Below are 47,835 nucleotides of genomic sequence, written 5' to 3'. Positions count from 1 at the left end.
ATCAGTTGCTCCATAGGCTTTGGTTTGCGTTTCCGCCGTTACCGTTAAGATCGCTTCGGTTATCGTAAAATCGGCCCCTTCATACACCAGAGTATAATTGGTATTTGCTGCTAAACTACCTTGATTAATCGCATAGGTACCCACAGACTCTCCTGCCTGACGAGCAAGCTGTCCAGTTATTACCTGTGTGGCTTGATCTCCGTTTTGTAATCCCGTAACTTCATAAGTTAAGGTAGGATCAGTTGCTCCATAGGCTTTGGTTTGCGCATCTGCAGTTACGGTTAAGATCGCCTCCGTTATCGTAAAATCAGCGCCTACAAAAGTAAGCTCATAATTAGGCCCTGCAGTTAGATTTGTTTGTTCTAAGGGATAAGTTCCTACAGCCTCTCCAGCAGCTCTCCCCAGTCCAGTGACTATACTAGCGTCATCCTCATACTGCAATCCATCCACATCAAACGTAAATACAGGATCTGGATCACCATATGTTTTCTGTTGATTCGCCTCTGCCGTAATCGTCAACAGAGCCTTATTGACCGTTAAGGTAAAAACGACATCTGCAGCAGGTACATATTGTACATTTCCTCCTTGACTCGCTGTAATACGCGTTGTACCAGCTCCTTTAATGACCAATTGCCCTTGTTCAAAAACAGCTACTGCTTCGTTTTCAACCTGATAGCTCAACGGCAATCCACTATCCGATGCACCAGTAACAAAAGGCAGATCTCCATAGTTTTTACTAAGGTCTGAGACTGTAATCACTTGGGTATCCGTTGGTGCTTGGGTAGTAAAAGTCAGAGGACCATATAAAGGACCACAAGGTTGAGCTTGTATATACACATCATAGGCGGTATACCCGCGTAAGCTGCTGAATCCGTAGGAATGTCCTACTCCTTCAACAACGATTCCTGTTCCTTGTTCAAACCCCCTTAATCCATATTCTATCGTAAAGGACGAAGCGGCTGAAGTAATCTGTAAGGTCGATCCTTCTGTTTCCGTAACCGCTACCGATGCATTCGCAATACTATGAGGCGGTATAACAGTAACGACAACTTCTTCTCGTATCGCTTTACATCCCGTTTCAAAAATCCAGTTGTAATAGCCCATATAATAAGAAAGCTGGTATTCATTGCCTGTAATAGAAGCTACTGCTGAGGAATAAGGATAGGACGCATCAGCTGTATTTCTAAGAATACCATCGACTGGTAAATTGGTCTCTATGGTGTAGTCTCCTGGTTCGAATAGAATATTAATAGGAACGACTTGTTTTTCTGTTCTTAAATCACCCACTGTGGTATAATTGATCTCCCCTATGGTGGCCCCTGTTCCTCCTCTTTGTACAAATTTCATTTCACCATATTGTCCAGCCGTAGTAGGATAAATATCAATACTCTTTAATACGGTTGGTTCTAAAATAGTAAAATACACCCCCCAATCCGTAGCCCAATTATTTCTTGACGGACCTACTTCTTCAGCATCTAAAGGACCAGTTGGAATTGTAGCCGTGTCAGGGGTAACAACTTGATACCAAAAGGAAGAAGTAGCTGATACTGTAGTGGTATAGGTATTTCCGGTGTGTATTGGCGTTGTGGCTGTTTCGGAATCATACCAATTGACGATTCCTTGCGTGTCCACTTCTAAAGTAACTGCACGAGAACCACAGAACGATAAATCTGTAGGATCTGTTGTTAATTCATATTCAGGATAATCACATAAGGTCGTAAAGGCTACCTTGCTCCAAGCACTTTCATCTGTTGTACTACAAAGGGATTGAATGTAAACAAGATAATCTGTTTCAATCGCTAATCCCGTTATCGTTTCTGATAAATTAGTTGTAGTTAGCGTACGAACTAACCCTGTAGCATCACCTGGACGCCCACTTGTTCTAACTTCAATTTTGTATCCCAAAGCAGGTGGATCTCCTTGTATCGGAGCATCCCAAACCACATGGGCCGAATTTTTAGTAACTCGTTGTACGCGGCTATCTAGTGGTCGAAAACAGGTAGGTGTAGGTATAATTTCAATCCTATAATCCTCCGTTTCTCCATAAATATGGGCCAGTCTACAAGGATCTAAATCAGCCCCAGGTTTATTGTGATGGTATTGTACTCTTAGTCGGTATAGACCCGGTTGTACAGTTGCAGGAACAGTAAAACTTGGAAAATCAACCGTGGTACTCGGTGATATCGTATTGCCAATTACACTCACTTGCTCATTGGCATCAAAAACAAGATTATTATTATAGTCGATCCAAATCGCAGCTCCGTGAAGTCCAGATCCTCTTCCACTAGTCAAAGAAGCTACGTAGGCTTCCCCTAGATCTAATACGGCAGGCTCAACTGTTCCAGCATAATTCTTATAGCCAGCTGTTCCTTCAGAAGGAACAGAATTGTTATTTAGATTGGACAGTGTAAAATTTAGAATCTCATCTGGATTATTTGTAGCTCCTGTCGGTATGCAATATCCTGTTCTAAATCGAAAAGGCCCTGCCCAGGTACTTACTCCATCTACAGCACCACAATCCCGGCGTACATAATAGTCGTAATCCCTATCAGCGGTTAGGCCCGTAAGTGTACCTCCATTAGCAAAACCAGGTACTAAAGTTCCAGCTGTTGCAACGGCAAAGTTTCGGTCTCCCCATTTGATATCAAACGCATGACCTGGACTGTTCCAGGTTAACTCCACACTTGTTGCCGTCAAATTCTGAATGCCTAAATCTACTGGTTTTCTACATGTGGGCGTAATTTCACCGGATAAAGCAAAAATATTTAAAAATCCACTTGTTGAACTTGTTTTAATAACAGCCACTTGTTGAATGATCTTATCTTGATTCACCATGTCAATATCAATGGCAACTTGAAATAGCTTAGGATTCGTTGTATTATTATCTGGATTTTCGCTTCCAGAACGAGGAACTCTTCCAATTCCCATAATGGCAATTGCCGGTGTCCCTCGATCATACCAATCGGGAACAGATTGTGTAGCAAAAGCTTGTTGCGTTCCATCTGTAAAAGTAATTGTTCCCGTAAACGTTGAAACGGAACTACCCGAAGTGGCTAAAATATAGAGTATACTTAGCTTCTGTGTAGTTTGAACAGTTAAAGTACCTGTTCCATTATCCGCATTAATCTTTAAGCTGTTCTTTTTATCGTAATCCGCTAGTTGAAAAGTCAATCCAGGCGTAGCTGTAGCAATAGAATGAATTAATCCATTTTCTGGTAGTCCTACCGTAGCATCGGGGTAATTCTTACTCATAAACGCATTATTCGCACCAGAATTTGTTGCATCAACCGCTGCAGTAGTATAAGTCGATGCAGGCCGATCCTCTGCAATAACATCTTCATTAAAACCAGAGGTAATCGCTAAAGGAGTATAACTTTGCCCTTGGGTTAGCTGTGCCGATAAAAGCATACCAAGTAGAAAACATGTTAAAAGTAATTGTTTATTCATCATCGTTCGTTTAGTTCATCCTGTAAATCTCCAACTTAGCTAGGCCAATCCTTTGAGCCGTTACTAAGTAAAAAACAGCTATAATCTGACTCTGATCTAGTCTGAATCTGGGCGACGATTGGACGTGAAAAACCAAATAAAAAAGCCCTTGTAAACGCCATTTTTGCTTCATTCTATGTTCTAGTTAAGGGGTTAAAAATCGCATTCTTCGTTTTATATGTAGTCAACAAAGAACACAATTGAGAACAAGGTATTTCATTTTGTTAAAACAATGCTAATTTAGGGGGTGGACAAATAGGGGACATTTGTCAATACCAAACACAATAAATTGATTTTAAGGTAGATACGTATTTTTAAAAAGAAGATATTCTAAACCTAATACAAATACTTATTGTTACAAAAACCTGAATTTACTCTGTAATTGCTAAAAAAATCTTGATCTGATGATCAGAATCATAAAAAAAACGCGTAAAAACGCGTTGTAAAAAAAAGTAAAATAACTAGATATTAGGCCTAAAAAAATAGAAAATCAAAAAGCTTTTTTATAAAGAAAAAACATGACTTCTATAAAAATCAATTAATCCAATTCTTGTACAGTGACACCCCTATTCCTTTTTGCTACTCTCCTTCAGTATCCCATCGACATAGGTTGCCTCTCCGATCAATTGTGCATCAGCATCATATCCCCTAACTATCCCATCTAATACTCCATCCTTATAGCTCGCTTCTCCTGATCGTTGTCCGTTCTTGTGATATTCCGTGCTCACTCCATCTAATTTCCCGTTGCTATAATGCGTTTCAACGGCTAGTTGTCCGTTTTCATAGTATCCTCTCGTTACGCCATCTTCTAGTCCATCCTTAAAATTTGTTTCCAGCATTAGTTGTCCCGTTTCGGTATACTTTTTACTACCGCCATGCAGTTTTCCCGCTTTAAAGCTTGCATCAATGGCAACTTGTCCGGTAGTATAATACTCTTTCTTGTTTCCGTCTACCTTTCCTTTCTTATACGTGGTTTCCATAAGGAGGTGTCCCTGTGGGTCATACTCCTTCATAATTCCCTCTCGTTCACCCTGCGCAAAGTTGACTTCTACTCTTAGCTGTCCATCTGCATAATAGCGCTTGCTAATGCCCTCCAACTTACCATGGCTATACTGTTCCTCTACCTCTACTTGTCCATTTGCGTGATAACTCCTAGCAATTCCAGCAAATGCTTTGGTTGCCTTTTTTTCATAGGTCACTCCATTGCGAACTTCAAGGTCGTCTATACGCCCTTCTTTTTTACCGCAACTCAGGCATACTATCACAAGTAATACAATGCTTAACGCTCTTTTCATCTTTTTGTTTTTTATGTTCTTTGTCTTTGCGCTTCGATTAAAAACGGCTCTTGTTGTGTCCTCTTCCGACAATTTTCAGTTGAGGTAGTTGTCGTTGCAAATGATCAAGCTCTTCTTCTGCTAGATAATTAGCAACTATATTCAATTCTTCTAAGCTGTGCAGTTGAAAAATAGTGGGTGGTAAATAATCCAACTTCATCCACGCGATCGTCAGTTTCTTTAGCTTATGAAAGCGATCAAAAATATCAGGTAGAGAATTTTTCTTTCCCTCAAAGGCTATTCGCTCTTTTTGGTTCTTCGGATACCAACTGCTGATATCCAATGTTTCCAATTCACTCAGCTGACATACTTGTTCCAAAACTTTTGAAAAAAGGGCGAATTTAGGTCTTAATTGTCCTTGTACTGTTTCTCCATTTATCTCGAGATGGCGCAGGTTCAATAGGCCTGATAAGGAGGGAAAATCACTTAAATACGTCATAGAACACCTGATCTTTAACACCTTTAATTGAGCAAGCCTATTGATTTCTTCACTTAATTCAGAAAAATTACACAGCGTCAAGTCCAATTCTTCTAACTGGGTCATTTGATATACAAAATCAGGCATGGGAATAGGCAACTCTCCTTCTGGAGCATAATAGAGTGACAACGAGGTAACAGCTGCATCCTTCAATGTCACTGGTGCGTGTAACAGCGCTTGATCACTTAATTTTATCGTCTTTAATTGGCTGAGCTCCGTTACACTTTCAGGTAAAGAACAATTGGTATTTATTTCTTCCAACTGCTGTAAATGAGCGAGATCATCTAGGGTATAAGGCTCTTTCGTGGCGATAGTAAGCCTTTTTACCCGAGGAAATTTCGTTAGATCAACCTGAAAGGCAGCGGCATTGTCAATAGACAAATCCTCTATTTCATTCAAATAAGGTTCCTGATATAAATCTGCTGTTGGTTTGCTAAAGACAACCAGTGCTTTGCAACCTGGCGTATAGGTATAGGTATGTTTTTTCATGGCGTTTACTCTTGTTTTGGGTCTTGGTCGTAACACTCGTTCATCCTGCTCTTTTACTTGAGTTTTTCCTGCAACAACTCCATCCATTTTGTGCGATCATTTACCACAAAACGACACGTTTGATCCGCCAAGATCACCTTTACCCCATTGTCGATCAACCCCATAGTTTTGCATGGTTTGATATGCTGTATATCAGCAAAAGCAATGCGGACCGTTTTTTTCGTAAAATTAAATTTATGAGAGTGGAACAGTAAATAGTCTTGGGTGATGCCTAATTTTCCTCCAATAGCCTGTCGGTTTAAAAATAAATTGGCAACACCATAAGCTTCCAAGACTTCACCTTCTTCTAAAGGTAAATCTAATTGAAGTAAAACTCCTTTGGTCATCTTCTTCAAAAAGAAGTAAAATACCAAGGAGAAAAATACACCAAACAGCACACCTTTTACCAAATAATAGTACCACGCTTCCAGGCTTCGGTCAAATAACCAATCCATTAGCACTCCCAAAAGGATATAGCCTATAATCACAAGGCTTACAATCTTAGTTGCGTCTTTTTTGCTTACGCCTAAAGCATCTTCTCCTATCTTCATAGTTTTTCGTTAAATAGTGCTTAAAGATACGGATAAAACACATGGTCAACCAATTTCTAGCAGTTGATACTAGGAAGGAAAGTAAAATTTGCATTTTATAGGCAGAGGCTCAAGAGGGGGCAAAGATAGGGGCTGTCTAAAAAGCCTAAAAAACAGAATCCCGCCTTTTGTAGACGGTTTTTTTTATTGTTTGTCCCGATCACGCGGACCCCCAATCGTGCGGATTTTTGTTTTTACATGAATTTAGACGAAAAAGAAGTGTTTAGTTTCTTGTAGTAAATCGGTAAAGGGTGTTGGGATTTGTTCGGGTCTTGTTCGAGTCATGTTCGAGTCAGCTTCGGTAAATCGGGCTTAAACCCCCGTAAATACGAAGGTTTATCGAAGAAGACCCGAACAAAACTAAAACAAAACCAAATAAACAACTGAAAAACAGTTATTTGTGTTGTTTATTGAAGGAAAAACAAACCCTTTTGTGCTTTTTTGCCCAATAATGGACAAACACGGAAGGGGGTATTTCAAGTTAATTTCGACTGATGTGATTTTGTAGCGTATTCGTGCAGAACCTGAATAGAACAAAACGATTGCAAAAAGAGGAATTTGCGCTATCGGACTAGCTAAAGGCACGGATTGCCAAATCCGCGCGATCGGAGTTTAACATTCGTTTTACTTGCAAGAAGATTTAATCAAAGGAAAAAGTTGCGTTTTATACCATACAAAGAGGGTGTCCTTTTGGGACACCCTCTTATTTATTTAGTCAAAGTATCTAGGTTTAAAAACGCGTCCAATCTGAGTTGGCTTGATAATCCAAGATAGGATCCACATCATTTTGGGTCATAAACTGTCCGTAAAACGCAGCTAAATCCGCTTCCACCTGTTGACGGGTAATTTCTACGAGTTGGGGGTTAAAATCGTCCATTTCCAACACAAACTGAAAGCTAATCACACGAGAAAGCATCTTGCCTATCAGCAACATATTGCGTTGTTTAACTGTGCTGTCCACCGTAAAATCAAAGTAGGTAGGAAACAAATCCACACTTTTCTTGCTGCGTTCATATCCTTGTAAAAAGCGATATAAATTGGTTTCCTTGGCTTTGCGCATCAATTTGACAATTCCTTCGGCAATTTGCGTATACAGCATTTCATTGGATCCCTCAAAAATTTGGAAAGGTCTACAGTCCACCAGTGATCGCCCTGCAATATGGTCCAAGCGATATCCATTAGCCCCTGCTAATTGCAAGCTAATTTGAGCTGATTCTTGCATTAAATCCGTCACCACCGCTTTGAGTACATTGGCCTCAATACTCATCGAAGCTAAATCATTCTCAATGCCACTTGTCGCTACGCTGAAAATACACATACCCGAACACAGGGTATAAGCTGCTTGAATCTTGGCAATTTGATTTTTCACCGAATCTATACTCAACAGTGAAACGCCTCCTACTTGTCTTTCTTGACAATGCGCCAATGATTCGTCTAACAATCGTTGAATAAAACCCAATCCCATCCCTGGAAATTGCAATCGACTGCGGTGTAGCGTATCGAGCATTAACTTAATTCCCGTGCTTTCCGTTACTAACTTTTGCTCAGAAGGAACGGCAATATCTATTTCGTTTATGCCATACGGAATGGCGTAAAGTCCCAAGTTGTTATAGCGATGTGTCATCGGAATATGCTGATCAGCTCTGTTGTTTTCAGAAACAAAAAAGTCAATATCGCGAGACAGTTCTCCGTTAGCTTTGGTTTCTCTTGCTGTTACCAACCAAAAATCAGCCGCACCACTCAAGCCCTGCCAGTGTTTTTGTCCTTTAATATAGAACAGGCCTTCTTTGTGTTGAAATGCCGTTTTCATATTCAAAGCATCACTGCCGTGGGCTTTTTCTGTAATCATCAACCCGCCCATGGCTTTGTTTTCCATAAACTGTTGAAAGACGCGTTGCTGAACAGCTGGTTGACCGTATTTTGCCAGTGGTTCCAAAAAAAGCGCAATATTAATCCCAAACATCAACGACAAGGGCAATGATTCATACGAAGCAGCAGCGAGTATTTGCAAGCACTCTTTTACTTGTACTCCTCGCCCACCATGCTCCGTGGGAATGGCAACAGCCAACGGTTTTTCCTCCATAATCTCCTCCATTAACTCAGCCGGGAAATCACGGGTCAGCCCCATGTCATTATAATTGTATTTTTCGCGAAACAAATACTTTAATTGCTTCTTAAACGCTGTGATATAGGTATTAAAATCGATCTGTTCTACTACTGCATTCATAACTTACTCCTTATTTCATTTAAAAACTTTACTGCTTGATAGTTACTCCTCCACTGGAATAAAAAAATAGGAAGTAATTTATTCTTCCCCATAGATAAGTACGATCAAACACTACTTCGAACAAATTTAAGAAGCTGATTGCGAAACAAATATGATAGTTTAGATTAAAACTAGGACAAATCGTGCATTAACAAAATCTGTTACTAGTTAAATTTTTCGATAGGCTGAAGGGGTAATGCCAACGTGTTTTTTAAAAAGTCGGGCAAAATAGGACGGATCGACAAAATCGAGCTCATAGGCAATGGTGGCGATACTCTTATTGGTTTCCAACAATAAAAGTTGGCTGTGGATAATGGCAATTTCCAAGATCAGTTGCTTAGATGATTTTTGGTATACTGCAGAAACACAGCGATTCAAGTAATTGATCGACACTTTGAGTTGATCAGCGTAAAAATCAACTGTCTTTTGTTTATTAAAGTGCAAATGGACGAGTTGTTTAAATGCAATGGCGATTTCTTGTTTGCGTTCGATAGCGCGGGTAGCATCCGACAACTTAATCACCTTCAAAGCAATAGTCTTAAAAATGCTTTCATACAGTTCTTTATAGGGCTTATCGCTGTGAATTTCGGTATGCAGTAAATCCAGCAGGTTAGTAAGCGTAGCACTGTTTTGCGCATTGAGATTGAGCAAAGGTGAAATGGTAAAAATATTCAAGATTTGGGTTTCGCGAAACATGGAGGTCATCGCCTGTTCCTTGATCAATACACAATACCCTTCTGCAGACTTATCCACAGATTCGATAGCCGAAATATAGCCGTAGTTACACAGCAAAACCGCAGGGGCTTCTACTGTAAAGGTTGTCGAATCAATGCGCTGGGTAAAATACCCCTTGGTCAAGTGAATCAACAAATTGTAACCAAAGAAAATGGGGGGAATCGGAATCTTGAGGTAAGGCGCAATGTCTTTTAGTGCAAAAATTTTAATCGGAGTAGGAATATAGGTTAAATGATTCCTACTCATATCCATGAACTTGGAAACAAACTCATCTGCATTAATTTGATTGTCTATCATATACAAAGATATTTATTCAAAGTTCATCAATTGAATTGAATTGGCAATACCAAGCCTATTTATTTGGGCTTTTTTTGTTGATTTTTAACTCTTTTCTACTGACAAGGCAGTGCCTTATTTCTTTTTATTTTGGGAGAGGCAGGTGTACAAACGAAAATCAAATTGACGACATCTTCCCAATAGAACTGCTGCTATACCTACTCAAACCGACTACCGCTATTTTTGTTTAGTTGTGTACGACCATAATCCGAATACAAACGAACGTTTAAGGTGCAGAAGAGCAGTATTTGGATAGCTCAATTGCAGCCCTGGTAGCATAGCTCATTTAATCGCCTAATATGCGTTTTGCGAATTAATTTTTGCGCCCCTATATTTTTCTAGATATATTTACGTTTTATAGGTAATTTATTCTGACTTTATATATGCGATTAGAAAAATATACTCAAAAATTTATTTAATGAAAAAAACAATTATTTTATCTGCCACCTTACTAACAGTTACCCTGTGCTCCTATGCACAAAGTCATACAAACACCATCGAAAATCAATTTAACACATTAATCAGCCAGTCAAATAACTGGCAGAATTACAAGGTAGTAGAAAAAAATAAGTTACAACAGCTCCAACAAAATGTAAAAGATTCCATCGTCAATTTACAATCGACGATTCGACAAGACAACAGTGCGTTGAGCCAACAAAAAACGACGGTTGACTCCTTGTCCAATCAACTACAAGTGCTTCAAAAAGACTTATCTGTAGCTATTGAACAAGAAAACAATCTCGATTTTATAGGGATTAGCACCCACAAAAGCACCTTTAAAATAATCGTATGGTCCATTATTCTAGTATTGCTCCTGTCGTTGGTTATTTTGTTTATTCAGTTCAAAAAGAGTTTTACGGACACGAAAGACGCGCGTAAAAAGCAAATAGACGCAGAAAGTGAACTCGAAGAGTACAAAAAATTAGCGTTGGAACGCGAACAAAAAATCAGACGTCAACTTCAGGATGAAATCAATAAGAATAAGCGAAGCTAACCCAATACAATAAATGCATATAAAAGAATAAATTACTATATACAATTCACTAGTCTTTAATTTGGTATTATTTACTAGTGAATTGTATTTATTAGCGGGCACACAGTGCCCTATATTCATTGAGGTTTACGGTTAGTTTTTATCGCCTCCTTGATGTGATTTTTCCTCCCGATGTTTTCTGTTGCTCGTCGCTCGTCGTTCGTCGTTCGTCGCTCGTTGCTCGGTGTTCGTCGCTCGTTGCTCGGTGTTCGTCGCTCGTTGCTCGGTGTTCGTCGCTCGTTGTTCGTTGCTCGTCGCTCGTTGTTCGTTGCTCGGTGTTCTTTGCTCTTTTGACGGTTTCGATTCTGTCCTTCCCCTCGTTGACTATTTCTTTTTTGTCTTTTTTGCGCCACCTCGCTGTGTTTTTTTTCGGTACGAACCTCTTTCACTTCTGCTGTGGATGTTCTTGATATAGCCGATGGATTTGCCTTAACAGGAATTTTAATGCCAATTACTTTCTCTATCTTCTTTAGGTCTTTTACCTCATCTTCTGCACAGAAGGAAACAGCCACACCAGCGGCGCCAGCACGTCCTGTTCGTCCAATTCGGTGAACATAACTCTCTGGAACATTGGGCAATTCGTAATTGACTACATGGGGTAATTCTTCTATATCAATTCCCCTAGCCGCGATATCCGTAGCGATTAATACGCGCATTTTATTTGCTTTAAAATCACTCAGGGCGCGTTGTCTAGCGTTTTGAGATTTATTACCGTGTATGGCAGCTGCAGCAATTCCCATATTGCCCAACTTTTTTGCCAAGCGATCTGCCCCGTGTTTCGTACGAGTAAACACCAAGGAGCGCTCAATAGTCGCATCATTCAATAGGGAAAAAAGCAAATCTAATTTCTCGTCTTTCTCTGCAAAATAAACGGATTGTTCAATAGTGGTTGCTGTAGAAGACACAGGAGATACATGAACTTCCTTCGGATTTCGCACCAATTGCATGGCTAGTTTCTTAATCTCAACAGGCATAGTCGCTGAGAAGAATAGCGTTTGTCTTTTTGTGGGAATTTTAGTGAATATTCTGTTGACATCTTTGACAAATCCCATATCCAACATGCGGTCAGCCTCATCCAAAACTACAATTTCTATGTGTTGAAGTGAAATCAACTGCTGATTCAACAAGTCTAACAAACGACCTGGAGTGGCTATAACAACATCGACCCCTTTTTTGAGTTGTCCGACTTGTTTGTGTTGAGAAACTCCACCGAAAATAGCTAAGTGCTTTATTTTTAAATGCGTAGAATACGCTTTGAAATTCTCATCAATCTGAATAGCCAACTCTCTTGTTGGCGTTAAAATAAGGGAACGAATGCCTTTTTTGGGAGCTGTTTGCTGATGTAACAGCTGTAATATAGGAATAGAAAAAGAAGCTGTTTTGCCCGTCCCCGTTTGTGCACATCCTATAATATCGTGTCCTTCTAAAATAAAAGGAATACTCTGCGCTTGTATGGCAGTAGGTTGATTATATCCAATAGTCTCAATCGCTGTTAAGATTGGTTGGATTATATTTAATTGTTTAAAAGTCATATTCAATGAACTGGAACCCCAGTATTACCAATACTCCATTACATAAAACTGAAATAACTTGGAGTAGTTAATTTATTTCAACTGTTTTTTACCATGCAAATAACGGGGTTCTACGGTTAACTTTAGGTACAGCATAGAAATTAAATTGAAAATTTCACCTATATCCCGCTGCTAGTCCTGTTCAGCAGGGAATAAAAACACAAACCCACCCTGATAAAACCACCAATTTACAAGAACATACAACAAAAAAACCCCATCTACAAGGAGATGAGGTTTTAATTACAAGACAGTTACACCGTCTATGTAGTAGCTAAAATAAAATAACCGTTCTATTTCTTCACATCAAACAGCGGTAAATAGGTTCCTTCTGCCTCGGGCAGATCGAACTGCAGTACCTTGCTGATGATAACAGGAATATCTTCTAAATGCAGGTGATCGACCACCAATCCACTTTTCAACCCTTTGCCATAAGCGACAAAACCTGTGTATATTTCGTGGAAATTGGGATAATACCCGTGTTTTCCGCCTTTACTTGGTAGAAGCACTTCTCCCGATGATTGGTTGGAAAAGGCATACCCTAATTTTCCTGACAAGGCCAATTGAGCACTTGGTTCTCCTCCTCTCTCGCGAATCATTTGTGCGCTAATCACCTCAAACATGGCTTGATAACGCAGGGGAAGTTGACGAATCACTTGATGAACTTCCTCCACAATTTTCTTGTCCTTTGGGTCTTTCACTTGCAAAACAGCGCTACCTCCCGTAGAAAAGAAAAACGCACGATCAAACAAACCGGCCTCTTTCAGCCAGATATTGGGTGACAGACTAAAATCTGTCGACACAAAACCGTGATCACCTGTCACCAGCAAAAGCGTTTGTTCTGCTAATCCTGCTTGAACTACAGCCTCCCATATCGCACCAACTGCTTGATCAGCTCCGGCAATCGCTCGCTCCACCTCATCACCTTCTCTTCCTTGACTGTGTTGGGCACCATCTGTTATGGGTAAGTGAACCGTTAACAAATTAGGTTTATAGGTTTTAATCAAGTATGCCGCACTGCGCCCTAAGTTCTCATCCATAGCTAAACTACTCAAGTTAAACTGATTGTAGTGAATCTGACCCAAGGCATTTGTCAGCACCTCATCGAATAACCCAGAGGGTGTCGCAAATGCTTTAGTTGGAGTAATACGATCCATCGGCTTATTAAAATCCCATATTTCAGGTAAATTGTAATCAATTCCGGCATTGTGGAGCGTAATAGGCCAAGACACAGAAGCCGTTGTCAGCCCTTTTTCTTTGGCTTTCTCCCAAATAGTCGCCACCTGAACATCTTTGCTGTCATAAATCCATTGGCCAGGTTGTCCTTGTTCTCCTACTGTCGTATTGTAGTAGATCCCGTGCTTATGCGGCAGCGTACCTGTAGATAAAGTGGTGTGTGAGGGATAAGTCACCGATGGAAAAATAGTGCGTACCCCATTGGCAGATACCCCTTGTTTGGCCATCTGTTTTAAATTTGGTGTTCCCCACTTTTCCTCCTGATAAAATTCTGGTCGAAATCCATCTATACTCACCAATATCACGTGTTTTATGTCTTGAGCAAAACTCATTACTCCAAAAGCACAGCTCAAACTCAAGGTTATAATTATTTTTTTCATCTGTGTGGAATTATTTGAGTAAAGGCATGATGTAAGGACTATTCTTATGAGCCACCAATACTTTGTTCATATCGTATTTCATGGTAACAACGCCAGTTACTGCATCGGTTGTAAAATCGTCCATTCCCGCTTGAAGTGGAATAAATTCGGGAATTAACGCCTTGGTAAACGCCCCAGAAACATGGGGGTTATTCCCTTCTTCAATTTGAGAAATCGGGTATTTTATTCCCAAATCAGCCAATCGACGCCCTTCGCTAATGAAGATCTCTTGACGCAATAAATAAATGGTATACAACAACTCATCGGCTGAAGTGATAGACTCTAAATCTGCCTTAGTCACTTTGGTACCCGATACTTTGCTAACCGCTACTTTTCCTTTTTGGCGATCCACAACATACCCTTGTTTTTCTGGTGAATTTGCATCAAAGCGAATGCCTACTTCTTTGAGTGGATAGTCTGAGCGAATTCCACCATTTCTCGTTTCTTTTTTATCGTCTACTAATTCGGTTGGTCGAGCTTCTACAACCTCTAAGAGTTGGTAGAGGTATTGCTTACTCATCGCTAAATCATGCGTAGCCAAAGCCCATTCTGCTAAAATGAGATAGCCTTCTTCCGCCTTAGCTAAGGCTAGTGATTTTTGATCGTTTTGTGGAGTTCCCACAGAAAAGAACTTAGGATCTAAATAATCTAAACGAGGCAAAGGCGCTAAGCGATTTGGCAATGCGTCATAGGTAGCATTTTGCATTTCATTCGGCACGCTATTCTTGCCGTCAAATTGAATGTTGTACAACAGTGTTGGCGTAGTAATGGCAATTTCAGCATATTGCTTGGCTTGTGCTTTATTACCTAAACGGTAGTAAGCCCTAGCCATAAACAAGGCATAAGCATTTTTTACTTCCGCTTTGGTTTCCATGTCGTATGCAACGGCAAAGCTTTCAACCGCTTTGTTGAGCATGTCTGTTGTGGTACTGATTTTACCTAAATTCGATTCGGGTAATCCTAGGAAAAACTCACCTCCTAAAAGTTGTGCATAGCCCTTGCAAAAGTGCATAAATGCCACTTGTTCTTCTGTTAGGGTTGGATCTTTGGGCAAAACCACCTCTATTCCATATACCGCCATCTCGCGCAAGGCTTGAATACTCGCTTGTAAATTGTTGACATCGGGGTCGAAATAGTCAATTTGAGGCTGGTCAAACACTTTAGAATACTGGGTGTAATTATTAAAGTAATTATCCGAGGTAATCTCAGCATTGATCACCACAATATTAGTGGTCAAAGCCAATTGCTTTTGCAATCCTACTACCCAGCTGTGACCGGCATTAGGTTTGTTTAAATAGTTTTCTTCTGTTACATAGGGGTTGTCAACACAACTCACCATTGTTAGGGCAGCTGTGAAAACAAAACTTAGGGCAATTGTTATTTTTCTCATGATTTTTTTCGACTTAGAAATTAATTTTAATAGAACCTAAAAACTGTCTTGGAGCAGAATAGGTCGCATAGGCAATACCTCCTGTTGACGCACCTCCTTGTCCTTGTGCAGCACCGCTAATTGTCGCTTCTGGATCAAAAGAAGAAGCAGTAAAATTGAACGGATTAGCTACAGTAAATCCAAACGTAATCGACTGATACAAGCTAGGATTTGACGGTCTCAAATAGTAGGATAACCCAATGGTTCTAATTTTTAGGTAATCTGTTTTTTCGACAAAGCGATTGGTCAAGTTCAACCAGTTTTTTCTACCGTTTTTCTCGATTTCCTCTAGGGGAACGAAATCGTCAGACGCTCCGTAGTTGTATCTAAACTGCGCATCCCAATTGGCTGCATATCCTCCTGTTTGGTAATTGGCATTGGCGAACAAGCTCCAATTTTTATAGCGTAGATTCAACCCAATATTTCCAAATACTTCGGGAATGGTAGTCCCCAAATACGCTTGTGGAATGGTTTCTTCCAAGGTACCATCAGCACCGATTACTCCGTAATTTCCACGGATAAACCCAACGGGTCTTCCTTCTTCTACAACGGTTTGCAAGGTTCTTGAACTAAAACCATTGATGTTAAAAGCTGGCGCTCCTCCTGTACTCAACACCTTGTTTTTCAAGGTATTTACTGATCCCGTTAGGGTAACATTCCAATCTTGTAAATCAACAACATCAAGGGAGAAATTCATCTCAAACCCTTTGTTTTCAATCTCTCCAATATTGTAAAGCTGGCTCTTTGTATACCCACTTGACGGGGCTGGTGGTACGTAAAACAAAGCATCTTTTGTTTTAGAGTAGTAGTAACCCACCGAAAGTGTTAATCGATTATTCCAAAACGACGCATCTACACCTGTTTCCCACGTATGGGTTTTCTCTGGGCGTAAATCGTCATTACCTGGTTGACTAAAACGCGTAGCTTGATCGCCTAAATATCCATCAAACGCCACCGTGCGCTCATTGGCATAGGCTGGTGGTAAATTACCCGCTACCCCATAACTTCCTCTTAAGCGCAAAGTATTGACAATTTTATTGGCAAACCACGTCTCTTGAGATAGCATATAAGACGCCCCCACTTTGGGATAATATTGTACGCCTATATTCTTTCCAAAGGACGGATTGCGGTCTCCACGCACGCCTAAATCCAAGAATAACTTATCTTTATAACCCACATTTTCAGAGAGATAAAACCCGTAATTCAACACTTCACTGATGTATTCATCACTGGTTCGAATAGCAGCCTCTGAAATTGAATAGGCTCCATCGCGAATATTGCGACCCTCAATTAAAGTCTGATTATCTGAATTTCGAAACAATTGCCCCCCTACTGTGGTAATAAAAGAGAAATCGTTAACGTCTACCTGATGTTGTCCATTGAATTCAACAGTTAACCCCAAGTATTTACGCTGTATTTTTTGAATACTTCCCTGATCTTTAATCAACTGTCCTTTGGTAGCTGTTAAGTACTCATTGGTTTCTATATTCTCCTGATCTTGAATGCGGTAGTCAAGTCCCCCCACTAATTTAAACGACAAGTTTTCCAAGGGCTTGTACTTAAATTGTTGAGAGGTCGTAAATCGATTGACTACAATATTATTGTCTTGCAAGCGCTCTGCCTGATCGACAAATGTTTTCATGGCTTCAAATTCAGCATCGTTGAGCTCGTCTAAGCGATTGTTAAACCCTGGTCCCGTAATTTTTGACGCACCATCTTCAGCAAACCAAAGTCCGGTATACCCTCCTTGGTTTCCATTTCGGTTTCTCTTATACGCATTGTGCACGTATAGAAACGAACTTTCATACGATACATCCTCTGATAATTTGGCGTGAAAACCTGAACTTAAATCAAACTTTTGGTTTGCATTTTGCTTGTGAATTTGTACCCCAGAAGAGTTCTGATAACTCGTTGAAAAGTTATAACCGAACCCACTATCTGATTCACCGTTGAGGTTTAAACGGTATTTTTGATAAAAACCATTTTCAAACAACAGGTCTTTGGTGCGATCAAAGTACAAGAAATCCGTCGTTGGGGTTTCCACTCCCATTTCGGTATACACATTGACATAGGTTCCCGGCATTCCTCTTTTTTTGGTAAAAATCTGAATCACCCCATTAGCAGCATCCGATCCGTAAAGTGTAGTCGCTGCTCCCCCATTAATAAACTCAATTTTTTCAATATTATCCATGGGAATATCGGCAATAGAACTCATTGATGCCCCTTGTGCACTCCCACCGAGTGAAGCACGTGTATTGTTGTTGTCCAAGCGCACACCGTCAATATAAATAATCGGAGTACTGCTCAAAAAAGCTGAATTTACCCCGCGAGAACGGATCAAAGAAGTAGATCCAGCTTGTCCTCCTGTCAGGTTAATTTGCGCATTAGGCAATTTAGTCGCTAATAATTGATCGACGCGTTGAGCGGGAATCTTCTCCAATTCACTCGCTTTAACAACCGTAACATTATTCGCCAAACGCTTTTTCTGTACATCAGCTCCCTGCCCTGTTACTACAATCTCATTTAGCATTTGATTGTCCTCCTCTAGCTGGACCAAAATATGCTGGTTACTCTTTGAAAAGGATACCCATTTGGTTTTGTACCCCATAAAGGAAAACGAAAGCGAAATAGGAACGCGAGTCACTGTCAATTCAAATTGTCCATCCATATCCGTTACCGCAATAAACTCATTGTTGGCATCGCGTACATTTGCTCCTATCACTGCTAACCCATCCTGATCGACGATTTTTCCTTTAAGCGTGGCTAGTTGTTGTTGAACTGCTGTGTTGGATTGCACCAATATCTGATTGCCTTGTGTCTGAAACGAAATGTTGGCCTTGGCACTTATATCGCGAAGTAATACCTCTACAGAATCGTATTCTTTTACAAATTCATAGGTTTGATCTGTAGCAATTGCATCCGCAAGATAGACAAAGCGCTGTTGGGTTTGTCGCTCTATTTGGTCAAACACCTGTTTTAGTGTGGCCTTGTTTGGGCTTAATTTCAGCTTAGTTGCTTTTTTTACTTGTCCTTGTACATGCGCATTGGGTGTTGCATACAAAGGGGGGGCTTGGGTTGCTATACTAGCAAGTGTAAGAGTGGCTAGTAAAACGCTTTTTTTCATCATTGTGTGTTATTTATTTTTATTTGTTTGGGTTAGCATAAGGGAAATCGTCTTGAGCGCAATCTGCATATGACTCTCAACAGTTTTGACAGACAGATCTAAAACCGTCGCTATCTGGTGGTATTTGAGTCCATCAATCCGACTCATTTCGAAGATACGCCTGGATTTAGGCGGTATTTTATCGACAATTTTCAAGAGCGCTTGTCTGAGATCTGCTTCTTGTTCGGATTGAATAATATCATCCTCAATTGTCGAGACGTAATAGTTGTGTTCTACTGATTCAAAATCGAGGTCTATGGTTGTTTTTCGACTTACTTTCTTCTGCTGAAACAACATATTCTTGGTCATGGTAAATACGTAAACCTTGGGATTTTCAATTCTACCGAGCTCTTCTTTTCGCTGCCAGATATAGTAAAACACATCCGATACTTTTTCCTCCACGAGGTAGCTGTCCTTTTCATAACTATGCGCAAAGCGACATAAGTATTGGTAGTACTTGACGTAAAACTGCTCAAAGGCAATTCTACTTCCCTGGGCTATTTTTTGAAATAACAGCAGATCTTCCTCCGGTTTAGGGTTGCTTTTCTGATAGAGAATAGTGGGCATAAGGTTCGATTAAATAGTGGTTATTTTTTGAGGTGATGGTGCAATTAGCAATAAATGTCAAGGCCTGAATAAACGCCTCTACAGAAGGTTGGTCAAATACCCCTGTAATTCGCTTTTGTGCCAATACAGGATCGTGAATCACAAAGGAAACGCCGTAAAATTGATTGATTTGCTCAAGGGCTTGTACCATGGGAAGATTGTCAAAAACGAGCTGGTCATGTCTCCAGCTTAGTTGTTGATCAACATCAGACTTCACGCGCTTTACCTCGCCTAAGTTGGTATTCCACAGCAACTGCTCGTTGGGTTTGAGGTAGAGCTGTTCGCCATTGCCTAACTTTGCCAGTACTTTACCGGAGAGTAAAGCCACTTGCTTCTCTTGTCCCCATGTATTTACACTGAACTGCGTTCCTATAACTTCGACTTCTAAATCTTCGTGTTTGACTACAAATTTTTTCTGTACATTTTTGACGACATCAAAAAAAGCTTCTCCTTCCAACCAAGCTAAACGAAGGGAATCATTCTGAGTAAACTGCAATCGCGCCTGTCCGTTGAGTAAAACGACGCTGCCATCGGCTAAAGTCACTGTCTTGCGCGACCCAGCCACATTGGTATAAATGAGATATTCTTCTTGTGCAGGTGGCACATGAGGCTCAAACAAAAGGTAGCTCGTAAGAAAGCTGCCAATCATAAACAAAATGGAACAAGCAACACGTATAAAAAAAGCGTAGCCCTGTTTTTTCTTTTTTGTTTGTTGTTTAGCTTGTAGATAAAGCTCCCTATTGGTCGGATAAGCCTTCCAAAGCAAAGAGTAACTATCGTATTCACCTTTCAACGCTTCGTCGAAAAGCAAATCTATTTCGAAGGTAATTCGCTCTTCTTCCGTGCATTCTTTCGCGAGATATTGAATACATCTTCGCTTATTTATTTCTTGTTCACTCACAACTATAATCCGTAGTTTGGTTTAGTAAAGGAGTGAAATAATTGATTTTACACCTAGAATTTAAGGTTATTGAATTGTTAGGGAATCATTATGCTTTTTTGGGTGAGAGAGGTGGTGAGAAAATGAGGGGTATAGAGCTAAAAAAAGAAACAATCGAATACAATATAAACGATTAAAAGCTAACTATTTACAATTAAAAAGAAACAGAAAACCACGCTTAGGCAGGGGTTGAGAAATTTTGGTTTTTGCTCTAATACTAGAGCAATAAAGCAATCCAAGCTGAATCTACTTTATCATTTTTTTGTGTTGGATTGTACGCACAAATAAAACCACTACTTTTAGGGATAGGCTAACCCTGTTTAAAAAACTACTTTTACTCTTCCATCCTGCTCCTGTCAAAATGCCACCATCGTTTTGTTTTGAAGTAGATAAAAAAGATAGACAATGAGAATGATCTTAGTTATGTGGTTCCTGCTCCTAGGAAGTATAGCTCAACTTCAAGCCCAAAATTACTTGATTGCCCCTACAGTCAGCTACCAGTATCAAAAGGGAAGTATGCTAAAAGCGGGAATCTCTTATGCGACAGATTTTAATTCGACTGCTATTATAAAACTAGATGCTACAGCTAATTTCACCTGGGTACAACATCAATTTGCCGTTATTCCCGAAATCGCAGCTACATACTATAAAAATATGGATTATATTGGTTTGTTTACCAGGGCCGAAGTAACGCCTTATACCCTCACCCCAAAAGTGGGTATATCCGCATTAACCCTAGTGGAAATTGATTTCGGATATGGATTTTCAATTCGTGATAAAACAGGTTATGCCCCTATTAGAGGATTTACAACTTCCTTGCGTTTTACTTTTCCCCTAAATACGAAACTATAACCTGTTCCTTTTATCACCAAGGTTTCTCGAGTTACTTCTACTCGTGTATGGTTAAAATTCTATGACAAATTCCGATTTGGGCACTCTTACTTTTTTCATAGGAGCAATCCAATCATTCGCTTCATCCGCATAGCCGATATACATAAGGGAAACGCTTTTTAATCCAAGTTTTTCTAGCCCTAAAACACGATCGACTACTTCATTGCTAAATCCTTCTGCAGGAGTAGAATCTACGCGTAATTCCGCCGCTTGTGCCAACGCTAACCCCAAGGCAATATACGTCTGACGTGCAGTGTGTGCAAAGTTGACTTCGCTTGGTTGATTGAGGTAAATTTGCTTTAATTGATCGGTATAGCTTGCAAATCTTCCTCTAGGTAAGCCGCGTTCATCCGTGGTAAAATCGTAAACAGTATCAATTCGCTCTGCAGTATATTGATCCCAAGCAGCAAAGACAAGAACGTGAGAACAGTTGCGCATACACTCCGGATTTAACGCCCCTTTTGCCAATTGCTCTTTGATCCCCTGATCGCGAATGATCAGTAGTTTAAAAGGCTGAAGCCCCGAAGAGGTTGGCGCTAATCGCGCTGCTTCAACAATCTTATCAACGTGCTCTTCACTTACTTTTTTTGTGGAGTCATATGCCTTTACAGCATGTCTCCATTTCAAATTTTCAATTAATGACATGGCTCTTATTTTTATTTATTTAAAATTTTCATTATACTGTTTTTTAAAGCTACTACCTCTTCTTCCGTGACCTGCATGGATTCCATTAACTTTTGAGGAATATCGCTAGCCTGCTCCTCTAAGGCAAGTCCCTTGGGCGTTAAAGAGATGTTGACCACGCGTTCATCCGCAGGATTTCGCCTGCGCTCTACCATCCCCTTTTGTTCCATGCGCTTCAACAATGGCGTGAGCGTACCGCTGTCCAAAAATACGCGATCACCCAACTGCCCCACCGTTTGTTCCCGCTCTTTCCACAATACCATCAACACCAAATACTGTGGATACGTAATCCCCAAAACATCCAAAAACGGACGATAGTGTTGTACAATTTCTTTCGCTAAGGCATAAATGGGAAAACAAACTTGGTTTTCAAGGGATAAGGACGTATTCATAAGGTCTCACTTTATATAAAAATCAAAGGTAACCAATTATATTGTGCACAATATAATTTTAAACAATATTTATGAAATTCAACTATAATCCGGCTTATAATACTACCTAACACAAAAAAAAATCGCTCTTTCTCCTTGTGCAGAATGCTAGTCAATGTAAATCTAATCCTCTGCTGGTCTACAGATTACAATAGAAGTTGAAAAACAACTCAACCGTACAGAGCAAAAAAAACCGCTTCTATAGGTTGAAGCGGTTTATTTCAGACTAATAGTTTATTACTATCGCTCTATTTTTTAATTTTTAAGTGAAGCCATATCAATAACAAAGCGGTATTTCACCTCTCCTTTTAACAAACGATCGTATGCCTTGTTGATGTCTTGCATTTGAATCAGCTCAATATCAGAAGTAATATTGTGTTTTCCACAGAAATCTAACATTTCTTGAGTTTGTGCAATTCCGCCGATAAGAGATCCAGAGAAGCTAATGCGATTGAGAATTAAGCTAAATGCCGAAACAGGAAGCGGGTGTTCTGGTGCACCGACGAGCGTCAGGCGTCCATCTCTTTTTAAAAGACTGAGGTAGGAATTAATATCGTGCTGAGCAGAAACACAGTCTAAGATAAAATGTAAGGTAGAAGCATGGCTTTTCATTTGCCCTTTGTCTGTTGATAAGATAACCTCATCCGCACCTGATCTACTTCCTCCTACACTTTTTTTATCAACTGTAAACTCCTTTATAATGCTTACTTTTATACTCAAAAAGCAAAAATGGAAGAAATCTACCAACTCGAAACACTAGAAGAACTAAAGCAATTTATAGCGCAAAAAACAGCTCACGCTTTACGTCCTACTTTACTTGAAGCGTATGCACGCCTACTTCAGTATAAAAATATCGAAGAGTGGAACCAGTTGGTTCGCATTTGTGAAAGCTTATCTCTAACGGGGTGGGGAGAGGAAGAACCTCAAGAAGCGCTCGCATCTAAATGGATCAACGGCGCTTTCTATACGGTACTACAAAATAAAAACTTTGAAGCAAAAGAAGGTACCTCCCAATCGTGGCGCAAACAAAATGACAGCTATGTATTAGATGGAAAAGACGTGGATCTAACTGCCTATAGCGCGACAAAACTTGCCTCACAGCGAAATAAACTTCCCAAAGCACCTATTCGTTATTCGCGCTCAGGAAATTATCAAAAATCGCTACAACCTTTTATTGATCAACTAGATACACTCAAGACACTTTTAATTCAAGAAACACAACCCGAACGCTATGGCCATGGATTTTCTTATATTGGAATAAACCTGTATTTCAGCAATCACGACGATCAACATCAAACCGTTCGCCATGAATACTACCACGAAGAAGAAGATGTTCCCGAAGAGTTAAAAAATGCACAAGACAATTTACCCCTTTATAGCATTCGTCCTCGGTTGAAGATAAGCAACCTATCGACCAAAGAGCACGAACTTAGACTCTTGGTTACTCGCTATTTTACAAAAGAATTTGGATTCAAGACAGTACAGGAACAAAAACAAATCTTACGGGAAGATTTCCTTGAGATTATCGATCAATTAGCAATCAAGCTGCAAAAGAAAAAAATAGCTTACGACACTTCACTATTCAAAGAGGATGTGGAGCGTATATTCGAACTGTGGAGGTAATTAATCGACCGTTTTAGGTTTTGGATTGGCGATTGCCACTTCATTCAATTCAAACATTTTTTTAATTTGTTGCTTTTTGATAAAAGAGGGCAACAAGCGAAAAGTAGCATTGCGCATGAACACGAACAAAGGATGGCGAAACTGGGCGATTTGCCCGAGTGTCCAACTGTCTCGTACAATCGCATGGGCTTTTGAACGTCGGATTGGGGGAAATTGCTGTAGGGCTTCCTCCAAGGAATGGCGTTCTAGTAATTTACTGATGACATACACATCTTCAATTGCTTGACAAGCCCCTTGCCCAAGGTTAGGCGTGGTAGCGTGAGCGGCATCTCCAAGTAGACAAGCTTTGTTGTGGTACCAGTTGGAGAACGGTTTAAGGTCGTAAATTCGATCGCAGTGTATAGCCATTGGATCTGTTTGTTGAATCATGGCTTGGATCCACAAGGGACAATCTTCTATATATTCTTCTACAGTTGTATGTGGTTTATAGCGATCTTCATCGACCAAAAAATACCAATATACCTGTTGTTCTGTCAATTGCACAAACCCTAAACGCTTGCCTTTACCCCAGCTTTCTACTGCTGCATTGGCATAAGTTGCAGGTAAGGTATACGGCAATACACCACGCCAACATACTTGCTTTGCATTGCGCAAGGTAGAGGGCGCAAATAACAGTTGTCTTACCCGTGATCGCAATCCATCCGCCCCAATAACATATTCATGCGTAGCACTCGTCTGATCTTCAAATTCCAAGTGGTACATTCCGCTATCCTCAATGGTGATCCCCTGTAAGCGCTTGTTTAGTTGAATGTGTTCCTCTCCAACAGCCTCGACCAATACCTGGTGCAAGGCACTGCGATGTATGGCTATATTAGCCAATTGATACTTTTGCTCAAAAGCAGTCAAATGCGTTTGATCGAGTACACCTAACTCCATATCGGTTAACAGCACCGTAGATATACGCATTCCTCTATCCGTCAAGGCTTGATCAACACCCAAGTGACGAAACACTTGCATCGCATTATTGGCAATAGCAATTCCCGCACCAACAGGTTTAATCGCTGCTGTTGCCTCATATACTACAAAGGAAATTCCCGCTTTTTTAAGTGCTATGGCCAAAGTTAATCCACCTATTCCGCCACCTATAATCGCTACTTGCATACTAAATCGTTGAGGGGTTATTTGAGAAGGAAAGATAATGGAAATTCATCGATTAATCACCTTCTAGTGGCTGTCTTTTCTAGCAAAAATACCGATTTCCTTTCCCAAGGCATTCTCCTTGAAAAACACAATTACTATTCGCGCATCAAGTATACCCATCCAGTAAACACTTCTTTTTTTGCTGTTTCTATGTGGTAAAAATAGGTTGCAGATGGCAGTAATTTACCCCCATCAGATTGTCCTTTCCACTGTTTAGTATAGTGTTTTTGATGGTACACTCGTTGACCATTGCGATTGAAAATTTGAAGGGATACTCCACCGAAACTTTCCAAATCAAAAACATCGTTTAACTGATCGCCTTGGGGAGAAATTCCTTTTGGAATAAAGCACAAATTCTTTGCGCCGTATAATTCAAGGGTAGCACTAGCCTTACATCCATTTTCGTCTACCGTTGTTAAGCCTATGACATTTTGGTCCTCACCCAATAGATGACGGTAAGCTGAAAGACTTAATTGGGCCGTATGTTCTGCTACTTCCACATGATTGATCGACCATTGAAATGACGAAGCAGTAGACAACTCATCAGCATTGCTTTCTACAATCAAATTATCCTTAAAACAGAAGTAGTCCAATTGAGGTATTTTGGGGTGTTTAACCTCAATTGTCACAGAAACAGCCTGTGCACAATACCCTTGCAAGGGTGTAAAAGTATAGGTAGTCGTTTGAAAGGAATTTAAGTTTGGGGTCCAGCTTCCCTCTACTCCATTTGTAGAAACCACAGGCAATTCGTCAAGCCATTCTCCTGAGCAAATAAAAGAGGGAAGATCAAATTTAGGTTCAATCTTAGGGATTATTTCGATCTGAATCACTTTGGGCAAGACGCAAAAACCCTCATCGGGCGTAAAGGTATAGGTTGTCGTTTTTGTAGGGTCAAAAGCAGGAGACCAAACCCCCTTATATCCATTTTCATCCGTTGTGGGTAATACGAGAGTGGTTCCCTCGCAGTGGGAGGTTTCTATATGAAATTGAGGTTCGATATAAGGTGAGACAATCGCAATAGTCAAGGTAGTCGACACCGCTGTGGGATCATCGGGTGTAAAGGTATACGTTGTAGTTTGTTGGTTATTAGGTTGTGGAGACCAACTACCTGTATACCCTTCATTAGACTGCTCTGGCAAAACAACAACAGCTCCTTGACAAAGAGGATCAACCGCATCAAACGTTGGCGTTTTGCCCACAATAGCAATGTCATCTATATAGTAATACGCTCTAATCGACTCATTTTCAATTGTTGGATCTTCTTCCAATACAGTGTGTTCATCGTCATAAAAGTTTCCGATGATAAAATATCGAGCCCCCGTGGTTTGGGGGGTATAGGTTAATTCAACCAATACCCAGCCAAATCGCTGTGTGATTAGATGAGGGTAATTCGCATCTGGCACTAGATCAATGACATCATTGGATTGTTGAAAAAAGACCTCGTCAAAAAATTTAATTCCAAAATTTGAACAAGCCCATCTACTTTTTTGCGCTAAGGAAACATAAAATTGTATGCTGTACTTATGCCCTGCCTGCAGTGGTTCAAGCAATTCGCCTTGGATATATTCTCTTTTGTCATTGGGTGAATACAGCAACATCCCCACCATACTATCACCCGTCCTTGGCGCGCGATTTCCTAAATTGGAGGCGGACGTACTCATGGGATGTAGCACACATTGCCTATTCAAACTCATGTGGTATATATCAGAGGTCCCAGTTGTAGGAGCCGTCCAATTTAATATCGCTTGATCAAAGGATGTATTGGTCTGATAAAAATTACACAATAAATTAGGGGAATGCACCAATTCAAAACTAGGATTTATAACGAGATTCTCCTGACTATAACCCGTCGTAGCTATACATCCAAAAAGTAAAAGTAAAAGTGAAGTAAACGCAAATCTCATACTGTGTTGTTTCTGTTAAAGTTAACTATTTTTACTAGAACATATCTTAATTTTTTCAATCAGCAAAAAGTATAGGCTACAGATATAGGTACTTTATAGGATAGCACCGTCCATTCAACTTCCTTCTAATCTTCTACTCTTCGCCTTACAGTTCCTCTTTACCGCCAAAATAGGTCATCGCCCAAGGAAAGGGAAACTAGGAATTAATCCCGCTATCAGCACTATTTATTCAAAACGAAAAAAGCGCTTTAGAAATTCTAAGCGCTCTTCTCTCAAGATATTAAAATTGTTGTGGGGAATTTGAAATATAGATTTTTTAAAGCTCCGCGGTTCATCATCCTCAAAAAAAAGACCTTTTTGCTCCATTTTACTACCTAGACCACAGCTGATAAAACCAGGGGAGCTTTAGTATTGTTATAATCCTTAAACTCGTAAAATTGAAATGCTACAGGGACAAACCTCCTATGAAGCATATTTCTGATTTCAAAAATAATTCACAAATTGCGAAAAAACACCAGGGTAAACCCTGTTTTTTAAATTCAAAGGTTTTTCTCTTCACATTTTAAAGAAAAAACAAGGAATACCATTCAAATTATAGTAAAACAAATAAATCAGCTACTAATGCCCTATATTTATAAAATTACAACAATTCCAACTATAAATCCATTTCTATAATTTGTTTTTTTTATACAAAAAAGATAATAAAACATAAATTTTTCTTAAATTTGATGGATTAGAAACTAAAATCCCTTTCACATAAACTGGTATACTACGCTAAAACATGAATCAACGTATTGCGACAAAAGAACAACATTGGGTTTACCAAAGTATAGCAAACTGGGCCAATTTTTCAATGGATAGAACTGCTATTAAGGTAGTAGCTGAAAAGGATTTTAATGTCTTTCACTATTTGAGGGGCGACTTGTTAACCGACAATATACACGCTTATTTTGGCTATTACAATGAACGTTTATACCTTCATTTTATACCAAGCTCCGTGGATGTATCTACTTCCTTTCAAGACCCATCAATAATACCTACAGCCTTGTACAGCAGTATTGGCATAAAAGAGAATGCTAGTAAAGGTCCTATTGAAAAAAGTGATGCTGAAATACGCATCTCAAAATGGGAGGATCAAGAAGTTCGAAACAAAGTAATAGACAACGCTAGCTTCGTTCAAGTTTTTTGGATTCCCAATGATGATTTTAAAGGTAATAGTCCACTAAAAATCAACTTAGCCATTCACAACGATCAGGTGGATCTAGTATTGACGTCTATGGGGAAAAGCAGTAGTTATTTAGACACATGTAAACCTATCCCTCCTTTCGATAGTACACTAACACAGCAGAAATTTGGCTTATTGCAGCAACTAAAAATATGGAAAATTAAATAGGCATGACTATATTTACATTTGTCACCTATACAATCCCCTTAACCTTAGTGCTATTAATTTTTTACGCCTCAATCAAAATGCCTTTATCTCGGTATAAAGTAGCCTTTATAGGATACCTTATCACCTGCTTATCCTTTGTTTTTCTAGGTGAATTTTTGGGCAAAAAACTGGGAAACAACCTCCTATTAATTCCGATTTTTGGCGTATTAGAATTGGGATGGTTTTCCTATATTTACTATACGCATACCCAAAAAAAAATATTCCTCTATACTGTTATTCCCTCGTTGATCCTCCTGTCATATGAGCTTAGTACAATACAATTTCACGATTTGCAACAACTCAATTCCTACACGAGGAGTGTGACAGCCCTGTCTTTATTTTTACTTACCTTGCACTACGCCTATTACCTAGTTAAAAATAAATGGCAATCCTATAATACCTCTTTTTTCCTTTTTAATGCTGTTGTACTCGTCTATTTTATCTTTGAGTGCTTGTATTACCTGCCTCTCCACCTATTAATAACAGGAAACCGCGAATATATACTGCTATTCTGGTTTCTGAATAGTATCCTTACACTACTTTTTTACCTATTAACAACGATAGTCATATGCAGAATAACGCGCAAAGCGAACATATTGTCCTAATTTGGTTGATTCTTGGCTTACTACTTGTGCTAATCATTAGCATAGCATTTATCATACTTTTAAAACTAAATCACAAAAAACACATCGAAACCCAGCACCAAATCCAAGCATTAAACCAAGACCACCACAAAAAACTACAGCTGTCATCCTTGGCTATACAGGAAAAAGAAAGGCAACGCATTGGCAGTGATTTACACGATTCGGTTATTAATTCGCTAAATATCTTATTCTTGCAATCGCAAACCAAACAAGAAGACCCTAAAATGGTGGATCACATACAGGAAGCAATTTCGATAACAAGGCGTATATCCCATGATTTGAATCCACCCCTTTTGGAATTTGCAACCATCGAGCACCTTATCAAAGATTTATTTCAACAGTGGAATACTTTTTACAACATTCGTTTACGCATTGATACACAGGCGATAATTGAACTCTCAACAGAACAAAAAACCCATATGCTTCGCATCGCACAAGAATTGATGAACAATATACACAAGCACGCCCAAGCGAGTGAAATTGACGTGCAGTTGCGCCTCACTTCAAAGGCTGTAGTCTTTGGAATACGCGATAATGGGAAAGGATGTTCCAAACAAGAACTGAATAAAGGTTTGGGCATGCAAAATATTCAACTGCGTACAACCTTATTAAAGGCAGTACATAAATACAAATTAAAACCCAAAAAAGGAACCTATTTTATATTGTTAATCCCTCTAAAACAAATGGTATGAAAACTCAAATCATTCTCGTTGATGATGAAGTACTCATCACGGATTTACTCGCCAATTTCTTGCAACAAGACCCGTCTATTGAAGTTGTAGCAACTTTTAATTCAGGCACAGAATTTCTAGAACACATAGCAAGTACAACGGCATATCCTGATATTTACATTCTCGACTTTCGCATCGGAGAAGTAGATGGACTTGAACTCTTAAAACAATTGCGACAGGCAGGAAATGATACACCAGTTATTCTTTTGTCTTCCCATTACAATGACAGCCTGATTAGCTTTATTGTCAAAACGGGGTTTGCTGCCTTTTTACCTAAAAACACAAAACCAGCCGTACTTCTTGAGGTAATAAGCGAAGTAAAGACCAAAGGATTCTATCTGTTACCCGCACAATTTTCGCTGTTAAGGGAACAAATGACCATCAAAAACACAAGCATTACCCCAGATTTAAAACTCGCTCTAAGCGATAGAGAACTCGAAGTACTCCACCTCATTGCTCAACAAAAAACAGGAAAAGAAATTGCAGATCACTTATTTCTATCGCTCAAAACAGTGGAAGGCCACAAAAACAGTCTATTCCAAAAAACAGGAGCCAAGAACGTAGTGGGACTCATTGTATATGCCGTACAAAACAAACTCATTTCAATGGAAGAAATTTCCCTGTTGTGAGCACATGCCAACGGGGATTAGGTGGACAATAATCCCAAGGTAAAGCAAACATAAGACGGATATACCTAGTACTATGTCTCTTGTATACTGCGTTTTCGCCTAGGCTATACGTTAGGCTTAGCCTTTGTATTTTCCTTTAAAAAGCCAAGGATTTCATCGACCACTAGCTTTAAATGTACGGGTAACTCTGCTTGTTCATACGGGTGTTTTGCCCCAAAAACGTGATCAGCCCCTTCAACGATGTATAACGTAGACTCTTTCATCCACAAGTGTAGCAATTCAGCTTCTTTTACACCTACCGCTTGATCAGCCGTTCCATTGACAATCAATACGGGTTTTCGCAGATTTTGTGCGGCATACTGAATGGTTAATGCCTGTTCGTTCGCTTCAAAGTCTTCCCAAAACGTTAGATAATGAGGCATTTGCTGCTTGGTTCTGCCATTCATACTATAAAATACTCCTTCTTTTTGCCATAACTCAAAGTTGTCACGCTGTGGAAATCGCTTCTTAAAATCAGCCACGCCCGCCAAGGAAATAGCCCCTGTAACCTTATCGTTATAATAGGTTTGCAACAATACTGCCCCTCCTCCTCTACTATGTCCAATCAAAAAGATTTGAGTCTCCTCTACATAAGGCTGAACCTGATAAAAGTCGATCACTGCCGCTAAATCGTTTTGTTCTTGTGTATAAGTGTTTTTGCCAAATGCCTCTAAGTCGACAAATTCCATCGGTTGATCTAAAGATGTTCCATTGTGAGAAAAATTGAACTTTACAGCTACATATCCAGCTTTGGCTATCGTTTGCATCATCAAATCCCAAGCCCCCCAATCTTTAAATCCTTTATACCCGTGACAAAAGATAACTAAAGGCCTTTTACCTCTTTCCTCTTCCCAATAAGCATCTGCTAGAATAGAATGCGTAGTGCCATTTTTGATGATTGTAGTCTCATGACGAAGTTGTACCATAATTTTCGATATATTTTAACAAGTGAACAATATATTTTTAAAAATCATTAAGCTTAAATTTTCTAATTTAGCTCAAATAGATCTTAATAATTAACCAAAAGAATTAAGCATATGAACCATATTAGTTTAACCAAGACCACATGGAAATCTTCAATTTCCATAATTTTACTGGGTATTAGTTTATCTTTTGCTTCCCTACCTGCGTTTGCACAAGGAAAAGAACAAGTTACGATAAAAAATAAAACTTTGTCTTACGAAATTTCAAAAGAGACAACTGCAGCAGACCTAGAGGCTATTGCAAAAGAGATCAATGCTGAGAAAGTAGCCAACCTACGCTTTTCAAATGTGAAGCGAAATAACAAGAATGAAATCATTAAAATAACCACAGAATTTAATAATGACAAAGGTTCTTCCCAAAAGAAAAGTGAATATAATTCAGAGGGAATTCGTCCTTTTTCAGTTGTTATTCACGAGAAAGCAGACGGCAGTAAGTATTTAGAAATCACTTCTGATTTACAACAATATGCCTCGCCCTTCGCTGCGGATATACCCGATTTTTTACAGCCCAATTTCAACGATACCGTAGATGATTCCTTGGATATTACACCCGATCCACTACTAGACATGATACAGTCAATGCAAGCTAGCATGAAGCAACAACAAGAAATGCTAGAAAAACTGATGAAAGAAAACGAAAAATAGAATTTGGTTGACGGCAGAGAGTAAATTGTAAACCAAAAACGCCTCCCTATTGAGGAGGCGTTTTTTATATTGCACACAAAAAAGCCATAACTATAAGGTTATAGCTTTTTAAAATTAAAATTCGTTTTGTTTTATCTAGTATAGTTTGGAGCTGATTTTGTGATAGTGATATTATGTGGATGACTTTCCCCAATACCAGAAGCTGTCAGCTGTACGAAACGAGCCACTTCTTGTAGAGTTGGAATATCTTTAGCTCCACAGTATCCCATACCAGCGCGTAAACCACCAATAAATTGTAACATACTTTCGTTTAATTCCCCTTTGTAAGGAACGCGACCTTCAATTCCTTCTGGAACCAATTTTTTCACGTCATCCTCAACATCTTGGAAATAGCGATCTTTAGAACCTTGTTTCATAGCAGCAACAGAACCCATTCCACGGTATGCTTTGAATTTTCTACCTTCAAAGATAATTGTCTCACCTGGTGATTCTTTAGTTCCTGCTAACATAGATCCTAACATCACACAATCAGCACCTGCACCGATTGCTTTAGGAATATCTCCTGTATAGCGCAATCCTCCATCACCAATAACAGGAACACCTGTTCCTTTTAAAGCAGCAGCTACTTCCATAATAGCCGAAAACTGAGGAAAACCAACACCTGCCACAACGCGAGTTGTACAAATTGATCCAGGACCAATTCCCACCTTCACTGCATCAGCACCTGCTTCTACTAAATATAAAGCAGCTTCTGGTGTAGCGATATTACCTACTATTACGTCGATTTCTGGAAATGCTTGTTTTACTGATTTTAATGCGCCTACTACTCCTTGTGAGTGTCCGTGAGCCGTGTCGATAATTAAGGCGTCTACTCCTGCTTTCACTAAAGCGGTTGCGCGCTCAACGGTATCGTGTGTAACACCTAAAGCCGCAGCAACGCGTAAACGACCAAATTGATCTTTATTCGCATTGGGTTTTAGGGTTAATTTAGTGATATCTCTAAATGTAATTAGTCCGACTAATTTATACTCAGCATTCACCACTGGTAATTTCTCAATTTTATTCTCTTGAAGAATTCCTTCTGCTTGCTCTAAGGTTGTTCCTTCTGCTGCAGTGACTAAGTTTTCTTTGGTCATTACCTCCGTAATAGGCTTTGCATTTTCTTTTTCAAAACGCATATCTCTATTGGTAATAATCCCTTTTAAAACGCCGTGTTCATCCACTACTGGAATACCTCCAATACTGTATTCAGCCATAGCTTTCTTAGCATCTCCAACCGTTGCTGTTAAAGGCAGGGTTACAGGATCAATAATCATCCCTGATTCCGCTCTTTTTACTTTGCGAACTTCTTTGGCTTGCTCTTCAATTGTCATATTTTTATGGATTACTCCTATTCCTCCTTCACGAGCAATAGCAATAGCCATTTCACTTTCTGTTACTGTATCCATCGCCGCAGATACAATTGGAACATTTAGCGTAATATTTCTTGAAAAATTTGTTTTTAAACTTACCTCCCGTGGTAAAACTTCCGAATAATTTGGAACTAAAAGAACATCATCGTAAGTTAATCCTTGACCGATGATTTTTGTTGTGTGTGCTTTCATGTGCAATTGTAGTTGAATTGCACGCAAATTTAGTTTTTTTTATTCAGGTAAAAAAATCCTAGTGGTAAAAATTAAAAACTTTTAACGCTTCGTTATAGGCACTCTCAAAAGACATCGCACTTAAATTCGTATCTATCTTATTAGCAGTAAAATAGCTTAACATTTTTTCTGTTGGCATATTTCCAGTTAAATCATCTTTTGCCATTGGACATCCGCCATAGCCTTTAATTGCTCCGTCATAACGCAAACAGCCTGCTTTATAAGCTGCGTCAATCTTTTCAAACCACAAATCTGGTGTGGTGTGTAAGTGCGCTCCAAATTCGATCTCAGGATAAGCAGGAATCAAATTGCTGTACAGATAATCAATTACCTCTGGTGTTGAACTTCCTACCGTATCGGATAAAGAAAGGATTTTCACCCCCATAGTTGCTAAACGCTCCGTCCACTCGCCAACGATATCCACATTCCACGGATCTCCATAGGGATTTCCAAAGCCCATAGACAAATAGGCCACTACTTCTTTATTGGTCTTTGTCGCTATATTTAGAATCTCTTGCAGCGTTACTATAGACTCCGCAATCGTTTTATGCGTATTTCGCATTTGGAAATTCTCAGAGATAGAAAATGGGAATCCCAAATACTGAATTTCTTTGTGTACGGACGCCTCTTCTGCCCCACGGGTATTAGCAATAATCGCTAACAATTTGCTTTGGGTTTTACTCAAATCGAGCTGTGCCAAAACATCAGCCGTATCAATCATTTGAGGAATCGCCTTTGCAGACACAAAACTTCCGAAATCAATGGTATCAAATCCTACACGCAATAACGCTTGTAAGTATTGTACTTTTTTTTCTGTTGGTATAAACATTTTAATGCCCTGCATAGCATCGCGCGGACATTCTATAATTTTTACTGTTGGCTTCATAGTGCTCCAAAGATAGAAGAAAGCAAGATATTCTCAAAAACAAATTATAAATTTAAAAATCACCTTCTTTTGCCTTTTTCTTTTTCTTTCTTCTTTATTAAAAACAACTGTAATCTTTAAGATTATTTTAGATAAATACAGTAGAATTAATCGTAAGTTTGAAGAGCAAAGATAAAATAGTGACCATGACTCAACCCAAACAAAAAGCGCTAAACAAAAACTTGCCTCTGGCAGACATCATAGAAAAAGCAGGAACAGACAAAGAATATCGCGCTGTTTTCTACGAAAAATTCTTAAAGAACGACATTTATGTTTTGGTAAAAAAGGAGTACAACCAAGCCAATAGTTTCAATGCCAATGCGCCTATTATCACCTTTGAGAATCAACATATTCCCGTTTTTACAGACCCCAAACACATTTACGACCAAGGGGCTATTCAGGATGAAATGAACTATATGAAAGTCAACGGCAGAGCCTTTTTAGAACTCGCTATGGGACATCACATCATCGTCAATCCCTTTTCAAAAGTATACAAAGAACTAGTGCCAAATGAAATAGCTGACATGTTGAATGGCTCTATCTTTAACTTTATGAAGGACGATGTGGCACACCTACACATGCAAGCCCTTATTGGAAAACCAGAAATAGAACCCACGGCCTTACTTCAAGACCTAAAGATAACCTTCGCCTCTATTCCCGCAATTGCTTCTGCGTATATTGGCTGGACCTTTAATGAGCGCATTGATCAAAAACCGCATTATATCTTTGCCATTGATTGCGAAGTAAAAGATGCTGCTGGATTTAAAGAAATTGCTGATGTTATCTCAAATTTATGTAAACCTCACCTGAAAAAAGAAGACTATATCGACATTATTCGCTTAGAACCTAAGGGCAATTTTAGCGACTATTTTTACAACGAAGATCAACCGTTTTACACCAAGTAAATGAAACCAATTTTACCCGCGTTTACTCCAATTGACAGAGAAACCTGGAGTAGAACCCCCTATTACGATTACTATCGTACACAACTCAAAACAAAGTACACCATTAGTATCAAAATTGATATTACGGTCCTGCTGGCTACCTATAAGGCGAAAGGGTATAAATTCTTTCCCACTTTCCTCTATGTAATCATGCGTGCCCTGAACAATAGCGAAGCGCTTCGCACCTGCATACACCAAGGACAACTAGGGGTTTGGAATTTTTTGTCTCCTCAATTTACACTCTTTCACGATGATGATAAAACCTTCTCCGATTTATGGAGTGACTATTACGGTGATTTTCCGTCCTTTCATCGGGCGATCACCCAAGATATCGAACAGTATAAAAACGTAAAGGGAATCAAGGTAAAATCGGGGCTACCAGCTAATTTTGTACCAATTTCTTGTGTCCCTTGGATCAGTTTCGAGAGCATCAGTCAGGATACCTCAGACGATACCGATTTCTTGAAGCCCATCATTCGCTTTGGTAAATATTATCAAGAGCAAGAACGCGTCTTGATTCCCCTGTCCGTGTATGTCAATCACGCAATCGCAGATGGGTATCACACCGCGGCGTTTTTAAATGACATCCAACACCTAGCAGCTAATGTAAACAGCTGGCTAACAACAGAAAACAAATAAAAAACGGAAGTCAAACTAGTTGTTCGCTTCCGTCTTCTTATCTTGTTAAGTTCTTGCACTCCTCTCCTATTAAAAAAGGTCTCCTTCTTCCACCCCTTCAATAACCTGATCTGAATGAATCAGCTGCAAATCAATGGTTTTAGCAGCAGTAAACTTGATTTGATCTTTATATTTCAACACCATGCCGTTCTCTACGTTCAAGCTCCATCCCTCGTTCAAGTAAATGGTTTTCGTTCGGTCACTTGTCAACACAATGCTTTTCTCTTTTTGGGGTAAAAATATTTCTGCTTCTTTGCCATCCTTAGCGAAGAGCACAAAACAGCTTACTTCATTGTTTTCCAAATCATTTTCCAGATCACTCCCAGCGTTTGCATCATCATCAATTGGGTTTAATCGAAATCCAACTTCAAACACGCGAATACAATCTTCCGATAAATAGCTGTATCGATAACCCGCAGTATAAGCACAACCAAAGCCATCTTCTTCACCGACAACAGTTTTACCGCCATCTGTAACGATAGACTTATCTTGTGTTTCATTGCTTTTTCTATCTTTGAGTATAAAATCACAGGAAACTAAACTAACTGATAAGAGTATCCCTACTACTAGTGCACTTTTTCTCATCCTTAAAGCCTTTTAATGTGTTGAATACAAAACCGTTTCAATGGTTGAAAATTCAGTTGGTTTTTCAGGATTGTAAAAGTATTTAATCAACACCTCTCCGTGCAATCCTCCAGAATAAAAATCGGCTATAATCCAACGGTGATTAATAAACTGTACTTTATTAATAATACATTTCTGTCCATCCATTGCGCCATATGGCACGAGGGGATTTCCCGTATCAAGATGATTTAGCGCTAAAATTTCCTCGCGGATTTTATCCACATCTTGATCTAGTGTTTTGTAATTGAAATACTCTTGTGCATCGTCGTTATACTCCAATGAAAAATACTTCGCATCATTTAACTCTTTAGATGCCAGCTTTAAAGAATCTCGAACAATGGCTATACGCTTATGGGCTATTTCGATTTTCTTCTCTTCTGATTTCATCATGTTGCGGTTTGTATTGTACAAAAGGGCAATGACTAAAACTGAGAATACAAAAAGATAAAAAAAGACTTTATGTCTCATGATTTATGGTAGTTTTATTTGTTGTTCATCGTAAGCCAAAGATACATTTTTTGGCAATATCTTTTCCACTTCCTCGCAAAAACCTAAATCTTGTGAGATATGGATGAGATAAGCATGACAAGGATTGATTTTTTCAATAAAAGCTAGGGCTTCCTCTAAGTTAAAATGGGTAGGATGTTCTTTAATGCGCAAAGCATTAACAACCAGAACCGAACAACCTTTTATTTTCTCAATTTCTGTATCGGCTATGTATTTGGCATCGGTGATATAGACTAGATCGCCCAAGCGGAAACCAAAAATTGGCAAATCGCCATGTTGAATGGACAAGGGTACGATGGGTTTTCCTTTAATATAAAAGGTTTGATCTTCTTCGATGGTATGAGATGCAACACTAGGTGCTCCAGGATATCGATTTTCTGTGGTAAAAATATAGTCATAACGCTTTTCTAGGGCCGTAAGTACCCGGGCGGAAGCGTAGATAGGCATAGGACCATACAAAAAGGTCAACGGGCGTATTTCATCTAGTCCCGCAATGTGATCTGCGTGCTCATGGGTAAACAAAATTGCATCGAGATAGTTGCAATCTGCTTGTAGCATTTGCTGTCTAAAATCTGGACCACAATCGATCAAGATGGTCAAGTCATCCCAAGTAATCAATGCGGATGTTCGCAAACGGTAATCGCGTTTATCCAAACTCTTGCCAATGGGGTGATCTATTGCTATCACTGGAACTCCTTGAGAAGTACCTGTTCCTAAAAATCGTATTTCCAAAACCTATTCCTTTTTATACAAAAGTACACTTTATCTTTTTTTTGTTGTACATAATTTGTTACTTTGTTACAAAAGCCAATAAATGGAACATTTTGCAGAAGATCTAGTATTAGAAGGGGATCGAATCATTGAACATCAACCTGCTATTTCGGATAAGGCACTCCGTATAAACCTCAATCACGATATTTATGGAACATTTGCTGAGATCGGTGCTGGTCAAGAGACCGTGCGTCATTTCTTTCGAGCGGGTGGCTCGTCGCGAACAGTTGCCAAAGCGATGTCTGCCTACGACAAATCCTTTAGCGATGCCATTTATAGTGTAGAAGACGATGGACGATATGTTACAGAAAGCCGACTGAATAAAATGTTGGATTATGAAACCAAGAAAATCGAAGATCGAATTCCCCGTGCTGCAAATCCAACTAAAACGTTTTTCAGCTATGCCAATACAGTAGCTACGATTGACTATGCCAAAAAGAATAAAGGACATGGTTGGGTTGGAATTATCTTTCAAACCGCTCCAAATGAAGCGTATAGCAAAATAGTCCTTCACATTCAATTCAAAGAAACTGATTCTAAACTACAACAAGAAACCTTGGGAATTTTGGGGGTAAACCTCATCTATGGGGCGTATTACCAACACCATGATCCCAAGAAATTAATCAGCTGTTTGTACGATCACTTGGATCGCGATCAGATCGAAATTGACAGCATTAGCTTAACAGGACATTTATTTTCACATATCGACAACCGCTTGATGAGCCTGCTCTTGGTAAAAAATGGTATGACAGAAGCAGTTATGTTTGGACCTGACGGACAAAGTAGATTAGCGGCAAACGAATTGTATCGCAAAAATATTCTAGCCCTTCGCGGTAGCTTCCGACCAGTTACCCTGGTCAATATGAATATGTACCAAAAAGCCTTAGATTCTTTTGTAAAAGAAAATCAACTACAGAGACAAGATACTACCGTGATTTTTGAAATTACCCTTTCTAACCTTTTAATGGAAGGTAATTTGGATGAAAACGACTTCCTTCACCGTGCAGATTTACTCTGTTCCCTAGGACAAACCGTAATGATCTCCAACTTTCAAGAATACTACAAGCTAACAGCTTATTTCTCTAAATACACCTCGGAAAAAATCGCCCTTTCAATGGGAGTTAGTAGCCTGCTCAATATTTTTGAAGAAAAGTATTACGCCAACCTGACCGGTGGTATTTTAGAAGCCTTGGGAAAATTATTCCGCAATCAAATGAGAATATACCTCTACCCAATGAAAGATGAAACGGGCAATATTATCGACTCAACCAATCTAAAAGTGGATTTACACATCAAAGAACTATACAAATTCTTTAAGAAAAACAACCAAATTGTTGATATTACCAATTACGAATTAAAAAATCTGGACATATTCTCTCGTGATGTCTTGCGCTCGCTTCAGTGTAACGAAGCAGGATGGGAGAACAAATTGCCTCCGGGAATTGCAACGATGATCAAAGAAAATCAACTCTTTGGCTATCACAAATAAACATAAAAAAAAGCGACGTTTATAAAACGTCGCTTTTTTTTCTATTATTATCTTACTTTACTTCTTGTTCGATATCAGGATGGATTTGTTTAAACTCCATCACAACTTTATCTCCATTTTTAAAGAGCAATGCACTCTCAGTAATTTCATAGTTTGTCACTTCCGTCAAGCCTTTTGTAAATGCAGCATCTGCTACACCTTCACAGAACATACGCGTTGCGCCTAATTTATCACCAATGGAAATACCGTTGTTCTCCTTTACTTCATACGTTCCTGTCAATGCATTACATCCGTCATTGCCGTGAACCATAAGATTTCCTTCAAAACTCAACATCGGTTTTTTACCTGGAAATAGTTCCTCCAATTTTTTGTCAGCTGTTTCTTGCGTATGAATGGCAATTAACTCCCAACTACCAAATAAATTTGCTTTTGTCGTAACTGCTGTTTCAACTGCAGGTTTGTCCGTTGATTCAAGCGCTTTTTCCGTTGTTTTTTTTTCGTTACACGCCGCTAACGCCAAAACCAATACGCCTACAGTTAAAAATTTAATTTTTCTCATTTTTTCACAATTTTTAATGATATACCATTTTATTCTAATCCAAATATAAAGAGTTATTTGGAATAAATTGCAAAAGTAACTTAAAAACTAGCTTTTTACTAAGTAGCAGAGACCACTTTCAAACCGATAATTGAACCTATTAGAGTAGCAATAAAAAACAAGCGCCAAAAGGTAGAGGGATCTTTAAATACAAAAATTCCAACAAGCACAGTTCCCACTGCGCCAATTCCGGTCCATACCGCATAGGCAGTTCCCAAAGGTAACGTTTGTGTAGCCTTGATTAACAAAGCCATACTCATACATAGGGCAAAGAGAAAACCTGCATACCACCAAATTGACTCCGTTCCTTTTGTTTCATTGGCTTTTCCCAAGCAATACGTAAAACCAACTTCAAAAAAACCTCCGATAATTAATACAATCCAGTTCATTTTATTTTTTTTGCGAAAGTATAATTATAAAATCTATTTTTTTTATCCTATGATAAATATTTATCGCAAAAGATTGCTATTAGATAAAACCTTCTTCTTTAACTTTTCGGATTAATCCTCCGTTATCCAAGACGTCAAAAGTTTGTTTCAGACCCGCAATTCGCTTGTTGACGGCACTATCACTTAAACACAGCGTTTCGCTAATTTCTTTAATGCGAAACCCCTTGTCGAGCAATAGCAAGATTTGAATATTTTGCTCCTGCAACAACGCCTCTCTCTTGTAGATTTCTCTCAGTGCTTCAGTGGCGTGAACGCTGTAAAAACGCTCTCCTTCTAAAACTTTTTTAATTGCGCTTCTCAAGATTTCCTCGTTTACATCTATTTTGAGCAACAGCGCTTGTGGTACAATCTTTTTGTGTATGTCATAGAGTACCAAAACCCCTTCATGCCCGGTAATGAAAACCACACTCACTTGGGGAAATCGTTTTTTTGCTAGAGCAACAAAATCGACACCATCTTTAATTTCTTCTACCTCTTCACCTTTTCCCAAGTTATAGTCCACAATAATTAAATCTAATTGTACACAATGGTCAATTTGTGCCACACCCTCTTGGACAGAAGTAGCACTCAATAGCGTAGCCTCAGCAAATTGCTGCTGTAAAATTTGAAGATACCAGTCTACAATCATTTGGTGATCATCGATAACTAAGACAGTAAAACTCAAAATTGTTTGTTTTTTTTAACATAGTATACAGTTTTTCTGTACAAGTACAAGTAAAAATATAAATATGTTTGTTAAGCAATCGAACTATTTTAGTATAAAAAACATTTTTTTATCTTTTACAAACCTTAAATATAAGTTTAAAATATTTCATTTTATTAAAAATAACGATAAATTACTATTTTTTTAAAAACAGAATCCATATGAGAAAAATTATCCTTACCTCGATTTCAGCATTTGCTTTGCTTTTGTTAGCTTCATGTTCTACAGACAACATGCCATCTGAAGGAAATGGAAGTGGCAAAGAAAGCCTTAATGTAACAATAAACAAGACAAACTCCAACGGTGAAAACGCTTCAATTGAAGTAGCAGTAGACACAGTTAAAACCAATATACAAGTAATAAACAGTGCCTCAAAAACGTTAGAAAACGGAGATGTAGGTCAAATAAAAGACAAGAAAAAATAAATCAGATAAACAGTTTAATCCTCAATTTTCACCGATAAAATTGGGGATTAATTCTTTTTTAACTTCCTTTGTTTCTCTTAAGAAACTCGTATGAAAGTAAATTATTTACTACCGCTACTACTCATTGTTTTCTGTTTTGCCTCTTGCTCCAAAGAAGCCAACAAACAAAAACACAATGATTTATCAAATTACCTCAATCACATTGAGGAGTCTGATCGCAATCAGCGGGATAAAATAATACAACTGGATTCCATCCTACTCACCTTGGAGGATGATTTTAACTCCAAAGCGCATCGAGAACTCTTGTTTCACTTTGCTGGTGTTGCCTATAACATAAAGGCAAACGAATTGTACTTTAAAACCAGTCAAAACTTACTATCCCTTGCACAAAAAGCCAAAGACACGCATGATATAGCCAAGGCCTATTTTTATTTAGGCGACTATTATGAGGATATAGTGAAATTGGACAGTGCCTATGTATCCTATTCTTATGCTGCAAAATTCTACCAAGCAAAACAAGACACCTTACATGTAGGTATCATGCAAAAAAGCATGGCAATCATCTTATTTGAAGAAGGCTTATTTAACCAAGCGGAGGTAGAAGCTTTTGCTTCCATACAAAAGATCGCACCGTACAAGGATAATAAATTACTACTTGAAGCATATGTTACAATTGCCAGTATTCTAGACCAAAACTCACAAAGTGAAGAGGCCGTTTTATACTACAAAAAAGCGCTCGATCTTTTAAACAATTATGATTCAAAACAGAATGTGACGATTCAAAGGATTACGATCTACAACAATATAGGCTATTTGTACAACGGGCTTAAAAATTACACAGAGGCAGAACAGGCGTTATTGAATGGATTAAATCTACTGACACAAGACCTACAAAACAGTCTGTTGCACGCGATGTTATTCAACAACTTGGCTCTGACTTACATCAAGACAGACAGGCTTACGGAAGCGGAGCAACTAGTAAAAGACGCCTATCGCATACGCACAAGCTTACAAACGCCCCAAGGACTCATTTCGAGTTACAGTCGTTTTGGCGAGCTTTATCTCGCCAAGAAAGATACCTTGAAAGCGGTTGAATACTGGAAAAAAGGATTCAAAACGTCGGAAAAAGTGAAAGCGCGCAATACAGCTTTGACCAATCTGCGCTATTTGAGCTTATACGATCAGCAAAATGCCAAAGAATACACCCAGCGCTACTATGAGATTAACGATAGCCTGAAAAAGTTACAAATTGAAAATCGAACAAAATTTGCCCGCATAGAATACGAAACTGCTCAATTAGAAGCGAGAAATGAACTCTTATCTCAACGCATAACCCTCTTCAGCATTCTCTCTCTATTAGCAGTGTTGTTGTCCATTTTAATCTACATTCTATTCAAACAAAAAATGATTCAAAGACGTCTGTTGTTTGAACAACAGCAACAACAAGATCGCGAATTAATTTACAAACTGATCTTACAACAAGAAGAAATTGCCAAAACTACCCTTTTGGATGAGCGAACGCGTATCAGTACTGAATTACACGACGGAATCATTAATACACTGTTCAACATCCGATTGATGCTTTCTAACGAATGTACCCCACAAAATCGTCAACTCATTGCCTCAGAAATTGAAGGTGCACAGCAACAAATCAGACGCATCTCCCACAACCTGCAAGATCAATCACTTGCCATGGGTAACTTCACTCCTATTCTAGAAAATTTAATAGAAAAAAACACAACAACTGCACAGTCCTTTACCCTGTTAATCGCTCGTAATTTTGACTGGAATAATTTTGATTACAAAACCAAAATGAATATCTATCGCATTGTTCAAGAATCCATACAAAACATCATTAAACACGCCCAAGCCACTCGCTCGATTATCTCCATTGTAGAATCCATGTCCAGCTATCACATCAAAATTCAAGACAATGGCATAGGATTTAAAGTCAGTGAAAGCAAAAAAGGCATTGGTTTAAAAAACATTCAATTTCGCGTGAATCAAATTAATGGAGTACTAACTATTCATTCAAGCGCGAATAAAGGGACGGTATTGGAAGTTACACTTGCAAAAGCAAAATAGGGATAGGTGTCCCCACAACCAATCCCTATTTACCTAAATTAATCAATAGATATTTATTTTTACCTATTTGCGAATTACATCTTATGCTATTCAGCAAAACAATGGTACAAACACATAAACCACAAATATATTGGTATGATAATATCAAGCGCTAAAGTAGGCATAAGCCCTTATTTTTCAAAGCCTGCCCCCTTTCTTTTAACAAAAATGAAAGTTGAACATTCATTTTTCAACTGAATCAATCCTTATTTCTTAAAATTAAATGAATCCTTGGAGTTTTACTTGCTTTAAAAGCTCAGATAAGTCGTTTACATCAAACTCTTTTTTTAGGGTAGTGAGCATGCGTTGGACGGTGCTTTGACTCTTAAAGACAATTTCACAGATTTCTTGAACCTTATATCCTTTGTCTAACAACATCAGGATTTCTATGTATTGTTCTTGCTGCATCAATTGGCGCTTAGCCAACAAACTGAGTACATTTTTGACTCCAATACTGTAAAATACTTGCCCAATCATGCATTGACGAATCGTCTCAATCAACAACTCATCCGTCACATCGGCTTTCATCAGTAAAGCATCTGGGCGTAGTTTTTTGTGAATACTATAGATTAACAAGGCCTCTTCATGCCCTGTTATCATGATAATTTTTGCTTTTGGAAACTTTTCCTTTGCGTATAGCGCCAATTTTTGTCCATCGGAAATACGCAGTTGAACATCAAAGTTCTTCGACAAATTATAATCTATGATTAATACATCAATACTAGGTAAGTCATCGAGATACTCAATCGCTTTTGGAATCGTTTCACTAGCATAAAAAGTACTTTCTAAAAAATTTTCACGCAATAGGCGAATATAACTAGTCAAAATCATCGGGTGATCATCTATCACTAGAAATACGGGGTTATATAGATTCATAATAAGCTATGATTAGACGTACTTTTATTTTTACCAAATTTACTCTTTTTTTTCTAGAGCGCACTACTCTAGTTCCTCAAACAAATAGGTCTTCCTTACAATATAAATAATAAAAAAGATTTTTTCTGTATTTTATATAAAAAACATAACTTCAAAATTAGTAAATGATTAGTTTTTATTTTGTCATGACTATTCTTTAAGGCTACCACCTGCTCTTTTGAACGTTTTTACAGTTGTATTCCTCCTATTGACATAAGGCTGTCATATACTCCTTTTATCTTTGCAACACATTTATATTTTTAGCATGGAAATAAAACAACTAGCAGCGATTCCTATTATTGGAATTGCAGTACGAACAACCAATCAAGAAGGACAATCTGCCATAGATATTCCGCAATTGTGGGCGACCTTTCACAGCCAACAGCTCCAACATAAAATTCCGAATGCATGTACTGACACTATCTATGTAATCTACACCCACTATGAGCGTGATCATACTACGCCCTATACCGCTATTATCGGTTGTCAGGTTAGCTCATTGGACGATGTGCCTGAAGGGATGGTGACACATAGTATTGCTGAAGGATCGTATATTCAACGTATTGTACGTGGTAATTTAGTGGATAATATTGTATTTAACGAATGGATCGATATTTGGAATTCCCCCAACCTCAATCGAAGCTATACATCTGATTTTGAAGTTTACAGTCCTTCCTCTCAACATCCAACACAAGCGGAAGTAGCCATTTATATTGCAACTCAGTAAAGCGAGACCAGACAGTTAAACAGCTAGCCTGTAGAATGTTTACTACACAATTACAACTGTTGCTAATTAAAAGGAGGGCGGCTAAAAAACAGGTGTTCGTCTATTTTTTAAAATTAGTGTAAACCATAAGCAAGAGGACAAACACAATACATGATCAATCGTTTTGGTGGGATTTCAGCCAGTAAATTACTAGGGAAAACAGAAAGTTACTGAGGTGAATCTCAAAACTTCATGGCTTGCTATAAAAGAGAAAAAATAAAACTGGTTTTATTCTTTTAATCCTTTGGATCTGAATCTCGCTTCTCGAAAGGCATTCTTTCAGACAAAGCTCAATTCCATACGTGAAACATGTGAAACTCTACTTATCTTTGTAACTTATAACCTTTAAAAAACGTGTATACTATGAGAGTAGGCTTTTTTCAATATGCTGTAATTTGGCGCGACATACAAGCGAATCTAGACTATATTGCAACCCGAGTAAAAGGGAAATCTTTTGACTTATTAGTACTACCTGAATTTTTTACTACGGGCTATGCCATGGACACCAAAGAAGAAATCCTTCCATTTGCAGAAGAATTAAGCAAAAGTACCACCGTTGATTTTCTTGCTACCCTCCTAGCCGAGACCGGAAATGGTTATATATCGGGAACAATCCCTGAACTACACCAAGGTGTTTTGTACAATACGTCTATTCTCGTTGGTGCAGAGGGATTGGTTGCTTCTTATCGCAAGATTCACCTACCCGATTATGAAAAACGATTCTTTGAGGCGGGTGATACGGCCATTGTATACCCTAGTAATCAAGGAAAAATAGGCCTGACGATCTGCTTCGATTGTTGGTTTCCACAGCACACTTCCATACTCAAATTACAAGCAGTGGATGTGATATGTCACTCCTCTTGTTTTGGCGGTCCTGTTACACCGACTATCATTCCTATTCGCGCATTGGAAAACCAGTGCTTTTACATTAGCTGCAATCGCATTGGAGAAGAGTACTTTGACGGAGAACTAGAATCATACCGAGGAGAGAGTCAAATTGTCAATCCCGATGGACAAATCCTAGCTAAAGCAAACAAGGAAGAAGTTTTAACCATACTCGATATTGATCTAAACCAGGTGAATCACCCTGATTTTGGGAGCTTAATCACCAAAGACTTTCAATCTGAACACGAAAAATACAACATTCAACTGTAACTAGGAGTGCGTTCAATCGAAGTCACTCCACCTTTGAATCGTCATATTATCTTTTAAATAAAAATTTGAACTTGATGTTTTTTAACGAATTTCCTACAATACAAACGGAGCGCTTACTATTGAGAGCCCTTCACTTTACGGATGCCCCAGCTTTATTCGATTACTTTTCTAGAGATGAAGTTACGGAATTCTACGACCTACCGACGTTTCAATCCGTACATGAAGCACATGAATTGTTGCTGGCTTGGCAAGAGCGCTACCAAAATAACGATTCTATCCGCTGGGCCATTACTCAAATCGAACACCCAGAACGCCTAATCGGAACTTGTGGGTTTCACAATTTTTCAACAGAAAACTTCAGAGCTGAAATTGGTTATGAATTACACCCTGACTTTTGGCAAACAGGTATGATGACTGAAGCAATTAACGCCTTGATTCCCTTTGGATTTGAGCATTTTAATCTACACCGCATTGAGGCATTTATCGATCCGTCTAACCTAGCTTCACGCAAACTACTGCAAAAAGTAGGATTGAAATCTGAAGGAGTGTTGCGTGATTATTTTTATGAAAAAGAGAAATTTGTCGATGGTGAAATTTTCAGCTTGTTGAAGAGAGAATATTACCCTAATCTATAAATCGAACTAGTTCAATGGCCATGCGCGTCTGGACACTAGATAGCGCCTTTGGCCTCTTCTTTGCCGAATTTCTATGTGCATCTCTTACCTTCGACATCTGATATACCGTAGGCAAAGAACATGGATATGACTGCTTTTTTTTGGCCTTATGATACCCCTAGTAGCCAATAAACACCGACACAACGCCCTGGTTTTGGCAACGTAAGATCATCGATACATAGGCAGTTAATCCTTCATTTTACAGTATTTAATCCTTTTTAAAAAAAATAGATTGAAAAAATTTTAAAGGCTTAGATTTTTAGAACCAAAGAGTTAATGATTTTTGAAGGTACATCAAACAAAAAAAAGCGACAATTCTCTTGCAGATTAACAAAACAGCGCTATCTTTGCACCGTTCTAATACAGAACTGAGGCATACGCTGAAAGGGGAGATACTCAAGCGGCCAACGAGGACGGACTGTAAATCCGTTGGGAAACCTTCGCAGGTTCGAATCCTGCTCT

41 protein-coding genes and 1 pseudogene are annotated in these 47,835 nt (G+C 38.9%); 15 read left to right on the top strand and 27 right to left on the bottom strand.

Going from position 1 to position 47,835, the window contains the following annotated elements:
* The 6 genes from HX062_RS05010 to HX062_RS04985 all read right to left on the bottom strand — a co-directional run.
* Nucleotides 1-3,450: MBG domain-containing protein (locus tag HX062_RS05010; protein ID WP_286466625.1), on the bottom strand; the 3,450-nt coding region annotated here is incomplete at its 3' end.
* Nucleotides 3,451-4,052: 602 nt separating this feature from the next.
* The gene (locus HX062_RS05005) at nt 4,053-4,781 is read right to left on the bottom strand and encodes a toxin-antitoxin system YwqK family antitoxin (RefSeq protein ID WP_286466623.1); all 729 of its coding nucleotides are present in this window, start codon (nt 4,779-4,781) and stop codon (nt 4,053-4,055) included.
* Nucleotides 4,782-4,818: 37 nt separating this feature from the next.
* Nucleotides 4,819-5,874 carry a leucine-rich repeat domain-containing protein gene (locus tag HX062_RS05000; protein ID WP_286466622.1) on the bottom strand — a complete coding sequence of 352 codons (1,056 nt, stop codon included), beginning with the start codon at nt 5,872-5,874 and terminating at the stop codon, nt 4,819-4,821.
* A complete protein-coding gene (locus HX062_RS04995) occupies nt 5,841-6,377 on the bottom strand; it encodes a PH domain-containing protein (RefSeq protein WP_182626382.1) in 537 nt (178 codons plus the stop codon). The genes HX062_RS05000 and HX062_RS04995 overlap by 34 nt, the downstream gene beginning before the upstream one ends.
* 769 nt (nt 6,378-7,146) lie before the next feature.
* Nucleotides 7,147-8,643: an acyl-CoA dehydrogenase family protein gene (locus tag HX062_RS04990; protein ID WP_286466621.1), complete on the bottom strand. Its 1,497-nt coding sequence runs from the start codon at nt 8,641-8,643 to the stop codon at nt 7,147-7,149.
* Nucleotides 8,644-8,850: 207 nt separating this feature from the next.
* Nucleotides 8,851-9,714: a helix-turn-helix domain-containing protein gene (locus HX062_RS04985; protein ID WP_182626380.1), complete on the bottom strand. Its 864-nt coding sequence runs from the start codon at nt 9,712-9,714 to the stop codon at nt 8,851-8,853.
* Nucleotides 9,715-10,171: 457 nt separating this feature from the next.
* Here HX062_RS04985 and HX062_RS04980 point away from each other — a divergent pair, with 457 nt between their 5' ends.
* The gene (locus HX062_RS04980) at nt 10,172-10,747 is read left to right on the top strand and encodes a hypothetical protein (protein ID WP_182626379.1); all 576 of its coding nucleotides are present in this window, start codon (nt 10,172-10,174) and stop codon (nt 10,745-10,747) included.
* Between the two features lie 116 nt (nt 10,748-10,863).
* Here the strand turns inward: HX062_RS04980 and HX062_RS04975 are convergent, their stop codons facing one another.
* From HX062_RS04975 to HX062_RS04950, 6 genes are all read right to left on the bottom strand, one after another.
* Entirely contained in the window at nt 10,864-12,318 is a 1,455-nt protein-coding gene (locus tag HX062_RS04975) for a DEAD/DEAH box helicase (protein ID WP_286466620.1), read from the bottom strand.
* Between the two features lie 329 nt (nt 12,319-12,647).
* The gene (locus HX062_RS04970; RefSeq protein WP_286466619.1) at nt 12,648-13,970 is read right to left on the bottom strand and encodes an alkaline phosphatase family protein; all 1,323 of its coding nucleotides are present in this window, start codon (nt 13,968-13,970) and stop codon (nt 12,648-12,650) included.
* A gap of 10 nt (nt 13,971-13,980) precedes the next feature.
* Nucleotides 13,981-15,399 carry a tetratricopeptide repeat protein gene (locus HX062_RS04965; RefSeq protein WP_286466618.1) on the bottom strand — a complete coding sequence of 473 codons (1,419 nt, stop codon included), beginning with the start codon at nt 15,397-15,399 and terminating at the stop codon, nt 13,981-13,983.
* 13 nt (nt 15,400-15,412) lie between these two features.
* Nucleotides 15,413-18,565, bottom strand: a complete 3,153-nt coding sequence (locus HX062_RS04960) for a TonB-dependent receptor domain-containing protein (RefSeq protein ID WP_286466616.1) — start codon at nt 18,563-18,565, stop codon at nt 15,413-15,415.
* Nucleotides 18,566-18,571: 6 nt separating this feature from the next.
* Nucleotides 18,572-19,168, bottom strand: coding sequence for a sigma-70 family RNA polymerase sigma factor (locus tag HX062_RS04955; RefSeq protein ID WP_182626374.1), 597 nt, complete (start codon nt 19,166-19,168; stop codon nt 18,572-18,574).
* Nucleotides 19,134-20,108: a FecR family protein gene (locus HX062_RS04950; RefSeq protein WP_286466614.1), complete on the bottom strand. Its 975-nt coding sequence runs from the start codon at nt 20,106-20,108 to the stop codon at nt 19,134-19,136. The genes HX062_RS04955 and HX062_RS04950 overlap by 35 nt, the downstream gene beginning before the upstream one ends.
* A gap of 444 nt (nt 20,109-20,552) precedes the next feature.
* Here HX062_RS04950 and HX062_RS04945 point away from each other — a divergent pair, with 444 nt between their 5' ends.
* Nucleotides 20,553-20,999: a hypothetical protein gene (locus tag HX062_RS04945; protein WP_286466612.1), complete on the top strand. Its 447-nt coding sequence runs from the start codon at nt 20,553-20,555 to the stop codon at nt 20,997-20,999.
* Nucleotides 21,000-21,050: 51 nt separating this feature from the next.
* Here the strand turns inward: HX062_RS04945 and HX062_RS04940 are convergent, their stop codons facing one another.
* The 3 genes and pseudogenes from HX062_RS04940 to HX062_RS04930 form a co-directional block, all read right to left on the bottom strand.
* A complete protein-coding gene (locus HX062_RS04940) occupies nt 21,051-21,683 on the bottom strand; it encodes a nitroreductase family protein (RefSeq protein ID WP_182626371.1) in 633 nt (210 codons plus the stop codon).
* Nucleotides 21,684-21,694: 11 nt separating this feature from the next.
* On the bottom strand, nt 21,695-22,114 hold the full coding sequence (locus tag HX062_RS04935; RefSeq protein WP_286466611.1) for a MarR family winged helix-turn-helix transcriptional regulator: 420 nt from the start codon (nt 22,112-22,114) through the stop codon (nt 21,695-21,697).
* Between the two features lie 294 nt (nt 22,115-22,408).
* Nucleotides 22,409-22,810 (bottom strand): annotated as a pseudogene (locus HX062_RS04930) (zinc-binding dehydrogenase); the annotation flags it as partial.
* A gap of 72 nt (nt 22,811-22,882) precedes the next feature.
* On the opposite strand from HX062_RS04930, the gene HX062_RS04925 reads away from it, so the two are divergent.
* Nucleotides 22,883-23,776: a hypothetical protein gene (locus tag HX062_RS04925; RefSeq protein ID WP_286466609.1), complete on the top strand. Its 894-nt coding sequence runs from the start codon at nt 22,883-22,885 to the stop codon at nt 23,774-23,776.
* On the opposite strand, the gene HX062_RS04920 is transcribed toward HX062_RS04925, so the two are convergent.
* Together HX062_RS04920 and HX062_RS04915 are read right to left on the bottom strand one after the other, a co-directional pair.
* Complete coding sequence (locus HX062_RS04920; protein WP_182626368.1) at nt 23,777-24,937, bottom strand: FAD-dependent monooxygenase; 1,161 nt, start codon at nt 24,935-24,937, stop codon at nt 23,777-23,779.
* Nucleotides 24,938-25,071: 134 nt separating this feature from the next.
* Nucleotides 25,072-26,880, bottom strand: a complete 1,809-nt coding sequence (locus HX062_RS04915; protein ID WP_286466608.1) for a T9SS type B sorting domain-containing protein — start codon at nt 26,878-26,880, stop codon at nt 25,072-25,074.
* A gap of 781 nt (nt 26,881-27,661) precedes the next feature.
* On the opposite strand from HX062_RS04915, the gene HX062_RS04910 reads away from it, so the two are divergent.
* The 3 genes from HX062_RS04910 (at nt 27,662) to HX062_RS04900 (ending at nt 30,316) form a co-directional block, all read left to right on the top strand.
* Nucleotides 27,662-28,273 (top strand): hypothetical protein, encoded by a 612-nt coding sequence (locus tag HX062_RS04910; RefSeq protein WP_182626366.1) that lies wholly within the window; start codon nt 27,662-27,664, stop codon nt 28,271-28,273.
* Nucleotides 28,274-28,880: 607 nt separating this feature from the next.
* On the top strand, nt 28,881-29,648 hold the full coding sequence (locus HX062_RS04905; RefSeq protein WP_286466607.1) for a sensor histidine kinase: 768 nt from the start codon (nt 28,881-28,883) through the stop codon (nt 29,646-29,648).
* Nucleotides 29,645-30,316 (top strand): response regulator transcription factor, encoded by a 672-nt coding sequence (locus tag HX062_RS04900; RefSeq protein WP_286466606.1) that lies wholly within the window; start codon nt 29,645-29,647, stop codon nt 30,314-30,316. The genes HX062_RS04905 and HX062_RS04900 overlap by 4 nt, the downstream gene beginning before the upstream one ends.
* 104 nt (nt 30,317-30,420) lie before the next feature.
* On the opposite strand, the gene HX062_RS04895 is transcribed toward HX062_RS04900, so the two are convergent.
* Nucleotides 30,421-31,281, bottom strand: a complete 861-nt coding sequence (locus tag HX062_RS04895; protein ID WP_286466605.1) for an alpha/beta hydrolase family protein — start codon at nt 31,279-31,281, stop codon at nt 30,421-30,423.
* Between the two features lie 111 nt (nt 31,282-31,392).
* Between HX062_RS04895 and HX062_RS04890 the strand changes: the two genes are divergently transcribed.
* Complete coding sequence (locus tag HX062_RS04890; RefSeq protein WP_182626362.1) at nt 31,393-31,983, top strand: hypothetical protein; 591 nt, start codon at nt 31,393-31,395, stop codon at nt 31,981-31,983.
* Nucleotides 31,984-32,114: 131 nt separating this feature from the next.
* On the opposite strand, the gene guaB is transcribed toward HX062_RS04890, so the two are convergent.
* Together guaB and HX062_RS04880 are read right to left on the bottom strand one after the other, a co-directional pair.
* Nucleotides 32,115-33,587, bottom strand: coding sequence for an IMP dehydrogenase (gene guaB / locus HX062_RS04885; protein ID WP_182626361.1), 1,473 nt, complete (start codon nt 33,585-33,587; stop codon nt 32,115-32,117).
* Nucleotides 33,588-33,645: 58 nt separating this feature from the next.
* Entirely contained in the window at nt 33,646-34,512 is an 867-nt protein-coding gene (locus tag HX062_RS04880) for a hydroxymethylglutaryl-CoA lyase (RefSeq protein WP_182626360.1), read from the bottom strand.
* Nucleotides 34,513-34,697: 185 nt separating this feature from the next.
* On the opposite strand from HX062_RS04880, the gene HX062_RS04875 reads away from it, so the two are divergent.
* Together HX062_RS04875 and HX062_RS04870 are read left to right on the top strand one after the other, a co-directional pair.
* Nucleotides 34,698-35,456, top strand: a complete 759-nt coding sequence (locus HX062_RS04875; RefSeq protein WP_286466604.1) for an enhanced serine sensitivity protein SseB — start codon at nt 34,698-34,700, stop codon at nt 35,454-35,456.
* Nucleotides 35,457-36,134, top strand: a complete 678-nt coding sequence (locus HX062_RS04870) for a CatA-like O-acetyltransferase (RefSeq protein WP_286466602.1) — start codon at nt 35,457-35,459, stop codon at nt 36,132-36,134. It begins immediately after the preceding gene.
* A gap of 69 nt (nt 36,135-36,203) precedes the next feature.
* Here the strand turns inward: HX062_RS04870 and HX062_RS04865 are convergent, their stop codons facing one another.
* The 3 genes from HX062_RS04865 to HX062_RS04855 are packed head-to-tail and all read right to left on the bottom strand — an operon-like array spanning nt 36,204 to nt 38,036.
* Nucleotides 36,204-36,758, bottom strand: a complete 555-nt coding sequence (locus HX062_RS04865) for a hypothetical protein (RefSeq protein ID WP_286466600.1) — start codon at nt 36,756-36,758, stop codon at nt 36,204-36,206.
* Nucleotides 36,759-36,770: 12 nt separating this feature from the next.
* Entirely contained in the window at nt 36,771-37,265 is a 495-nt protein-coding gene (locus HX062_RS04860; protein ID WP_182626356.1) for a hydrolase, read from the bottom strand.
* 3 nt (nt 37,266-37,268) lie between these two features.
* Nucleotides 37,269-38,036 (bottom strand): MBL fold metallo-hydrolase, encoded by a 768-nt coding sequence (locus HX062_RS04855; RefSeq protein WP_182626355.1) that lies wholly within the window; start codon nt 38,034-38,036, stop codon nt 37,269-37,271.
* Between the two features lie 82 nt (nt 38,037-38,118).
* On the opposite strand from HX062_RS04855, the gene HX062_RS04850 reads away from it, so the two are divergent.
* The gene (locus HX062_RS04850; RefSeq protein ID WP_286466598.1) at nt 38,119-39,564 is read left to right on the top strand and encodes a TonB-dependent receptor; all 1,446 of its coding nucleotides are present in this window, start codon (nt 38,119-38,121) and stop codon (nt 39,562-39,564) included.
* 52 nt (nt 39,565-39,616) lie between these two features.
* Here the strand turns inward: HX062_RS04850 and HX062_RS04845 are convergent, their stop codons facing one another.
* From HX062_RS04845 to HX062_RS04835, 3 genes are all read right to left on the bottom strand, one after another.
* Nucleotides 39,617-40,123 (bottom strand): META domain-containing protein, encoded by a 507-nt coding sequence (locus tag HX062_RS04845; RefSeq protein ID WP_182626353.1) that lies wholly within the window; start codon nt 40,121-40,123, stop codon nt 39,617-39,619.
* Nucleotides 40,124-40,221: 98 nt separating this feature from the next.
* On the bottom strand, nt 40,222-40,551 hold the full coding sequence (locus tag HX062_RS04840) for a DMT family transporter (RefSeq protein ID WP_182626352.1): 330 nt from the start codon (nt 40,549-40,551) through the stop codon (nt 40,222-40,224).
* Nucleotides 40,552-40,630: 79 nt separating this feature from the next.
* Nucleotides 40,631-41,275, bottom strand: a complete 645-nt coding sequence (locus tag HX062_RS04835) for a response regulator (protein WP_182626351.1) — start codon at nt 41,273-41,275, stop codon at nt 40,631-40,633.
* A gap of 200 nt (nt 41,276-41,475) precedes the next feature.
* Here HX062_RS04835 and HX062_RS04830 point away from each other — a divergent pair, with 200 nt between their 5' ends.
* Nucleotides 41,476-41,739, top strand: a complete 264-nt coding sequence (locus HX062_RS04830; RefSeq protein WP_286466597.1) for a hypothetical protein — start codon at nt 41,476-41,478, stop codon at nt 41,737-41,739.
* Nucleotides 41,740-41,829: 90 nt separating this feature from the next.
* Entirely contained in the window at nt 41,830-43,824 is a 1,995-nt protein-coding gene (locus tag HX062_RS04825; RefSeq protein WP_286466596.1) for a tetratricopeptide repeat-containing sensor histidine kinase, read from the top strand.
* A gap of 258 nt (nt 43,825-44,082) precedes the next feature.
* Here HX062_RS04825 and HX062_RS04820 read toward each other — a convergent pair whose 3' ends face one another.
* On the bottom strand, nt 44,083-44,739 hold the full coding sequence (locus HX062_RS04820; protein ID WP_182626348.1) for a DNA-binding response regulator: 657 nt from the start codon (nt 44,737-44,739) through the stop codon (nt 44,083-44,085).
* A 304-nt stretch (nt 44,740-45,043) separates the two neighbouring features.
* On the opposite strand from HX062_RS04820, the gene HX062_RS04815 reads away from it, so the two are divergent.
* The 3 genes from HX062_RS04815 (at nt 45,044) to HX062_RS04805 (ending at nt 47,334) form a co-directional block, all read left to right on the top strand.
* The gene (locus HX062_RS04815) at nt 45,044-45,505 is read left to right on the top strand and encodes a GyrI-like domain-containing protein (RefSeq protein ID WP_182626347.1); all 462 of its coding nucleotides are present in this window, start codon (nt 45,044-45,046) and stop codon (nt 45,503-45,505) included.
* 402 nt (nt 45,506-45,907) lie between these two features.
* Nucleotides 45,908-46,699, top strand: coding sequence for a nitrilase-related carbon-nitrogen hydrolase (locus tag HX062_RS04810; RefSeq protein WP_182626346.1), 792 nt, complete (start codon nt 45,908-45,910; stop codon nt 46,697-46,699).
* A 74-nt stretch (nt 46,700-46,773) separates the two neighbouring features.
* Nucleotides 46,774-47,334, top strand: coding sequence for a GNAT family N-acetyltransferase (locus HX062_RS04805; protein WP_182626345.1), 561 nt, complete (start codon nt 46,774-46,776; stop codon nt 47,332-47,334).
* Nucleotides 47,335-47,835: the final 501 nt, after the last annotated feature.

Origin of the sequence: Myroides sp. DF42-4-2, assembly GCF_030326445.1 — a bacterium.
Classification (GTDB): Bacteria; Bacteroidota; Bacteroidia; order Flavobacteriales; family Flavobacteriaceae; genus Flavobacterium.
The sequence above is the reverse complement of the archived record's forward strand: the minus strand, read 5'-3'. Positions and strand labels throughout refer to the sequence as shown.

Coding starts and splice junctions, on each gene's coding strand:
- HX062_RS05005 (WP_286466623.1), bottom strand. CDS start 4,781: ATGAAAAGAGCGTTAAGCATTGTATTACTTGTGATAGTATGCCTGAGT.
- HX062_RS05000 (WP_286466622.1), bottom strand. CDS start 5,874: ATGGATGGAGTTGTTGCAGGAAAAACTCAAGTAAAAGAGCAGGATGAA.
- HX062_RS04995 (WP_182626382.1), bottom strand. CDS start 6,377: ATGAAGATAGGAGAAGATGCTTTAGGCGTAAGCAAAAAAGACGCAACT.
- HX062_RS04990 (WP_286466621.1), bottom strand. CDS start 8,643: ATGAATGCAGTAGTAGAACAGATCGATTTTAATACCTATATCACAGCG.
- HX062_RS04985 (WP_182626380.1), bottom strand. CDS start 9,714: ATGATAGACAATCAAATTAATGCAGATGAGTTTGTTTCCAAGTTCATG.
- HX062_RS04980 (WP_182626379.1), top strand. CDS start 10,172: ATGAAAAAAACAATTATTTTATCTGCCACCTTACTAACAGTTACCCTG.
- HX062_RS04975 (WP_286466620.1), bottom strand. CDS start 12,318: ATGACTTTTAAACAATTAAATATAATCCAACCAATCTTAACAGCGATT.
- HX062_RS04970 (WP_286466619.1), bottom strand. CDS start 13,970: ATGAAAAAAATAATTATAACCTTGAGTTTGAGCTGTGCTTTTGGAGTA.
- HX062_RS04965 (WP_286466618.1), bottom strand. CDS start 15,399: ATGAGAAAAATAACAATTGCCCTAAGTTTTGTTTTCACAGCTGCCCTA.
- HX062_RS04960 (WP_286466616.1), bottom strand. CDS start 18,565: ATGATGAAAAAAAGCGTTTTACTAGCCACTCTTACACTTGCTAGTATA.
- HX062_RS04955 (WP_182626374.1), bottom strand. CDS start 19,168: ATGCCCACTATTCTCTATCAGAAAAGCAACCCTAAACCGGAGGAAGAT.
- HX062_RS04945 (WP_286466612.1), top strand. CDS start 20,553: ATGAGAATGATCTTAGTTATGTGGTTCCTGCTCCTAGGAAGTATAGCT.
- HX062_RS04940 (WP_182626371.1), bottom strand. CDS start 21,683: ATGTCATTAATTGAAAATTTGAAATGGAGACATGCTGTAAAGGCATAT.
- HX062_RS04935 (WP_286466611.1), bottom strand. CDS start 22,114: ATGAATACGTCCTTATCCCTTGAAAACCAAGTTTGTTTTCCCATTTAT.
- HX062_RS04925 (WP_286466609.1), top strand. CDS start 22,883: ATGGAAGAAATCTACCAACTCGAAACACTAGAAGAACTAAAGCAATTT.
- HX062_RS04920 (WP_182626368.1), bottom strand. CDS start 24,937: ATGCAAGTAGCGATTATAGGTGGCGGAATAGGTGGATTAACTTTGGCC.
- HX062_RS04915 (WP_286466608.1), bottom strand. CDS start 26,880: ATGAGATTTGCGTTTACTTCACTTTTACTTTTACTTTTTGGATGTATA.
- HX062_RS04910 (WP_182626366.1), top strand. CDS start 27,662: ATGAATCAACGTATTGCGACAAAAGAACAACATTGGGTTTACCAAAGT.
- HX062_RS04905 (WP_286466607.1), top strand. CDS start 28,881: ATGCAGAATAACGCGCAAAGCGAACATATTGTCCTAATTTGGTTGATT.
- HX062_RS04900 (WP_286466606.1), top strand. CDS start 29,645: ATGAAAACTCAAATCATTCTCGTTGATGATGAAGTACTCATCACGGAT.
- HX062_RS04895 (WP_286466605.1), bottom strand. CDS start 31,281: ATGGTACAACTTCGTCATGAGACTACAATCATCAAAAATGGCACTACG.
- HX062_RS04890 (WP_182626362.1), top strand. CDS start 31,393: ATGAACCATATTAGTTTAACCAAGACCACATGGAAATCTTCAATTTCC.
- guaB (WP_182626361.1), bottom strand. CDS start 33,587: ATGAAAGCACACACAACAAAAATCATCGGTCAAGGATTAACTTACGAT.
- HX062_RS04880 (WP_182626360.1), bottom strand. CDS start 34,512: ATGAAGCCAACAGTAAAAATTATAGAATGTCCGCGCGATGCTATGCAG.
- HX062_RS04875 (WP_286466604.1), top strand. CDS start 34,698: ATGACTCAACCCAAACAAAAAGCGCTAAACAAAAACTTGCCTCTGGCA.
- HX062_RS04870 (WP_286466602.1), top strand. CDS start 35,457: ATGAAACCAATTTTACCCGCGTTTACTCCAATTGACAGAGAAACCTGG.
- HX062_RS04865 (WP_286466600.1), bottom strand. CDS start 36,758: ATGAGAAAAAGTGCACTAGTAGTAGGGATACTCTTATCAGTTAGTTTA.
- HX062_RS04860 (WP_182626356.1), bottom strand. CDS start 37,265: ATGAGACATAAAGTCTTTTTTTATCTTTTTGTATTCTCAGTTTTAGTC.
- HX062_RS04850 (WP_286466598.1), top strand. CDS start 38,119: ATGGAACATTTTGCAGAAGATCTAGTATTAGAAGGGGATCGAATCATT.
- HX062_RS04845 (WP_182626353.1), bottom strand. CDS start 40,123: ATGAGAAAAATTAAATTTTTAACTGTAGGCGTATTGGTTTTGGCGTTA.
- HX062_RS04840 (WP_182626352.1), bottom strand. CDS start 40,551: ATGAACTGGATTGTATTAATTATCGGAGGTTTTTTTGAAGTTGGTTTT.
- HX062_RS04830 (WP_286466597.1), top strand. CDS start 41,476: ATGAGAAAAATTATCCTTACCTCGATTTCAGCATTTGCTTTGCTTTTG.
- HX062_RS04825 (WP_286466596.1), top strand. CDS start 41,830: ATGAAAGTAAATTATTTACTACCGCTACTACTCATTGTTTTCTGTTTT.
- HX062_RS04820 (WP_182626348.1), bottom strand. CDS start 44,739: ATGAATCTATATAACCCCGTATTTCTAGTGATAGATGATCACCCGATG.
- HX062_RS04815 (WP_182626347.1), top strand. CDS start 45,044: ATGGAAATAAAACAACTAGCAGCGATTCCTATTATTGGAATTGCAGTA.
- HX062_RS04810 (WP_182626346.1), top strand. CDS start 45,908: ATGAGAGTAGGCTTTTTTCAATATGCTGTAATTTGGCGCGACATACAA.
- HX062_RS04805 (WP_182626345.1), top strand. CDS start 46,774: ATGTTTTTTAACGAATTTCCTACAATACAAACGGAGCGCTTACTATTG.